The following is a 57,671-nucleotide window of genomic DNA, read 5'->3' on the forward strand; positions in this document are numbered from 1 at the left end:
GAACAATAATACTGCCGCTGCCCAGGTCATCACGATTTTTGATGCTGGGGCCCCAAGTGTGCTTATTCAAAATGCACCAGCGAGCGTGAATACTACGGCAGCTTATAATGTGACGTTAGAGTTCAGCGAGGATGTTGTTGGCTTTGACCAAGGAGATTTGGTATTAGTAAACGCTACGGCTTCCAATTTTATCGCAGTTGACGGGAATACCTATACGGTAGATATTACTCCGACCGGTGCAGGGGACATCACCATCGATGTTCCTGCTAACGTTGCCCAGGATACTGCAGGAAACAATAGTACTGCCGCCGCCCAGGTCATCACGATTTTTGATGCTGGGGCCCCTAGTGTGGTAATTCAGGGAGCACCTGCGAGCGTGAATACTACGGCAGCTTATAATGTGACCTTAGAGTTCAGCGAGGATGTCGTTGGCTTTGATCAAGGAGATTTGGTATTAGTCAATGCAACTGCTTCCAATTTTATCTCGGTCGATGGCAATACCTATACGGTCGATATTACCCCCAGCGGAGCAGGGGACATCACCATCGATGTTCCTGCCAATGTTGCCCAAGATCTTGCAGGGAACAATAATACTGCCGCTGCCCAGGTCATCACGATTTTTGATGCTGGGGCCCCAAGTGTGCTTATTCAAAATGCACCAGCGAGCGTAAATACTACGACAGCTTATAATGTGACGTTAGAGTTCAGCGAGGATGTTGTTGGCTTTGACCAAGGAGATTTGGTATTAGTAAACGCTACGGCTTCCAATTTTATCGCAGTTGACGGGAATACCTATACGGTAGATATAACTCCGACCGGTGCAGGGGACATCACCATCGATGTTCCTGCTAACGTTGCCCAGGATACTGCAGGAAACAATAGTACTGCCGCCGCCCAGGTCATCACGATTTTTGATGCTGGGGCCCCTAGTGTGGTAATTCAGGGAGCACCTGCGAGCGTGAATACTACGGCAGCTTATAATGTGACGTTAGAGTTCAGCGAGGATGTCGTTGGCTTTGATCAAGGAGATTTGGTATTAGTCAATGCAACTGCTTCCAATTTTATCTCGGTCGATGGCAATACCTATACGGTCGATATTACCCCCAGCGGAGCAGGGGACATCACCATCGATGTTCCTGCCAACGTGGCTCAAGATGCCGCAGGGAACAACAATACTGCCGCCGCCCAGGTCACCACGATTTTTGATGCTGGGGCCCCTAGTGTGGTAATTCAGGGAGCACCAGCGAGCGTGAATACTACGGCAGCTTATAATGTGACCTTAGAGTTCAGCGAGGATGTCGTTGGCTTTGATCAAGGAGATTTGGTACTAGTAAATGCAACGGCTTCCAATTTTATCGCAGTCGATGGCAATTCCTATATGGTAGATATTACTCCGACCGGTGCAGGGGACATCACCATTGATGTTCCTGCAGACGTGGCCCAGGATACCGCAGGGAACAATAATACTGCCGCTGTCCAGGTCACCACGATTTTTGATGCTGGGGCCCCTAGTGTGGTAATTCAGGGAGCACCAGCGAGCGTGAATACTACCACAGCTTATAATGTGACGTTAGAGTTCAGCGAGGATGTCGTTGGCTTTGATCAAGGAGATTTGGTATTAGTCAATGCAACTGCTTCCAATTTTATCTCGGTCGATGGCAATACCTATACGGTCGATATTACCCCCAGCGGAGCAGGGGACATCACCATCGATGTTCCTGCAGCCGTTGCCCAAGATCCTGCAGGGAACAACAATACTGCCGCTGCCCAGGTTGTAACAACCTTTAATCTAGATGACACCCCTCCGAATGTTGTTATTTCTGGTGCTCCAGAAATTGTGAACAATACAAATCCTTATAATTTAAGTATAGATTTCAGTGAAGATGTAACTGGCTTTGAACAAGGAGATATAGTTATTGGTAATGGCACAGCTACCAATTTTATCACTGTAGGTCCGAGTAACTATACCGTAGAAATAACCCCTAATGGGACAGGTAATATAACCATAGATATTCCCGCGAACGTTGCTCAAGATTTGGCAGGAAATAACAGTACTGCGGCATTAACAGTAATTACTACCTATGATGCTATAGCGCCAAGTACTAATATTATAGGGGAACCATTAGTAGTTAACACTACAAACCCTTATAGCATTACTATTGAATTTAGTGAAGGCGTGCTAGGTTTTGAATTGGGTGATGTAATAATCGGTAACGGAACGAGCTCAAATTTTATGGTTGTCGATGGAAATACTTATACATTGGATATAAGTCCCACCGGAGCAGGAGATATAACTGTGGATGTTCCTGCCAATGTGGCTCAAGATGTAGCGGGGAACAATAATACCGCAGCTAGTCAGGCTATAACTTCTTTCGATGATGCTTTACATTATACCTCGGAAAATGCCAATTTAATTACTATAGATTGGCAAGCTAGGGATCTTAATGCTGCTCAAGATATATTTGCTACACGAAATGTTGGTATTGGAACTCTAAACACCCAGGGCTATAGGTTGGCAGTAGATGGTAATGTTATTGCGGAGGAAATTAAAGTTGAACTATCTCAAAATTGGCCAGATTTTGTATTTGAAAAAAAATATGTGCTTCCATCATTGGAAGAAGTAGAAAAACATATTTTGGAAAATGGACATTTGGAAAATATCCCAAGTGCCAAAGAAGTAGCTGAAAGCGGAGGTATTCTTTTAGGTGAAATGAATGCCAAATTACTCCAAAAAATAGAGGAGCTCACATTGTATTCTATTCAACAAGAAAAGAAAATTAAAAAGCTCCAGGAGGAGAACATACAATTCCAACAATTGGCTCAGAAATTATTGGAATTGGAGAAACAAATTATGCAAATGAAGAATTAGCTATAATCATCAAATTTAACACACGATGAAAACGGTATACACATTGTTTATTTTATTAGGATTGGTAATAGATGTTGATGCGCAGAGTATTCGAAAGAATTATCAAGAAATGACGGATTATGAAAGGACAGAATTGGTAAATGCTTTTTATGATATAAGGAATGGCGCAGATCTATTTAATGATATGGCTAATTTCCATATGGAATTTTTCAATTTTGATAATACAGCAGATCCAACGCGTTTAGATTTACACTTTAACCTTCCCGACGAACCGCAAAGGGAAATATTTCTACCTTGGCATAGAAGACAAATGTTTGAATTGGAACAAGCAGTACAAGATATTAATCCAAGGATAAGTTTGGCATGGTGGGATACCAGCATAGATCAGTCTACAAATTCTGCACTTTGGAATCAGAACTTTATGGGAAGCTTTAATACAAATTGGAGTTTAAACAGGAATTTGGGAGGGAACGGCCCATTACCAGTGCCTTCAGATGTAAGTAATTTATATGGTATGAGCAATTTTAATACCTTTTCAAACGAATTGGAAAGAAGAGCCGTCCATAGGGGGGCGCATGTATGGACTGGAGGAGCAATGCCCACTCCCTTATCTCCTCGTGATCCAGTATTTTTTCTCCACCATACCTTTGTCGATTTCATATGGTTTAATTGGGAAGAAATCTACAATAGTTCTTCCTTTCTGAGATCTTCGATGTTGCGGTATGACGGGACTTATTCATTTAATGGAGAAACTTTGCCCTTAGTTAATCCGAACAGTATAACTGATACACGATCCTTAGGGGTTTTTTATGGTGCCAATGGTCTAGCTCAACTTAATAATTATATTGTTAGTAATACTTATAGACCTCAAGAAGTCTTTTATTATCAATTTTTGATTCGTGTCGGGAATAATTTTATAGTTCCTAGTGGAACAGATTGTAGCATTGAATCCGTCAATGAAATTTTAATGGTTCCTGGATTTGAAGCTACTTCCGGATCAAGATTTTTGGCTTCTATAGATGTGGATAATCAGTCTAATAGACCTGGAATTAAAACTAGGGTTAAAAAACCGTATGAGCATGTGGCTAACCTTCAGGAAATAGTATGGGAAGAAGATAATAAGGACGATAGCCCAGTTCTTTTACAAGCTTTTCCAAATCCCTTTACAGAAAAAATTACGATTAAATTAAATAAGAATACAGATTGTAGTGTAGAGGTGTTTAATATGATGGGGGTATTGATCCGGCAAGAAGCCTTCCAAAATACCGACACTATTATTATTAATAAATTATACGGGCTTGCTGCTGGTTTTTATGTAATTCGAGTGGTAGATGCAAAAGGAGATATTATTATAGCCAAAAGAGTGGTAAAACTTTAGTGATTTCTACTAAACAACTCCTTGATCAATCATCAATCTTAAGTTTTCGTGTTAATTTACAGATCCTTAATGAGATTTTCCGTGGTCCATGTGTATGCTATTAGGATCTCTGTATTTACAACATTCCGGTAAGGCTTCGTAAATCTTTAAATCGGCCACTGTTTCGTCCGTATCGTGTCCAACGGCTGCTATGGTCTTTTTAATATCTATAACCTTACATTTATTCTCATCCATTATCAGGTTAAGCTCCTTTGACTGAATATTCCATGATACATATTTAACCCCTTTAAGTTTAAGAGAAGCTTTTTCGATTCTAGATTTACACATCTCACAATTGCCTTTTACATAAAAGCTTATTTTTTTGTTTTTGTCCTGAGCATTTAAATTAAAGCCAATAAATAATAGTAAAGTGACTATAAGTGCTTTAAATGAGTTGTTTGTATTTATCATGATGAAATATTTTTTATAAGTTTAGTTAATGCTTAAATTCTGATTCATATAATTTTATAACTTATATCGAAAACCAAGGTAATAGGTATGTCCTAAAACAGGTTTATATAATAGGGTACTGTCAAAATAGGGCCCAAAAGGATCTTCGGCACCAAGTATGGCAATTTTTTGAGTAGTATTGGTTATATTTTCACCTCCAAGATAAATTTCAAATTTTTCATTGAGGACTCTAGTCAATTGACCATTTACGATACTATAAGCATCAGACGAGGTAGGTAAGCGATATGGGGCAGGATTTTCCGAAGTATTTGGTAAACGTTGTCTACCTTGCCAGTTTACGGTAAGATCCATCCTCCATTGTCCTTCTCTATATTTTTTTAATGTTTCATAATTAAGATTAACAAAAAAGCGATGTTTGGACTGTAAGGGTTTGGTCTTTGATCCCGAATTATAATCCAGTTCTACATTGTAATTTTTATAGGTCGCCCTGATATCCAAATTTTGGATAATCTCATAGTTCACATCTATTTGTAAACTATTCGAAAAACTTTTTCCTGTTAGGTTATAAAAGGATATTTCCCTAGGGTTCTCCCAATCGATTAATACCTGATCTTTAAAGACAATTCTGTTAAAATCAATTGAAAAGTCAAACGACCTATTATTAATATATAATTTCTGAATAAATCCAACCCCATAATTCCACGCAATCTCTGGTTGCAGGGTATATATGTTTCCCGAGTTATTTATAATGTTTATGCTACGTGAGCTAGCAAACATTTGTTGGTTTTCTGCAAAAATATTAGCAGCCCGTTTTCCTCTTCCAATAGAAAATCTAAGACTAGACTGCTTCCATAAGGCATATCTTAGGTGCAGTCTAGGCGTTATAAAAGTATTTAATCGGTTATGACTGTCAATCCTTATACCCGCTACAAAACTTAGTTTTTCAAGGTTGTCGTAGGTGTATTCAAAAAATCCACCAACTGAGTTGTCGCTCCGGTCCATATCCTCTGAGTTAACGCTCTCATCAAAGGAATCATAAGTATAACTAAGTCCGGTTTTAAATTTATGTTGGGTGCTTCCAATGATACTATTGAATAAAAAGTTAGAGTAAAAGGATTGATGCTGTACATCATAATGGTTAAATCCATAATATGAATTCTGGGCATGGTTGCTAAAGGCTGTTTGAAGACCAAAACTTTGGTAGGGAAGTTCGGGAAAAACATAGCCTAGTTTGGCAGAAACATCAAGTCTGTCGGTATTTACTTCGCTACCCCAATTGTTATTGGTGAATTTATCCCTTTTAGGATTAAAATCTTCTTGACCTATTTGTTTTTCATCAAGTAAATACTGAAAATTTAAAAAACTGATCCACCCTTTTTTAGGGTCTAAAAATTGCCACCGATTCATGAAATTTATTTGTTTTGACAGTGGGGTATCTAAAAAACTGTCGGAATTTTTGTCGATGGTACCATTTCTCAGGTTGGCATGAAGGTAAACCCCAGTACCTATGTTTTCCGAAAACTTATAATTATATCTTGTATTGATTTCAAATCTTTCATAATTATTGGCATAAGCATTTAAAAACAGCTTTTTATCGGTAAGAGGCTTTACCAATTCACTATTTATTTGCCCCGAAATGCTTTCAAAACCATTTAAAACACTACCAGAACCTTTAGTGATTTGAATGCTTTCTACCCATGATCCTGGAATGAAGGACATTCCATATATTTGGGAAGCACCTCGGATAAATGGCATGTTTTCTTGGGTAAACAATAAATAGGGGCTATTTAAACCCAACATCTGAATTTGTTTAGCACCGGTAATGGCGTCTGAAATATTCACGTCTACCGATGGGTTGGTTTCAAAACTTTCCGACAAGTTACAGCAGGCCGCTTTTAACATTTCCCTGCTATCTACGGTCACTACGTTCTGAATATTGAAAAGCGATTTTTGAATAGGGTTTAATTTTTTTTGTACCGTGACTTCTTCGAGCTCTTTATCTGGTCTTAACCATATTTTTCCTAGATTAGGTCTATTAGCTACTATGGTATCGGACTGGTAGCCCACATAGCTAATAACGATTTTTCCATATTCTTTTTTGAAGGGAATAGAAAATTCTCCTGCGTTGTTGGTGCTAGTTCCTACAGTACTATTTAGCCAAATAATATTAACATCGGATAAGGGTATTTCCTTCCGATCGTTACTATAGCCTAACACCGTTCCAGATATATTTATTTGACCGGATACTAAAGAAGTAAATAGGGATAAAAAAAATGTTTTTAATAACCTCATGTCATGAAAAGGAATTTATACCTGATTAAACACCATACCGATTCAAAAGCTTAACTACTAAGTTTATAAGTATATTAGAAAAAACCTAAAACTGTTTTTAGTATGTAGAATAGCCTCATTTATTATTAAAAATAGATATTAATTGTTGTTGTTATGATAAAGATTATCAATATTTTACGTGTTATGTAGTTTACAGATTATTTAGGTTGTTGATAGATGTTGAAGAGAAAAAAGAATTTAAAAGATGTAATTTTAGTAGAATTAAGGAGTTAAAATTTTTCTGAATTTATAAATAAAATAATAGGCTATCTCACTAAAACAACTTCAGAAATCATGAAAAGAGTATTAGCAATATTATCAGTGATGCTGTTTGTATTCTGCGGAAATATAAATGAACTTCCAATAGTTCAAGAGACTAAAATAAGGGTTATTAACCGTACCAATAATAATTTCAGTAATGTAGTTTTATTTTCAATGAAATTCCCTGATTTAAAACCAAAAGACACCTCGGAATTTAAAATTTTAAATTATGATCCCTTAAGGGACGATCCTTTAATTTATTGCTCCATTGGAGATGAAAATTATGCTCGCTATTTAGAAATCCCCAAGGAGGGTATAGTTAATTTTACCTATTCCATTGATACTATTCAAGACGGGATTATTTATGTTAGTTCGGTATCCGGAAATTAAAAAATAGATAAAATATCTTTTTGGTATCAATAATAGGATACCCATAATCTCTCCATTATTTTTTTGTTTAATTTGATGTAATCAGTATGAAAGCTTTGGAATTTTTACGTAGAAAACTATTTTGGTCAGTAGATGCGATTAAGGGGGGAAAAGTGACTCGACACTTGAAGGATATTGCTTCATTACAAAGAAAATTTCATGATAACGGATATTCACGAGTAACCGAGGGATACCTAACAAATTTAATCACTCATGCAACAACTTCTGTTCCCTTGTATAAAAACTTCACCAAGGATAATGTGTTGCAAGATTTTCCAGTAGTTGACAAGGCTTATATACGTGATAATTTTAAATTATTCGAAAGCAAAGAATTTATCGATAAAAAAAAGTATAAAGTAACAACCAGTGGGTCTACAGGGAAACCTTTCTACATTTTACATGATAAAAATAAAAGGGACAGAAATACGGCAGACACCATTTATTTTTCTGAAAAAGCGGGGTATAAATTGGGGGCAAGGTTGTATTACTTAAGACTGTGGGATAAGCAATATAAAAAGGGAAATTTTTTATCTTGGGTTCAAAATGTTAGGACTAATTATTCGGTCGATAATTTTAATGATCAAAAAATAGCAGGCTGGATAAGAGAATTAGAAAATGACAATTCCAACAAGAGTATTTTGGGGTATACTTCCGCCTTGCAAGCGATTTTTAAATTCTTGGATAATAAGAAAGCAAAACCATTAGAAACAAAAATAAATGGGGTAGTAGCCATTGCTGAAGGTTTGGATGAATATGTTAGAAAAGGAGTAAAAAAATATTTTAAAACCCATGTTGTTTCTCGATATTCAAATTCGGAAAATGGAATTATTGCCCAACAAAATATGGGCAATAGAAATTTTGAAGTCAACTGGGCCAGTTATTTTGTCGAAATTTTGGATTTGAACAAGGATATACCAGTACCCAATGGCACTTTAGGCAGGATTGTTATTACTGATCTTTTTAGTTATGCCATGCCATTAATAAGATATGATACAGGAGATGTTGGAATATTAAATTTTGAGACTAAGGATGATTGTAAAGCCTTAGTGCTTTCGCAAATTGAAGGAAGAAAAATGGATATGTTTACCAATACCAAGGGCGAGTTTATCACCTCTCATATTGTTCATCATATATTACAATTTAATGGTATTGATCAATTTCAGTTTATACAGGAATCGAATAATAAATATATTATAAAACTTAAGGTAGCATATGATTTTGATTACGACGATGAACTAGAAATAATTAAAAAATATCAAGAATTTTTAGGGCATGACGCCAATATAAACATAGAATACGTAATCGATATTCCTTTACTTAAATCTGGGAAAAGAAAATTGGTTGTGAATAATGCTTTGAATACTCTACCTAAAATGAGGAATAAATCTAAAGAAGAATCGGGATTAAAAACTATTTAATAGCAATACCTTCTGTTGGTGGTCTTTGCCTACTACATAATATATGTTGGAATTGTTTTTTTATAAAGTTTCACATCATCTTTCTTTTCGAGAGAAGAATAAAGGTAATCACAAAGCATTCTGTTTAAAAACGAAAATTTTCTTTCCTTATAATTAATGGGTAAAATATCTTTCATCTTTGAAATGTCAAATTTCTCTTTAATTACCTCATAATTTAATGGGGTGGGTTGATGATTTCCTAGAGTTGTTCCTAATTTATATCTTAAATGGTGATAGTAAGTATGTATGTTTTTATTTCGTAAATATTGTTTACTTCTGAAAAGAGAGGTAATACTAAGGGCTACCAAATTCGAGGTAACTGATCTGGGGTTGTACAAGACATGAAACTCAAAGCGATATACAATGTCGCTAATTTGTTTCTTTATGCCATAATCTCCCTTAGAGGAATCAAATATGTGCATATCATTTTTTATGCACCATTCTATTACCTTAAACGTTAATATATTTCCTAAGCCATATTTAGAATAGTCCGTATCATAAACAGGAATAGCACCAATTAATTTTTTTTGATGCTGGAAACATAATTGCATGGCTATGGGTTCAGAGTCATCATACATGACAAACAAAGCTGCTTCTTTGTTTAGTATCATAGGATATGTTAATTCTTTGATATAATCCCATTTAGATATTATGTGATAATTAGTTTGTTTTTCTTCAAAGCGTTTGGTTAGTAATTCAGAAAGTCTATCAAATAGAGTATTATAAGAGTTTATATCTATGGCACCATAAAACATTTTTGAACTTATATTGAAACTTTTCGTTATACGATTTTCACGTTTCCTGAGCAGCTTTCTCTCAGGTTTGCTGAAGTTTAATTCCAAGAAATTATCAATACAACTGTATTTTTTTATTGTGGTTATATAACCATTGTATTGCGGTATACGAGTAGATTTCAAAAACTTTATATCCTTTATTGGAGGGGTTTTATAATAGGATGGTATATCGTAAATTAGAAAAACACTATTACTTTTTTTTACTTTTTTAGGATTGATGGTATATTCAAATCCTTTTGTTAAACTCTTACCGACATTGGTGTAAAGTGGCAAGTATTTGTTTTTGTAGAATCGTACTCCTTTAATAAATTCAACTTTTTCGGGAGGAATGGAGTTTTTAAAATATTTTAGCCATGTATTCACAAACCAGTCTGAGTTAAAGGGAGTATCCATTGTGACCTTATTTTTATTGTAATCAATAATAGGTAGGTCAAGTTACAGGAATTCCCAAACTGGAGCTATCTAATTTTTTTAAAGCATGAACCAAGTATTTTAAAGTATTAATCTTTTCAACTTTTAATTTTACAATTTTATCAGATTCAGGTTAATATTAAAAACTAGACTACTTATAACTAATTAAGCGGCTAATAGTTAGTTGTTAATCATTATTTTTTGCATTTTATCTTGGCCTATTACCCAAAAGGAGCCCTGAGATTCGGTAACCTTAATATCTTTTATGTGAAAGCCAGTTTTATAAATGAATTCATATATAGGTTTTCGTAAGAATGCATATTCGCAGGATTTGAAATTTAATTTGTTTAATTGATGTGAGTCACTTAATTCGGTTTTGGGTCCAAATTGAAAATCTGGATATTTATCATCAATTTTTTCTTTGTTTTTAAGATGAAACAGTACTTTATTGAAGGTTTTGTTCAAATTTTTCTCCCTTAGTATTTGTTTCCATCTAAAATAATTGGACATGGAAAAAGCCAAGAAGCTAGCGGTTATGCTTTTTGAATCGTATAAAATGTGATAATCGAAATTGTAAATTACATTGGACCACCTTTTTTTATAATGAAAATAGCCCTTAGAAAAATCATAACCTTTGAAATTGTTTTCTATACACCATTCTATACACTTCATAACGGACATATAACCAATTCCAAATTTGGAATAATCACTGTCATAAACAGAAAAAAACAAGAAGGAAATGTCTTCAGAATGGAAGTTTAAAGCAATGCATATTGGTTCATCTTCATTTCGCAAAACATATAGGGAGGCTTTTTTTTCAAGGATCATGGGGTACACCAATTCGTAGTAATAATCCCATTTTTCCAAAATATTAGTGCTGACTTGTTTCTCTAAAAAGGTTTTTTTTAACAGGCTATGAAAGCTTTTAAATACAACATCATATTCATCTTTGGTGATAGCACCAAAATATATGGATTCATTAATATGAAAGCATTGAGTGAGCTTTTTCTTGTTTTTTCTAAAATTATACCTGCTTTTAGAATCGAACCGATCTTGCATATATTCGTCCAAGGTTTTAAAACCAGATAGGTTTGCTAAAAAACCTTCGTATTGCCTTACCTTATGAGTCTTTATAGGGCCACCGTCGGTCAATTTATTTGGGATGACATAATTTGGGATATCATAAATTAAAAGAACCTTATTTTTAGGAACACTTTCAGGATTTGGATTTATGGAATAAGACATTGCCTTGGTCCAATTTTTACCAATATTGATGAATACGGGGAGTTTTTTATTTTTAATAAAGGATAAATCTTCAATAAAACTAAACGAATATTGTTCCTTAAAACTCGTAAAATGTTTTAACCAAGTGGTCACAAATGTTGGAGAAGTAAACGGATTGTTTTTCATATATGTTTTGAGTTAAGGTGAACTTATTCTAAAAACACTTTTACACTTAAAACAAGAAATAGCTAGTTGCTTTAATTGTCTTTGTTTTGAATAGACGTTTTACGTAATACATCAAAATCTATCATACCAGAATCGGAATCCAAGGCAATGTCTTTGGCTGCAATTACTTTTAAAAACGTTTGTACCAATATTTTAAAATCAAGAGCAAAGGAGATATTTTTAACATATTCTATATCCTTTTGTAAACGATCGTCCCAATTCAACAAATTTCTACCAGAAACTTGAGCCAAACCTGTTATGCCAGGTCTTATGCTATGTCTAAGTTGTTCTTCCTTTGTATAATAGGGAAGGTAACGTACTCGCAATGGGCGTGGGCCTATAAGGCTCATTTCGCCTTTTATGATATTTAACAATTGTGGAATTTCATCTAGGGACGTTTTTCGTAAAAAGGCACCAAATTTGGTGATTCTTTTCTCATCTGGAAGTAGTTTTCCATGCCAATCCTTTTTATCGTTCATGGTTTTAAACTTAAAAATGTAAAATATTTTTTCGTTTTTACCAGGTCTAGGCTGTAGAAAAATTGGTTTTCCTTCGTTAGATATATACAGTACTAGAAAAATAACAAATGATAGCGGCAAAAGGAGGATGAATCCAATTGATGACAGAAAAAGATCTAAGGTTCTTTTAAAGAATCGTCTATACATAAGTGGTTTGAATGAGGATGTTTGTGCCTTTTAATAGTATGTACTATAGAGTAATTTAAAGGAAATTATCGCTATGATAGATTAATTCCGATGAATTATAGATTGTTCTTGATAAGTGGTGTCTTCGGTGTGCAATCCTAATAATTCTTTGAAGGAAAGAAAGCGTTTTTGTTAAACAACTATTCGAGGTTTAATTGTTCTTTTCGATTTTTCGGATGGTTTTTAAGATTATTTTTTTTCCCTTTTTTACAAACTTTGGATATAGGGAATCAAAAGTGTCTTTAGCGCCTACTTTTATGGGGTGTTGATAAATAATAATTCCTTTATCATACACATCGTCAATAATGTGGGTAGTGATTCCTGTGATTTTAACGCCATAAGCAATAGCGTCTTGTATGGCGGTTTCGGTGACGAAAATTGTTCGGTTAATAAAAGGATGTTCGTAAGATGTAGGTTCTACTCTTTTTAATGTAAGGCACCTTTCTTTCTCGAAACTAAAGAAGTTTTAAAATTCAAAGTACTAATTATAATTGTTGAACGCCATCTGCCGATAAATGTTTTATGGTTATTATTGTAATGATTTGTTAATTAATTTTCAAGTAATTCATGGATATAATTCATAAACAAGGAAATATCTCTTTTGGTTAAATAACGATCAAAAAGTTCACGGTTGTTGGTAGTTGATTCTAGTGAAGTTATCAAAGCTTTCTCAAGAGAATCTTGATTATTTGTTTCAGAAAATTGTATGCTAGGAATATCAATGATTCCTCCAGCGCAAATTGTCGAAACTACTTTTGAATTCTGAGACATCATTTGTAGCAAAACATTTGGAAAACCCTCGACTCGTGAGGATACTACACAAACAGAGGCATTTTTAAAGAAAGGGTATACATTTGGGACAAATCCTTTGAAAATTACATCATTTTGAAGATTTAGTGATGCGGCTTGACTTATTAATTGATTCCGTAAATCACCATCGCCCAAAATAATCAATTTTAGTTCAGGATAATTTTGTTTCAGGAGATAAAAGGAATTTATTAAAATATCATATCCCTTTTCATATATCAATCTACCAGCAGAAACAATATATTTTTTTGGCAATTTAAGGTTAAAGGGTTTGTTATGGACTCCTTTAATTAAGGAATTATCAATAGGGTTAGAGATTACTTGTATGTTCGTTAAATATACCAATTTAGGAAAGCCTTTAATAAGTTGATCTTTCATAAAATAAGTTTGACAAATAAGTAAATCAACTTTCTTATATCCTAACCAATAAAATAACTTATATCTTAAAAGTTTTATTCCTTTAAATCTAATAAAAGTTGAGGTAGATTCTCTTGCCACGAAATTGAATTTGCGTATCAAATTTAATTGCAACATAATGCCTATTATACCAGTTGTATACACATGGGAAGTGAAGATGTAATCATAGGTTTTATAAATCCTATGCTTAGGATGAAAAAGAAACTTAATTATATTGGCGAGTTTGTAATTGTTTTTTGGGAAATTAAGGTGGATATGTTTTTCGGCGTTTTCCCATAAATTCTTCATACTAGTTTGTAAAAAGAAAACTTCAACTATATCTTGTTTGTAGTAGGAGGCAACCATCTTTAAGTATTGTTCTGCCCCACCCATTTCATTGTTGGGTAATAGGATTAAAATTTTCATCTAAAGACGTTTTTCGTGAAAAGGCACAAAATTTGGTGATTTGATATTTCATAGGGAAGTAGTTTTCCTTGCAAAACCTTTTCATCGCTCATGGTTTTAATTTTAAGGATGTTAAAATTTTTCTCGTTTTTGCCAGGCCTAGGCTGTAAAAAAATTGGTTTTCTATCGTTGGTAAAATACAGTACTAGAAAAATAACAAAAGATAGCGGCAAAATGATTAGGAATCCAATTGTAGACAGAAAAAGATCTATAATTCTTTTAAAGTATCGTTCATACATAAGTGGTCAGAATGTGGATGTTTGTGCCTTTTAATAGTATGTACTATAGAGTAATTTAAAGGAAATTATCGCTGTGGTAGATTAATTCCGATGAATTAAAGATTGTTCTTGTTAAGAGGTGTCTTGGGTGTGCAATCCTAATAATTCTTTGAAGGAAAGAAAGCGTTTTTGTTAAACAACTATTCTGGGTTTAATTGTTCTTTTCGATTTTTCGGATGGTTTTTAAGATTATTTTTTTTCCCTTTTTTACAAACTTTGGATAAAGGGAATCAAAAGTGTCTTTAGCGCCTACTTTTATGGGGTGTTGATAAATAATAATTCCTTTATCATACTCATCGTCAATAATGTGGGTAGTGATTCCTGTGATTTTAACGCCATAAGCAATAGCGTCTTGTATGGCAGTTTTAGTACCTAAAAAACTAGGGAATAAAGAAGGATGGATATTTAAAATCCTATTAGGAAATGCTAAGAGCATCTCTTTTTGAATGAGGTACTTGTAATTTAGCAAGAAAATATAGTCTATTTGGCAATTCTGTAAAACATTGATTATGTTTTGTTGATAGTCAGAGGAGGTCGAAAAATCTTTACGCTTAATTTGAAGTGTTGGTATTCCATGTTTTTTAGCAATTTCTGCGGCTCCACAGGGTTCGCTTTCAAAGATAACCAGCTTTATTTTAGAGGCTTTTAATGCACCATTCACATAAGCTTCAATTAAATCCGTAGCGTTTCGACCCCAACCCGTACAAAGGATGGCCCAGTTGATACTACTATTGATTTTAGAATGCATCATGAAAGCTTATGTCTTTTAAGTTAATGTATGAATTTAAAAAGGTGTATTTTTCTAAAACAAAAATTAGGAGTAAGTTTTATTGGGTAACTATTCTAGATTTTTACAATTACGTTAGGGAGTTGTACTCCTTTAAAACTTCCTTCCAAATAGTTTGCCTATCATATTTATTGGCGATCATCTCTCGGATTTTATTTTTATCAAATGAAATATTTTCTTTTTTCCTCTTATAAAGTAATTCCATGGCGTCTGCTAATTTCTCAACATTTTTAGGGGGAACAATAAATCCATTTAATCCTTCTTCTACGATTTCATTACAACCATTAATATCCGAAACAATAGACGGTACTCCCATTGCCCCAGCTTGCATCACCACATTAGGAAATCCTTCCCTATAACTAGGAAAAGTTAATGCATCGGAAATAGCAAAATATGGACGTACGTCTGGTTGGTATCCTACTCCTATTATATTGGGATTGGATGAAATCATTTTATCTGTATCTTTCCACAAGGGGTCAAGTTCTTTTTCATACGGGCCTACCAGTATTAATTTGGTGTTTTGATAAGAAGTATTTAGCTTAGAAAAGGCGCTCACCAATTCATTTACTCCTTTATCGGTAACCATGCGGCCAACAAAAACATAGACGATGTCATTTAAACTAATGCTCAATGATTTGCGGAGTTTATCTTTTTCAGTTTTACTAACAATATTAGGGTCAAATTGATTGGTGTCAATACCATTAGAACTACCGTTGCCAATAACCTTTAATTTATTTGGGGTGGTATATTTATTTTGTATTATAATGTCTTTTAAACCAAAAGAATTCGGGTAAATCATGGTAGCGCAGGAATAGGTAAGTTTTTCAACGAAGTCTAACAATAATCTTTTACTGCCTCTAGCCTCTAATAGAGGCATTCCGGCTATTGTATGCATGCGATGAGGTACTCTGGCCAAAAATGCAGCAAACATTCCTAGGGTGCCTGCTTTTGGAGTATGGGTATGGACCATAAAGGGTTTTTCCTTTTTTAAGATTTTATAAATTTGCCAGGTGGCTTTTAAATCTTTCAGGGGAGATATGGTTCGTGTCATTTCTACGGGAATCACCCGTATATCTTCTTGTTTCCCTATTTTGTCCAATAATCCATTCTCATAGGAAGCAATACCGACCACCTCATAATTCCCGGACACGTATTTGAGTTGACCAGTGAGTAGTCCTCCAAGGGAAGCGGGAACGGTGGTGATTCTTATGAGTTTTTTTTTCATTTTAAAGATTTTGGTAAGTATTATAGTACCACTTTTGGAAACAATAAAATGTCCATACCTTAAATGTATTATCTGCTTTAGCATTCAAGTGATTAAATATTAATTCTCTTGTGGCATCAATATTAAAAATACCTTGATTCTCTAGTTTATTGGTATCTATATAGCTTTCCAATTCAGATTTTAATGAGGATCTTAACCAATCTCCGACAGGTGCTCCAAATCCACTTTTGCTTTTATCTAAAAAGCCGTCGTCAAACTGGTCCTTAAATGCTTCTTTTAAAATATATTTTTTATTCCAACCCTTGAGCAATAAACTTTCAGGAAGAGAATTGGTATAATTCCATAGTGTTTTATTTAAAAATGGTGCCCTACATTCCAAGGAATTAAGCATGCTAGTTCTATCAACTTTTACAAGCATATCACCCTCTAGACTTATATGCTTATCAATTGTTCTAAAATCTGATAAACTTGTAGGATTCGCTATTCCGGTTTTGTTTTTATACCATTCAAAGATATTATCTTCCAAAAAAGCAGGTAATAAGAATTGGTGAAGGCTATTTTTGGTATATCCAAGGGAAATAATATCCCAATAATACTGCCCGTTGTAATTAATAGAGTTTAATAATCGTTCTAACTTGAATAAATGTTTTCTTTTATCGCTTTTTGTTTTTAAAATTGGGGAACTGATAGTGGATATAAAATTATGAAACGGCTCTGGAATAAATTTTGAATAATAGTTATTCATTTTTCCCATATAATATTTGTTGTAACCACCAAAGACTTCATCGCCTCCATCACCGGTCAATGCAACTTTTACATAATCACTTGTTCTGTTGGAAACAAGATAGGTCGGCAAACTCGAGGAGTCGGCAAAGGGTTCGTCAAAGTTTAAAAGGATTTCTTCAATATTTTTTTGAATATCTTTTTCTCCAATTACGAATTCATGATGGTTGCTCCCGATAAGTTTTGCAACAACTCTAGACTTATCGGTCTCATCGTAGGCCTTTTTTTCGAAGCCAATTGAAAATGTATCTATAGGAGACGTTTTCCCTTGTGCCAAACATAAAGAAACAATGGATGAGTCTACACCACCAGATAAGAATGTCCCTAAAGGCACATCTGAAATAGATCTACTTGAAACCGTTTCGTATACTAATTCTTTAACTTCTTTTTTTGCAGTTTTTAGGGAGTAGTTCTTATTTTGAACGATTTTGGAAGGTTTTTCAATCGGGATGATTACGAATTCATGAGTAAGTAGGTCGTATGATAAATAATGATTGGCCTCTAGTTTATAAACACCATTATAAATTGTAAATGGAGCAGGAATGTAAGTAAGCCTAAAAAAAAGGTTTAATCCTTTTTTGTCAATTTCGGGTTTCAACTTAAGCTTATTTATCACCGATTTTAGTTCCGACCCCCAAACGAATTGATCATTATGAGAGGTGTAGTACAAAGGTTTTTCACCAAAAAAATCTCTGGCAATAAAAAGCTTGTTTCTTTTTTTATCATAAATACTAAAAGCGAACATGCCGTCTAACTTTTTGAACGATGATACCCCTTCATGTTCATATAATTTTAGAATTACTTCGGTATCACTATTGGTTAGGAATTGAACTCCGTTTTGTTGTAATTTATTTTTTAGATCTAAATAGTTGTAGATTTCACCGTTAAAGACGATAACTAGTTGTTTGTCTTCAGAAAATATTGGTTGTTTTCCTAAGCTTAAATCTATAATAGATAATCGTCTCATACCCATGCCGATGCTGAATCTATCATTGTGATGGGTAAAGACGCCGTCATCATCTGGCCCACGATGTGTAATGAGGTTATTCATGTCATTTACATCTTGGGCTAAATGTTGGTTTGCTTGGTTGGTTTTAATTATAAATCCATTGATTCCGCACATGTTGGTTGGTTTAAATAAAATTCCTGTAATTTTTCCGAATTTTGAAATATGTCATAGTTGCCATCGACAATTTCTTGGAAAGTATTTCTACGTGTGTATTCTAAATTCTTTATAATTAGTTCAGCCCATTCTTTTTCGGATTTTCGCAGGCTACAAAAAGTAATGAGCTCAGTGATAGCTACCTCTTTAGTAATAGTGTCGGAGGCTATTATTTTTAATCCGGATGCCTGAGCCTCAATTAAGGTAACAGGTAAACCTTCGTACAATGAAGGAAATAAAAATAAATCGAAGGCCTGTAAAATATTAGGAATATCTTCGCGTACGCCTAAATAACATATATTCTGTTCAAGTTTTAAGGCTATAACTTCCTTTTCTATTTTAGATCCATAATATCCGTAACCTACTAATACTAGGACGAAATTATTTTTTATTAAAAGTAATTCATGAAATATTTTAATTATAAAACTATGATTTTTTGCCTCTACAAAATTGCCGACATGACCGATTGCTATTTTTCCATTGATATTAAGAGTTTTTTTTGCCTTTAACGATTTTATAGGATCATAGGTAAATAACGAGGCATTAATAGCATTATTTATAACGGTTACCTCTTTATTTTTCGAGCCAAACAACCATTTGCCAGCCTTGATACCACAAGAATAGTAATGAGTGGCATATTTGGGTACCTTATATCTTATAATTGATTGAATGGTATCCTTAACAGTGGTCTTTAAATCAGTATTTTTAATAAATATTTTTTTATAAAATGGTTCAATCGATGTGTGGGAATGTGCTATTCTTATTGGGATTGCTCTTTTTTTTGAGGCTTTTAGAATAAAATAGCTTAAAGCGTTTAGATGTGAATGAACAATTTGATACTCAGGGTGATTTTTAAAAAAGGTGTTTAATACTTTTTGGTGCAAAAAGTAATTTTTTGGAGTTATAGGAGGGATTTTATATATTTTCCCACCTAAGGATATTATCTCGTCTTCAAAAGCCGACTTTTCATCTCTGTGTAAAAGAAAATCAAATTGTACCTTAGTTCTATCTATGGCACGGTAATAATTCATAACCATATTTTCGGCGCCTCCCCGGGTCATAGAAGTTAATACATGTAAAATTCTTTTTGGATACATTTAATTCAAAATTTCGACAAATAGATTTTCATATTCCTTTAGAATCTTATTTGAATTATATTTATTATATATAGAATTGCGCACAACACTTGGCTTCCAGTTTTGGTAATTTTGGGTTAATAATTTAATTTTATTAACGTAATCAACTGTAGAGTCGGCGATAAATCCATTTAGGCCATCTGTTATAATTTCATCTATTCCTCCTGGTGCTTGGAAAGCGATAACCGGAGTGCCTACCGCACAGCTCTCTAAAAGAGCATTTGGAAACCCTTCAACATAAGAGCCTTGTAAAAATACATCGCTTTGTGCTAAGTATTCTTCAACATTTTTGGTGTATGGAATATGGGTAATATAATTCGATAGCCCATATTTTTTTGCTGTGTCAAAAATATTTTCCTTTTCAGGACCATCACCAATAATGGTATAGTGAAAGGGGAAATCTAATTCTTTTAATACTTCTAATATTCTAAGATGTCCCTTTTGTTTTGCTAATCTTCCAATAGTAATAAATTTAAAAAAAACTCTAGGAAGTGAATGATCCTCTTTTTTTACCTTAAAACTATCCGTAATTGGGTTATTAATAACTATAATTTTATCTGGATTAACCTTAAAGTTAAGAACCATGTCCTTGGCCATATCATTAGACTGGCAAACTATTTTATCTATTAGTTTTTTACTGATTAGGGAAAGAAGACTAAAGCATTTTATAGGTTTATTTTCGGAGTACTCTTTTAAAACACTATTTACATTAACTTCCCGTGCAACAAATTTAGATGTAGGGAAAAATATAGATAATAAGCCCATTACCGTATTTAAATGTCCTATCGCACTTATGGCGATATCAGGGGAATTTTTAAATAAAAAGACAAAGAGATTTGGAATAGATTTTAGGACTCTGGGTTTATTCAAAAAAACAACTTTAATATTGTCGACTTCATATTGGCAATCTTTTTTGTAACCAATAACCAAAAGGGTAACATTAAAGATAGTTCTATCTATATGTTGTGCTACATACGACATTACCCGTTCCGCACCTCCAGCTTTTAGAGAAGGAATAATAAAAACTATTTTTAATTTACGTTTGATCATATAAAAATATGGTTGCTGATAAATTCGTTCTTGGTTATAGCGGCTTGTTATTATAGAGGTAAGGCTAATTTTTCACCTAATTTCTTGTCCCAAACTTCAGGCGTAAATTTGCCTAATCCAGATTCTGAATGAAAAGTTAATTCTCCAAAATATATTTTAGAATCTATGGTGTACAAATCGACTCTTACATAAATAAAATCTTCAGCGATTTTTTCAGATAGAGCTTTCATTTTTTCTAAACTTTCCGGTCTTTCAACCTGATTTCCATTTTCATAAATCCACTTAAAATCTAAGAAATTCCAATCCGGATCATAGTGGTTTCTTTTATGGTCGGTAGCTCTATCCAAATCGACTTGAATGTATGCAAGCTTACCATTAAAACAATGGAATTTGTAGTCAGCAGGAATGCTACCATCAGGAGTGGTAAGCAATTTTTCTACTATGATACAGGGTTCAATATCTTTGTATTGCCATTCCTTTTTGGCGTAATAATAGTTCCTAGATAAACGCCTTTTGAGCAACTTTTTAGTTTCTGTGTAGTTGAGTTTTTTTTTGTCCCTAACAAAAATCCCACCTCCGCTATCATGATTGGTTTTGATGATACAAGGATAATCAGGTAAATTCATTGGAGTGATATCGTTCACATTTTTAGTCATAAAGGAAATAGGAATAAGATATTCATTTCCAATTTTTTCTTTAATATAATCCCGTACAGCGAACTTGTCAGCAGATATGGTATGTAAACGGGTTCTGTCATTTAATTTTAACCACAGAATTTTTTCATTTAAAGTTTTCGGATGATCTAAGTTGATTGGGTATCCAAAATTGTTTTTAAATTGTTTTTTTAAAAAAGCCTTGTCCGAGCTAGTTCTGTATTTAAGGAAGTAATATGTTTTTAAAAAAGGCTCAATTAGGTAATATCCAATATTGGACTCATTATAAATATGTTTAATGATCTTTTTCATAACGTTGGTTTTTTGATTGATAATAAGGCTATTAAAATAAAAGGATTTTTATTACCAAGTTTTTAACTGCTATTCTTCATCTAAAACATAGCCTAAATAAATAAATATACAAACGATATACGGTTGGTTGATAACCGTTTGTAAACTGGTCATAAATATTAGAAATGTAAGGAAAACAGCAAGAATATAATATCTTTTATCGGCAGAAGACCTTATTATTTTGTTGAAATAGACTCCTAATAAAATAAAGAAGGCTATAAGGGGGACGATTCCCGCATCGGCCCAAATGCCCACAATAGTATTATGGCCACGCATAGTATTTCCAAATCCAATTCCATTTCCGATAAAAGGATTCTCATACACAAAATTCAATAGGGTATTTAATAGACCGGTCCTTCCTGAGCTGTCTACTTCTTCTAAGTTAAAGGTGAGTAGATTCTCTAAATTCTTAACTTTTAAATATTGAGCTTCCCTCAAATTAAAACTACTTGCAATCTGAGTTAAGTTAATAATTACAAAATATAATATAGGGAGAAGGAAAAGGGCGATAAATATTTTTTCCTTAGTAAAAAACTTATAGTTTATTAAGAGATTTACTAAAACGAAAATGAACAAACCAGTAGTAGAGAATGTTAAAAATATCGAATACGCTATAAAAACTAATACCATAAATTTTATAAGGTATAGCTTAGGATTGTAAAATTTATGAAACAGAATATAGGTTATAATGGCAATAAGCGCACTGTTATTGGCATCTCCAAAAAGCCCTTCGGCTCTGTCAATACCATATTTTTTAGGTCCAAAAGATCCAACATCATACCCTATATGATAAAATACAACCAAAAAAACTGAAGAAATGAATAAGGTTACTAATAAGGTGTTAAAAAATATCTTTTGGTTTTTTTTTGTTTTTAAAAAAATGAAGAAACCAAAAAAATAAACTACCGGAACAATGGTCTGAGGAATATAATCGAGCCTGTCAAAAGTAATGCTTGCTACTAAGCCAAAAGCATAATACGTGATATAAAAAAATATCCAGGTTTTAGCTGTAGTTGAGTACACCCCATCTTCTTTTAAAAAGATTAACGACCCTAAAACGAGCAAAACTAAATTTAGATATGCAAAGCTTTGTCCTACACCTGTTGATATATAATGGGTTAAAAATTGTTGAATATTCAGGATACTAACAATAAAACCATAGAGAAAAAAAATGATGCCTAGCTTTTTCATTTATATTTTTAAAACATTAAACAAGTCTTCCCATTTTGTAATGATTCTGTCGATGTGGTATTGATCTATACTGGTAATGGCGTTTTGGGCCAATGTTGTTCTTAATTCTTTATTATTAATTAAGGTACCAATACCATCGGCCATGGCATTTTGGTTCTGGTTTTCAATTAAAAGACCGTTTTCTCCCTGTTGAATTATATCGGATGGCCCTGAAACACAATCAAAGGCGATACAGGTGACTCCTTGCGACATGGCTTCTAAAAGCACCATGGGCAAACCTTCAAAACGAGAGGAGAGAATGAATATTTGGGATTTTGTTAAGATTGAATTTATATCAGATTGGAAACCAGTAAAGATTATCTGATCGGTCATTAGCAATTGCTCGACCTTTTTTTTTAAAAACTGCATACCGTCGTCACCACTTCCGATAATTTTTAATTTCCAATCCTTGTTGCTTTTTAAAACAGGATGTATCAGTTGAATTAAATTATCAAAGCCTTTATGATAATATCGGTCTAAATTACCTATGGCTAAAAGAATTTTATCTCTTTTTGGGTTGTAAGTTTTTATGGGTGAAAAAGTACATGGGTTTGGCATAACGGTTACCTTTATCCCTTTTTTTTCATAATAAGGTTTATCAAAGGTAGTTAATACAGTGACTCTATCCGCAAATCTATAGGCAATAGAACGGGTGAACTTGGTTATATAATTCCCTTTTTGCAAGTGGTTGATATGCTCTGAACATATTATGGGTATTTTGAAGTATTTTGCAACTACGATGGCAATAAGATTGGTGGCCGTAATAAAGGATATTGCGATTTCGGGACGGTTAATTTTTACTTTATAGTATTTAAATAAATTATTGAGGCTTCGAAGTGTGTGATTTTTTATTCCTCCATCGTGAAGGCGAATTCTTTGGATGCCAGGGTCGATTTCAAAGTCTTCTCCTTTATTAAATGTAATTATGGATACACTATGTCCTTTTTGTAGAAGATGGGCTGCGAGAAGAACTAGTACACGTTCAGCGCCTCCCCCAATCAAAGAACTTACTATAAAATCGATTTTCATATCCTTAGTATTTAATTACTAATACTATTTTTTTTGAATAAAGTATACGTGTAGTAAACGTATATGAAGCTACAAATAATGTAAACTATGGTTGTGCTTAAAACAAGTCCGTAAACTCCATAATATTGCACTAAAATATAATTCATTATTAGGTTTAATAGTAGGTTCCAAAAGGAAATCCATGCCATAAATTTATTTTCATTTATGGAGGTCAAGAATTTAACACAAACCAATGTACACAGGTAAAAAGGTACGTAAATCAAGGCGAGTTTTTGAATATTGGCAACAATGTAGGTGTCTTCCGAAGTAAATTCGTTTCGTTCAAATAAAATTTGAATGATGTTTTCGGAAAAAATAATGGTTACTATGGTAACTAATAAACTACTTAAAAATATAATTTTCAATATTTTATAAAGCTGAAAATAGGCTTTCTTTAGGTCAATGTTGATAAGCCTAGAAAAGTGTGGTAATATAACATTTCCTATTGATATCATAAGAATTCCAACTGTGAAAGCAGGAATCTTTATCCCGTAATTCATAGCCGCTATCGATCCTGTTACTAACTGAGCTGCGAAGAATTGATCTACAAACGGGTTTATGCCCGTAAGTAGTCCAGAAGTAGTCTTGGATGGGTACTGCTTGAACATGGCAATAATGTTGTCATTGGTTCTCAAAGCTCCTAAAATGATTATCTTGTTCAGCAAACTAGTTGTTAAGGTGTATAAAAAACTTGTTATACTGCCCAGTAGTAAGCCTATAACCAAAACCATCTCTCCAAAAAGATCTTTAAAGAAGATCAAACATACAATGGTGACAACGGGTAAAAATATTTGAGCTATTGTTGAAGCAAAGAAATTGTTATTTATTTCTTGTAATCCGTTTAAAAAACCGGTATAACCCCATAAGAATAAACAAGGTAGTACATAATAGAGTTGCGTACGTATTAAATTATAGTAACTCTCGTTATGACCAGGGAAAACATATTCAAGAAAAAATTCTGAAAAGACAAGCGCTACAATTGTTAAAATAACAATTAGTACAGTAATGGAATAAAAAGTGAAAGTTTGAAAACTGCCTTTATCATTTGTTGTATTTATTTCATTAATATAATTGGGAATAAATAAATTTTTTAAAGATCCAATAAATACATTTTGAATAAAGGAAGGGATTAATATGGCAATATAGTAAGTGTCTAATAATTCTGATAGACCAAATAATGAAGCAACAATTGTTTCTTTATAAAATGAAACTATTTTAATGAGAAATGAGATAGATCCCACTAATAACATATTCCTGATAATGGGATTTTTACCCAGACCAATAAGTTTGTTATTAATTGTTTTGAGAAACAGCGGAATCATTTAGTATTCATCTATAAATTAGTTTTTTGGCAGATTGAACAAAATGGATTTTAATTTGCTTTTATATTATAACCTAGCACTTACTCTTCCATTTAGAACGCTTTTTACATCATACAATACCCCGTTTTTTAAAAGCATTGCCGATAGGTCAATGTTTAGAAATGAATTATGTCCAACCGCTAAAACAATGGCATTGAATTTTTCATTTGGTAATTGTTGTGTTGTTTTTAAATTGTACTCATGTGCTACTTCCTCGGGAGATGCCCATGGATCATAGGTTGTAATTTGGGCACCGTAACTTTTTAAGTTAGTAATAACATCGACGGCCTTAGTATTTCGTACATCAGGGCAATTTTCCTTAAAGGTTATACCAAGAACTAAAATATTCGATCCTTTGACCTTAATATCATTTTGTACCATTAATTTAACCACTTCCGATGCTACATATTTCCCCATCCCATCGTTCATTCTTCGACCGGCTAGAATAATTTCCGGATGATAGCCATACTCCTGAGCTTTTTGAGCTAGATAATAAGGGTCTACACCGATACAGTGTCCTCCAACCAAGCCAGGTTTAAAAGGTAAAAAGTTCCACTTGGTTCCAGCAGCCTCCAATACATCATGGGTGTCTATCCCCATTAAATTAAAAATTTTTGCCAGTTCATTTACAAAGGCAATATTTATATCTCGTTGAGAATTTTCTATTACCTTGGCGGCTTCTGCGACCCTTATAGTAGGTGCCAAGTGTGTGCCTGCAGTAATAACCGATGCGTATAGGTCATTTACCTTTTTACCAATTTCAGGAGTAGATCCTGAGGTTACCTTCGTTATTTTTTCGACCGTATGTTCCTTGTCTCCAGGATTGATACGTTCTGGGGAATAGCCGGCGAAAAAATCGATATTGAATTTTAGTCCGCTTATATTTTCCAAAACTGGAACACACTCTTCCTCCGTAACTCCTGGGTATACCGTTGATTCATAAATTACAATATCACCTTTTTTAAGAACCTTTCCTACGGTTTCACTGGCCTTGTATAATGGGGTTAAAATAGGTCGGTTAGTGCTGTCTACCGGGGTGGGAACAGTAATGATGTAATAGTTACAATCTGCAATGTCTTCTAAGCGATTGGTACAATATAGCCCCTTGGTCATATCTGTAGACGCACAAAGGACTTCTTGTAAAAGCTCATCTTCTACCTCTAGGGTTTTATCTATTCCCGAACGTAATTCATCAATTCTTTTTTCGTTAATATCAAACCCAATAACCGGGAATTTTGTAGCGAATAGTCGTGCCAAAGGTAAACCTACATAACCTAGTCCTAGAATTGCAATTTTGGTCGTATTCATAGTTTGATATAATTTAAAGTGGTTGGTATCTAAGTTATTTGATTTTGGCAGGCCTATAATTCCCAGTAGCTATAATATAAATGTCTAAAAATCTAAGGCTTTTTATCCGCTACGACCTCTAAATTTCTTTCATGTAATTTAGAGGAGCTAGAATTTGATTTATTATAAGTTTGTTTTCCTATTTGAAAATATTCAATCCCTAGTTCATCCATTTGGGTATCGTTGTATTGGTTTCTTCCATCAAAGATAATAGGCTGCTTTAATTGCACTTTTAACTCTTCAAAATCTGGAGACCGGAATTCTTTCCATTCGGTTAATAGAATCATGGCATCTGCATTTTGAAGTGTTTCATATTTAGAGCTGTGATATGAAATGCTTTTAATGTCTTTTAAATAAAAATCTTTGGCTTCATCCATAGCCTTTGGATCATATGCCTGTATTTTTGCCCCTCGATTGGTTAATTCTTTTATAGTATAGATGGCTGGAGCTTCGCGCATATCATCTGTCTCGGGTTTAAATGCCAAGCCCCATATGGCAAAGGTCTTTCCTTTTAAATCCTCTCCAAATCTCTTAACTACCTTTTGGGCTATGACTAATTTTTGTTTATCGTTGACTGATTCTACAGAACTGATCAAATTAGCAGTATATCCGTGTTCTTCCGCGGTTCTTTTTAGGGCTTTTACATCTTTCGGAAAGCAAGACCCCCCATAACCGCTACCTGGATAAATAAAACTGTATCCTATTCTGCTATCCGATCCTATCCCGATGCGAACTTTATTCACATCGGCACCTACCAATTCACATATATTGGCAATTTCGTTCATAAAGGAAATCTTAGTGGCCAACATGGCGTTAGCGACATATTTTGTCATTTCTGCCGAACGGACATCCATCAGAATTAATCTGTCTGCACTGCTTCTAAAAAAAGGACTATAAAGCCTTCTCATCTTTTTTGCAGCTTCCTCATTGTCTACACCTATGACCACACGATCTGGTTTCATAAAATCGTTAATAGCATCTCCTTCTTTTAAAAATTCGGGATTAGACACCACATCAAAGTCTATGGATAGCTTTCTTATATTAAGTTCTTCCTGAATAGTTCTTTTTACTTTATCGGCAGTGCCAACAGGAACGGTAGATTTGTCTACTATGATCAATGGATGCGTCATATGCCGCCCAATTTCCTTGGCTACTTGTAATACATATTGCAAATCAGCAGAACCATCATCGCCCATAGGGGTGCCAACGGCAATAATAACGACATCGATTTTGTCTAAATGTGCGCTTAAATCAGTACTAAATTGTAATGTTTTGTTTTGAACGTTCCGCATCACCATGGCCTCTAGACCAGGTTCGTAAATGGGGATGATTCCTTTCTTTAAATTATTAATTTTTTTTGAATCGATATCAATACAGGTCACTGTGTTTCCCATTTCGGCAAAACAAGTACCACTTACTAGGCCAACATAGCCAGTTCCAACAACAGTTAAATTCATTTAGTTTATTTTAAATTGGTCCAGTACCAATGTACGGACTCTTTTAATCCTTTTTTTATATCGTATTTGGGATCGTAGCCCAATAGGGTTTTAGCCTTATCAATAGACGCCAAAGAGTGAGGGACATCGCCCTGTCTTGTAGGGCCATATTTGATTTGTACTTCAGCGATTTTGGAATCGTATTCGCTTAAATATTCTTTTAATAATCCTACTAATTCATTAAGATCTGTTCGCTCTCCATAGGCAACATTATAAACGGTGTTAACGGCTTCTTTATTATTACTGCTGATGGCCCGAATATTCATTTGGATTACATTATCTATATACGTAAAATCTCGTGAAAAAGAACCATCGCCATTAATTACGGGAGATTCATAATTCATTAATTGCATCACAAATTTAGGAATCACGGCAGCATAAGCACCCTTAGGGTCCTGTTTTCGGCCGAAAACGTTAAAATAGCGTAAACCAACAGTTTCTAGTCCATATGTTTTACTAAATATATCGGCATATAATTCATTTACATATTTGGTAATGGCGTAGGGAGATAATGGTTTTCCAATGTGATCCTCAGTTTTTGGTAAACTTTTAGAATCTCCATAGGTAGACGAACTTGCAGCATAAACAAAGCGTTTTGCTTTTGCATCCCTAGCGGCGACTAACATATTTAGGAAGCCTGATACATTGACATCATTACTGGTTATAGGATCATTGATAGACCTGGGAACAGACCCCAAAGCGGCCTGATGTAAAATGTATTCAACACCTTTACAAGCTTTGTGACAATCTTCCAAATTTCGTATATCCCCTTCGAAAAGCGAAAATTTAGGATTGGCATGCAAATGCGCCAGGTTTTCACGTTTTCCTGTCGAAAAATTATCCAAACAGCTAACTGTATTCCCATTTTTTAAGAGGGCTTCACATAAATTAGAGCCAATGAAGCCCGCTCCTCCAGTGACAAGAATATGATAATCAGAATTTAGATTCATGTTTTTTATTCCTTTATTATTAAACAAATATGGAGATAACTTATATTAAACCTCTTTTTTTTGTTTCAAGTACTCATATTTTCCGATGAATTGGCTAAACATGACTCAACTTTAATTTTCCAAAATACAGAGTTACGGGTTTATGGAACCTTCTATGGTTGTAGATTTTATTTTTTTGGAGCAAGATGGTAATATTTTTTGTACCATTTTATAAAGGCTGTTATCCCTTCATTTATTGAAGTGTTGGGACGGTAGCCGTAATCTTTTATTAAATCATCAACATTGGCCCAGGTTTTTTTAACATCACCAGGTTGCATAGGAAGTAAATTTCGGTTCGCTGTAATACCTAAATTTTGTTCGATACACTCTATAAAATCCAATAGCTTGACGCAGTTGTTATTACCAATATTATAGATTTTATAATTTTCACCTTTTTTAATCCTTTCGACGGTGTCTTTTTCCAAAACTCGAACTACTCCCTCTGTAATATCATCAATATAGGTAAAATCCCGCTCCATTTTTCCCTCATTAAAGATTTTAATTGGTTTTCCTTTCACCATGGCATCTGTGAATAAAAACATGGCCATATCTGGTCTTCCCCATGGACCATAAACGGTAAAAAATCGAAGACCGGTGGTAGTGAATCCATATAGATGACTATAGGTGTGAGCCATAAGTTCGTTACTTTTTTTAGTAGCGGCATATAGGCTTATAGGGTTGTCTACATTATCTGAAGTTTCGAAGGGGACTTTTCTATTTAAACCATAAACGCTAGAACTACTGGCATAAACTAGATGTTTAATTTTATAGTTCCTACAACATTCTAAAATATTGAGAAATCCAACGATATTACTATCTATATAAGTTTCCGGATTTTCTAGACTGTAACGAACTCCTGCTTGGGCGGCAAGATTGCATACCACGTCAAAATTTTCGTGATGAAATAGATGAGGTAGCGCCTCGCGATCCTCTAGATTAAGACGTATAAAGGAAAAAGAACCAGAATTTCGTTTGCCGAAATTCATTTGGCCGAATTTTTCCGCATTTTCTTTTGAAATCCCTAACTCCTTTAAACGGGCGAATTTAAGGTTAACATCATAGTAATCATTTATATTATCTAGCCCTATTACTTGATGGCCTTTATTTATAAGAGATAGGGAGACATGGAATCCTATAAAACCTGCTGCGCCAGTTACTAATATTTTCATTTATTATATTTTAGATCTATAAACCTAACTGTTACAAAGAAATCTTCTTTTAAAATATTATCAAAAAGTCTTTGGATAAATATTTTTTTGGAGATGATTCAATGCGGTTTTATATGTTGTAGGGGTTCCTTTGTTAAAAAAGGAAGGGCATGCTAATTAAAAAATTAAAGGTCTTAATTTATTTTATTTTAAACAATTTCTCTTTGAGATATATGTTCCTTACATAAATTAGGTCAAAATCTTATAACGTTGATTGGATAAGTTTAAATAATTGATTTTTTCTAAAAGTTAACGAAAGGTATGATTTATGACTTTGGTTAAGGATTAAAATCATCCAATTGCATTAGGTACTTCTAAAGATACAATTCGCTAACGTTTATTTGTTTAGTCTTATTTCCTTAGGGTTGGAATATTTAAGTATTAAATCTAGAAAAGGGTTGCTTTAGCCGACTTTATATCAGAAATAAAAATAATCTTTTACATTTATCTGTATACAATAACGATTTATGGATATGGAAGCTATACTTTTTTAAAGAGAAACTATTCTTTCCACGTTCAACTAGATATGTGATTAAATAAACCGCTTCAATTATAATGTTGGATTGTTAGGGTTTTACCTTTTAAAACCATTTGGTATCACGAAATTCAAAATGTTAATATGTAACTGGGAATAAAAGAAAATTATACCATGAAAAATACAGGAAAATTTGTTATTTCATTAGATTTTGAGCTATTATGGGGAATGAGGGATGAAAAAACGATAGCTGAGTATGGCGAAAATATTTTGGGTGTATGGAAAGTTATTCCAAGGATGTTAGATCTTTTTGAAAAATATAATGTTTCCGCAACCTTTGCAACCGTAGGGTTCTTATTTGCTTCTGATAAGGAAGGCTTAATGAAATTCTTTCCAAAAAGAAAACCACAATATAAAAACCCAAACTTATCGCCTTATAATGGGCATTTTAATCTAGTTAAGGGCTCTGAGGCTGAGGATAAGTATCATTATGCATCCGATTTGATTAATCTGATCAGAAAATATCCAAACCATGAGATTGCTACCCATACTTTTTCTCATTACTACTGCAACGCTGAGGGGCAAACTATTGAAGATTTTAGAAGCGATATAAAGTCAGCAATAAGCATAGGAAGCCATTTTGGTATAGGTTATAAAAGCCTTATTTTTCCTAGAAATATGTTTAATGAGGAGTATTTGAAAGTTTGTGAAGAACACAGGATTTTGGCTTATAGGGGAAATGAAATCGCTTGGTGTTATAGAGCAGAAAAGGGAGTTTCCAAATTAAAATATAAAAGCAAACAAGCGGTTCGCTTATTAGATTCTTATATGAATCTAACTGGACATCACTGCTACTCCCTAGAGGATATCTCTAAAAGTAAGCCCTATAATATTCCTTCTAGTAGGTTTTTAAGGCCTTACGCTCCAGTCTTATGGGCTGTAGAAAGCTTTAGGAAAAAACGAATTCAGGATAGCATGACCTTCGCTGCAAAAAACAATCTTTTATACCACCTTTGGTGGCACCCTCATAATTTTGGGAGTAACCAAGATGAGAATTTTAATTTTTTAGAAGACATTTTAGTTCATTATAAAAAACTGAACGAACAATATGGTTTTGAAAGTATAACCATGGGTGGCTTTGCTGAAAAAATACAAATAAACCATGAATAAAAAAATCGTAATGTTGGTAGGGCATGGACAATCGGCAAAATTCATGTATAACGGACTAAAGGATGAATTTGAAATCATTCATGTCCTGAGGGCTGGATATACTTCAAAAGGGAGGATGAATTTTTTAAAACGTCGTGCCAAAAGATTGGGATATTCAAAATTAATTGGTCAGATCCTTTTTCAAATATGTTGTGTACGCCTATTAAGTGTTTTTTCAAAAGCACGTATAAATGAATTAAAAAAGAATTTACCATTGTCTGATGAGGACATCAAGGAAGATATTTTAATAGACGTACCTTCTGTTAACTCTGACGAATGTTTAGAGGTATTGAAACGATTAGATCCGGATATTATCATTGTCAATGGTACAGAAATTATTTCTAAAAAAATACTTAATGGCGTAAAAGCAACCTTTGTAAACACCCATGTTGGCATCACACCAAAATATAGAGGAGTTCATGGGGGGTATTGGGCCTTGGCTAGTGATGATAAGGAAAATTGTGGTGTAACGGTGCATTTGGTCGATGCTGGTATTGATACCGGAGGTATTTTGCGCCAAGGCGTCATAAGGATTAGTTCTCAAGATAATTTCACAACCTATCCCTATTTGCAATTGGCTGAAGGCATTAGATGTATGAAGTTGGCCTTAATAGATATTATGAATGATAATATTTTGCCAGTAAAAAGAGATTTAGAAAGTAAACTATGGTATCATCCAACCTTATGGCAATATCTTTATGTAAGAATTACAAAGGGCGTTAAATAAATTTTGATGTGTGCTATAATCATTATTTCTTGTAAATAAAAAAAGACTGTCTATTAGCAGACAGTCTTTTTTTTATTTGAAAATAGTTAATTCTATTTTAGAGGCCTAATTATAGAAAATCTACTTGATTAAGGAAATCTTCCAAGTTAGTATATCCATCATTGTTTCTATCAGCTGCCGCATCATCAGGATTGTTTGGATCTAAACCATTGGCAAGCTCCCAGGCGTCTGCCATTCCATCTCCATCAGTATCATAGCTACTAGCTCTTTTGTTCGTTGGGAGCGAAGGAATTCTCCAACTAGAGTAATCACGATATACCTTCGTACTGATATCATTTTTAATATTGAAAATTTTTATTGTGTCATATTCATCTAAATATAACTGAACTGTACCATTGTCGTCTATGTACTTGTTTGCTCCAACATCGGCCAATACATTAGAATATGCTTCTGTGGCATTCATAATTGGTACAGGCACTCCGATTAATGGGAATTGTGTGTCAACAAAATATCGGCTAGGAACCGGATTACTACCACTAAAAGTAGACCAAATTACCTCATTGTTTTCAGATTCAAGACCCTTAAGAACATTACCAGAATAGTAATTTTTTCTGGTGTAGATTAAAGCGCTGGCACTTGTTTGAACTTTATTGGCATTTGCGGCCACACTGTTTTGTTCTGTAGACCTCCCTCTTTTGTAATAATTGGCAATATGATTAAGATGAGGTGCGCTTTGGTTGATATTAGTAGCTCTATTCCTCCAGTTGTAAATCACATTGTTAATGACTTCAAAGCTTCCAGTTCCTCCTACATTTGGAGTTCTATGTGGCATATCTACAACAACATTGTAAATGAATGAAACATCGTCTGTTGATTCAAAAGGAGCATTAGAATCTCCTAATAGAACACCAGTATATGAGTCTGAAAAGATACTTCTTTGTACAGTATGTCTTCTACTTGAATGGGTTGAGCTCTCTGCTGCTAAGGTAGTAGCTTGGTCACCGCCAAAGGATACGGAAACGTGATCTAATATTACGTCATCACAACCAGAAAATATAAATGCATCGCCGTGTTTTACCTCTCCAGAAGTGGCTTCAGCGGGGCGACCTCTCATATATCTAATTATAATATTTCTTTTGCCACTAAATTTAATTGTTCCATTGGTAAAAGTAATACCTCCTTTAGGAGCTGTTTGACCAGCAATAGTCAAATCACTATTTCCTCGAAGTTCTGCGCCTCCTAAATTTATATTTCCGGAAACATCAAACACAATAGTTCTTTTTCCACTTGCTTCTACGGCTTCTCTTAAAGATCCAGAACCACTGGCATTTAGATTGGTAACGTGTATCACTCTTCCGCCTCTACCACCAGTAACATTGGCGCCTCCACCGAATGCTGTAGGGAAGGCTTTTAATGGTCCATAATCTATATCTCCGGAAGTAGGGGGTACTTCGGTGACAGCCTCTTTACTTACTATTATAGTACCTTGCTCTGTATTTACAGTCTCGTCTATGTTAGTAATAGAAGTCGTATAGGTAAAGTTATCTTCGCCAGATGTATTGGCTTTAGGAGTATAGGTAATGGTGTTATCATTGTTTAAGACGGCAGTACCATTAGCTGGTTCGCTTATTTCTGTAATGGTTACAGTACTTTCCTTTTTAAAGGTGTCGTTTTTTAAAGGCTCTATAACGATGGGATCGTCTGTCGTTGCAACGATGGTATCTTGTACAACATCCGTTACGGGATCAATGGTGATATCTACTGTTACTACTATTTCAGAAGTAGACTCGTCCTCATTGGTGACCTCTAATGTTAATTCAAGATCGTCCGTTCCATTAAAATCGTTTAATGGAGTGTAAAGGGCAATACTGTCTTTTTGAATAGTAAAGGAACCATATCTTGGTTTTCTAGAACTTTTGTAAGTTCTTCTACCGCTTCCTTTAGAAGTAGAGTTGTTAAGAATATTAAAAGTTACAGGTTTGTCTTCTTTGGTAGTGATGACCGCATTTTCCAAATCGATGACGACATCTTGAGGCTCTTCTTCTTTGTCTTCTTCAATGGAAGTGTTGTTATCGCCAACAACATAATCTACTAATAAATCCGAGTCCTTCGCACAGGAAAAATTTAATAACATCGCAGCTGCAAAAATTAGCATGCTCATGAGTTTGGGTAGGTTAAGCTTCATAAGATAGGAAATTAATTTAAATTTAAACATAATTTGGGTTCTTAAAAATAATCTAAAATTATGATCAACGATGAAATGCAATTTTAATTCGTTGAAATGCACAGTTGTTGTGCAATGTTGGTTTAACGTTTGGATTACGGTTTTAGATCTTTTTAATTTTCGTTTTCGATGAAATACACCTTTTTTTAAGATTTTTTAAAAACATAGGCCTAAAAAGTATAGAAGGAAAACAAAATGCTATAGTTTAGTTTTTTCTAACTTCCATATAATCAGATAAGCTATCATCGGCTATAACGTTTAATAGGTACTGATATTTTAAATTGTTCAATATAGATAGGAATCATTTTAAGAAGTAATGTTCGTTCCTTAAGGGGTATTCAATATAAAGAAGAAATGTTTTCTATTAATAATATGAATGTTTTAAAAAAAGTGAAAAGTTATTTTCTTATAGTTCTAGCACCAATATTAAGGAGGCTTTTGTTAAAAAGTTGATATAGAGCGTTATTGTAAGCAAGCGTTGCTGTTTTTCCTTAGAATTTACTTCGATAGAAAGGTTTTTGACCGATATTTTTATTGCTTAAACGAATACTAGTTTTGTTTTTATTGGAGTTAGAACAGGATGGTTATTTTTATTGTAGTAACGCCTAAACCAAATCTTCTGTGATAACCCTGACTAAAATATGGCTTTCTTCTCCTCATATAGGAAACAGCGAACAATCCTATGTACAGCAGGCTTTTGATACTAATTGGATTGCCCCGCTTGGTCCTAACGTGGACGGGTTTGAAGCTGCGATCCAGAAATATTTGGATAATGGAGTTTATGTTGCTGCTTTAAGTTCTGGTACGGCGGCCATCCACCTAGGGTTAGCATTATTAGGAGTAGGTAAGGGAGATGAGGTGCTTTGTCAGAGTTTTACGTTTTCGGCCTCTGCTAATCCTATTTGTTATTTGGGGGCAACCCCCATTTTTGTGGATAGTGAAAGGGATACCTGGAACATATCCCCTGTGTTACTAAGAAAGGCTATTGAAGATAGGATTGCGAAAGGGAAAAAGCCTAAGGCCATCATTGCGGTTCATTTATATGGAATGCCTTATAAAGTAACAGAAATAAGAGAAATATCCGATCACTACGGAATTCCGGTTTTAGAAGATAGTGCTGAAGCTCTAGGAAGTACAGTAGGGGAGGAAAAATGTGGTACGCTGGGAACTATTGGAGTACTTTCTTTTAACGGTAACAAAATAATCACTACTTCTGGCGGAGGAGCTTTAGTTACCAATAGTTTAGAATTGAAGAAAAAAGCTGTTTTTCTTTCGACCCAGGCCCGTGACGATGCCCCTCATTATCAACATTCCCAAATAGGGTATAATTATAGGTTAAGCAATGTGCTGGCCGGAATTGGAAGAGGACAAATGGAGGTGTTAGAGGAACGGGTAGCGGCTAGAAGAGCTCATTTTGAGTATTACAAGCAGCAATTGTCTGAAATCAAGGAAATTGAATTTCTCAAGGAACCTAAAGGTTTTTTTTCTAATAGATGGTTAAGCTGTGTTTTAACCCCCTCCAAGAATATAAGAGAACTTATTCGGTTGGCGCTCCAAGAATATGAAATAGAGTCTAGACCGTTATGGAAACCAATGCATTTACAGCCTGTTTTTGATAACTGTATCAGTTTTGTAGACGGAACTTCGGAAGATTTGTTTAATAGAGGTTTATGTCTGCCAAGCGGATCTAATCTGAAAAGGGATGATCTAAACAGGGTCATTGAAATAATCCAAAAAAACTTTAACCCATGATGCAAGATTACTTAGTCAATAGGGTAAAAAAGAATACCTCCAAATGGATTGTTCTGGTCATTGATTTGTTATCAATTGCCATCACTTTCATATTATCCTATGTCATTAGGTTTAACTTAACCTTGGACTTCGAAGTTAATATGTTGTTGATACAATTGCCTATTATTTTATTGATTGGGTTGGTCTCCTTTTTAATTACTGGGTCTTATAAAGGAGTTATAAGACATACAGGTGTTAGAGATGTTTATAATATATTCAATGCTATTTGTTTATCTAGTATAGTTACCATTTTTATGGTAATCTTAAATAGAGAAACCCAAATAATGGAGGGCCTGACCGTGCCATTGTCCATAATTATAATCCATAGTTTATTAAGTTTTTTGATGCTAACGGCATCTAGATATGTATTTAAAACGCTGTATTATAATCTTTTAAAGCGATTTAAAACCAGTAAGAATGTGTTAATCTATGGGGCAGGAGAGTCTGGGGTACTTACCCACAATGCATTGACTAGTCAGATCAATAGTGTTTCTAGAGTGGTTGGCTACATAGACAAGGACAATGAGAAAGTTGGTAAAAGTATCAATGGAGTTACGGTATATGGACCCGATGTATTGACCGAAAATTTTATTAAAAGGAATCATATAACCGAGGTTATCTTTTCTATTCAAAATATTAGCCATAACCGATTGCGAGAATTGGTAGGTGGTTTGGTCGATTTTCCGATTCAAGTTAAAATTGTGCCGCCCATTGAGAATTGGATCAATGGGGAGCTTAAGATATCTCAAATAAAACAGGTTCAGATCGAAGATTTGTTGGATAGGGTTCCAATCAATATTAAAAACGACAGAATTTCTATGGAGCTGAGGGATAAGGTGATACTTGTCACTGGCGGCGCAGGTTCTATCGGGAGTGAGCTGGTAAGGCAGATTGCTAACTATGAATACCGGTCGTTAATTGTTATCGATCAGGCGGAGTCTGCCCTATATGATCTTCAACAGGAATTGATTCAAAACGGATTTCATAATTTCATTCCTATTGTGGCCGATATTCGCGATAAAAATAGAATGACCGGGGTTTTTCAAGAATACAAACCCCATATGGTTTTTCACGCTGCTGCTTACAAACATGTCCCTTTGATGGAATATAATTCTTATGAAGCCATAAAAATAAACGTGGCAGGGACTAAAGTTATCGTAGACCTATCGATGGATAACAATGTTGATAAATTTACTTTTATTTCTACGGATAAGGCCGTCAATCCTACCAATGTTATGGGAGCTACCAAAAGAATTGCAGAAATGTACATTAGTTGTGCCCAACAAAATCATAAAACCAAGTTTATAACCACACGTTTTGGAAATGTATTGGGGTCTAACGGATCGGTAATTCCACTATTTAAAAAACAAATTGAAAAGGGAGGGCCTTTAACAGTAACCCATATGGATATTACCCGCTATTTTATGACCATCCCTGAAGCATCACAATTAGTTTTAGAAGCTGGAGGTATGGGCAAAGGAGGAGAGATCTTTATTTTTGATATGGGAGAATCCGTAAAGATTTTTGACCTGGCAAAGAATATGATCAAATTATCGGGGCTTCGATACCCGGAAGATATCGATATTGTAATTACAGGGCTGCGACCTGGAGAAAAGCTATATGAGGAGTTATTAGCCAATGGGGAAGATACGATGCCAACCTACCATAAAAAAATAATGATCAGTAAATCCAGGGAACTTTGTTATGAGGATACAAAGTCAAAAATCAACGAGTTATGTGTCTCAAATATGTTCTTTGATCAAAATACGGTACAGCTCATGAAGGAGATTGTTCCAGAATATATTTCCAACAATTCTAAGCTATGTAAACACGATAAAAAACTTCCTGATGCAACCAAGACTCTAGGAGGGCATAAAATATACCAATCTTAGTTTTTCTTTTAATCCTTTAAGAAACCAATCATTATGTATAAAAAATCCATCGCAATAAATTTCAGATTTGTTTTAGTATTCGTACTTATTGGTGTTTTATCATCTTGTGCCTCCAAAAAGGATGTGGTATATTTTCAAAATGCCAAGTCGTTTGAGACCCTTGTCAGTGATAATTCTAGCATCAACAGGTTTAAGGTTGATGATGTTATTAGTATAAATGTCTCCACTCTAGATCCACAATCTAGTGTTCCTTTTAATTTATTTAAGGGAGTTCAAGAAGGAGGGTCACGGCCAGAACAACTCGATTATATTATCGATAAAAATGGGGAGATTGATTTTCCTGTCTTGGGAGCGGTAAAATTAGCCGGACTTTCTCCTAATGAAGCAAAGATGCTGCTTGCTACTAAATTAAAGGATTATTTAAAGGACCCTATAATCAATATACGATTGATAAATTTTACGGTAACTGTTTTAGGAGAGGTTAATAGGCCTGGTACCTATTCGGTTAACGGGGAGCAAATTACTATTTTGGAGGCCTTAGGGTTGGCCAGTGATTTAACGATAAAAGGAATGCGAACAAACGTAATGGTGATTAGAGATTTTAATGGCACCAAGGTTTATGAACGAATCGATTTAACAAAAAAGGAGTCCTTAAATTCACCTGTTTATTATTTAACTCAAAATGATGTAGTGTATGTAGAGCCCAATAACTCGGCAAAGGCTTCCTATAGTTTGGATAGTAGAGCTTCTATAGCCATATCCATAGCTTCTATTCTAATCACTTCTTCCATAGTACTTCTTACTAGGCTATAATTAATAATAAAGACAGATGAGTTTGAATTTTAAAAATAAATCTTCCGATAAAAGTTTAAAGGAAATTTTAGGGATGTATACTAGGCATTGGAAATGGTTTGTGCTATCCGCTATCATTGCACTTTTCTTGGCTTTTGTGAAACTTAGGTACTCTATTCCTGAATATTCTGTTCAAGCTAAAATTCAAATATTAGAAGATAAAAATGCGAATTCTGAATTAGGGTCCTTTAAAGATCTTGGTATACTTCCTTCTGGAACCAATAAGGTTGAAGATGAGATAGAAATTATAAACTCTAGGTCTAATTTTATTGAAGTGGTCAAAAAATTAGGGCTCAATGTTAAGATTACTGCCCTTGGAAAAATTTTAGATTCTGAAGTATATAAAAATCCACCTGTTAAGATAAGTTTTATTTCCCAAGATTCTATTGTGGAAAACTCCTATTTTGATTTTTATATAACCCTTGGTAATGGTTCTTCCTATGGGTATACGGAATCGGAAGACGAACCTGCTAAAATGGTTCCATTTGGAAAAAGTATATCGACTGCTATTGGTGATATTGTTTTGACACCGAATAGAGATGATTTATCCCATTTTGGCGATAAAAAATTTAAGATAAGTATTAAACCCGTTGGTGAAGTAGCACAAAAATACCAACAAAAGACTACTATTTCACCGGTAATGGAGTATTCCAATATTTTAGAAATCACCTTAAATGATCCTATACCTGAGAAGGCCAATGATATAATTAATAATTTGATAGACACCTATAACAGTAATGCTATTCGTGATAGAAAGGAGATTGCCGACCGGACTTCCGAATTTATAAATGATAGGATCACTGAGATTTATTCTAATTTATCTTCGGCAGACCAAACCGAAGAGGACTATAAGGAGGGTAGGGGGATTACAGATGTAGCCTCCCAAGCGAGCGTGAATTTAACAGTCAGCGCTTCGAGTCAACAAGAGTTAGAAAATGCATCACTACAATTAAATATTGCCTCATCTATGAGGGATTTGGTAGAATCCCAAAAAGGTTTCGATGTTTTGCCTTCCAACATTGGGCTATCGGATCCTTCTATAGCGAGTACAACGGCCAAATACAATGAACTAGTGTCTGAAAGAAACAGGTTGTTAAAAAGTTCTAATGAAAAGAACCCTATTATTGTCAACTTAGATCAACAACTTAATTCCCTAAAACAAAGTATGCAGTCTAGTTTGGGGAGCATGACCGATAATTTGGTCCTACAGGTTAATAGTCTTAGCGGTCAACTCTCTAGGGTAAACTCTAGATTATACGCCGCGCCTAGAAACCAAAGGGCCTTAAGGGATATCGGTAGAAAACAACAAACTACGGAATCTCTGTATCTTTATTTATTACAGAAAAGGGAAGAATCGCAAATCTCATTTGCATCGGCGTCTCCTAAGTCTAAAATTATTGATAACTCTCATAGTGTTAGTCTAGAGCCAGTTACTCCAAAAAGAAAAATTGTGTATTTAGCATTTTTTATTTTCGGGCTTCTTATACCCTTTTCGGTTATTTATGGGAAAGATTTGTTGGACAATAAGATACATAGTAAAACCGGTTTAGAGAAACTAGTAAAAGATATACCTGTACTGGGTGAAATACCTAGTTTAGGTAGGCGTGATGACAAATTGGTAAACAAGGAAGATAGGTCTGTATTAGCGGAGTCCTTGCGAATTATTAGGACCAATATAGACTATGCCATCAAGGCATCTAGCCAGAGACACAAGGGCAATGTAATCTATATTACTTCATCGGTTCCCGGAGAAGGAAAGACTTTTTTATCTTCGAACCTTGCCATGATTTTTGCCAGTACCCATAAAAGAGTTCTTCTAATTGGTGCTGATATTAGAAATCCTAAAATATTTTCTTTTTTCCCAAATACCAATGAACTCAAATCCGGGGCCGATAAGAAACCTGGTTTGACAGAGTTTTTATTTGATTGCTCCATAAAAGCAAGGGATATTATTACCACTATGGAAGTTAGAAAAAATACCATAGATGTTATATATTCAGGAAAAATACCTCCCAATCCTGCCGAACTTTTAATGAAGGATAAGATGAAGGAATTACTATCGGAAGTTGCGACACAATACGATTATGTAATTGTGGACACAGCTCCCTTAATGGTGGTTACAGATACCTTGCTTATAAGTGAATATGCCGATCATATCCTATATGTTGTGAAAGCAGAAGTTACTGAAGAAAAAGTATTGGAATTCCCATTAAAACTTAAAAGCGAAGGAAAACTAAAAGGACTTTCCTTTGTAGTCAATAACGTTAAGGCTAATAATTTAGGGTATGGCGGATCCTATGGCTACGGCTACGGGAAATCTCACCTGAAATGGTGGAAATTCTAGAACCTTAAAAATTTGACTTTGTCTTTTCTATAATAGGCATTAATAATTTTGCTGTTTTATTGGTGATTCGCATTTCTTTAAGACTATTAAGCTGTTTTTGGTTATGAACATCAGAACCTGCAAAATCGAGCAATCCCTCTGACAAGAGTTTATGAGCTTTTTTCTGTACCTCTATACCGTAGTATTCACTAAGCGATAAAAGATTTAATTGAAGCGCAATTCCATTATTTTTATAGGATTTTAATTTTGGTGAATTTATAGGAAAGAATGCATACCGCTCAGGGTGCGCTAGGATTGGAAAATAACGATGCTCAGTGATTTTTTGAACCGCTTGATCAAAATTAATTGAAGGTTGTAAATAGGACATTTCAATAAGCATATACCTGTTTTTCATAGGCATCACCTGATTATTTTCTAATATAACCTCGAAGTTAGCATCTATCATATGCTCTGCAGCGGCATCAATACTTATGTGAGTCATCCCTTGTTGTGTTAATTCCTTGGTAAGGGAACTTAAGGCATTTGTAATGGTATCGCTATTGTTGGGATAATAGTTATCCATGATATGAGGGGTAGCGATAAATTTTTGAACGCCTATTTCTGAAAATCCCTTTATCAAAGCTACAGCGTCGGCCACGGTTTTGGCACCATCATCGATACCTGGGATAATATGATTATGGATATCTGTAAATCCGCCGAGGTAGTCTGCTAAAAAAGTTTTCTTACTAAAAAAATGAAACATTCGTAGTTGATTTAATTGCAAAAATAGGGTTTCTAAAATATATGGATAAAAAGATTCTTGAAATATAGTTCTTCGCATATTAGAGATTAATTTTTCGATAATTAAAAAAAATACAACACCTCTATTATTTTTGAATTATGAATTGTTTTTTGATATATCTTTGATTTAAAATCAAAAACTCATGAGCGTAAGCTTAGTACTTTGAGACCGTTATCTTCATTAAGGCATACAGTACAAATGCCATCTAGCCTACAGGAAAGGGCAACCAATTTTGCAGTTAAAAATTTAGAAATTATATCTTGTATAACAGAAGAAATGGAACTTCATAGAATATTATGTTTTCATTTTTTTTTTTACAAGTTCTAATTATAACACGAAACCTATATAATTAAAAGCTACCTATAATATATTGAAAACAAAAGCAGTAAATAGTACCATAGAAATTAAACGTAATTTCTTAATAATTTCCCGATGGGGAGAAACCTTGGATTTGGCCATCGCTATTTTAGGTGAAGGGCATCAAGTAAAAATGTATATAGAAGACAAGCCGTCCAAGGAGATTGGATATGGTTTTGTACAAAAGGCCAAAGATTGGAGAACTCATATGGAATGGGCCGATATTTTTATTTTTGATTACACCGGATATGGTAAAATTTGTTCTGAATTAAGGGCTCAGGGGAAACTGGTCGTAGGGGGGACTGAGTATTCGGATCTGTTGGAGCTTGACCGTAATTTTGGGCAAGCAGAAATGAAGAAACACGGGATTAAGATATTACCTTCCAAGGAATTTTTTAATTTTCAGGATGCCATACAATATGTAAAGGATCATCCCAATGCTTATGTAATAAAACCCTCGGGAGAAACCCAGGAATACAAACAATTACTATTTGTGGGTAGCGACGACGAAGGATTAGATGTGATTAGAGTTCTAAAGGCCTACGAAAAATCTTGGGGGAATCAGTTCGGGAATTTTCAGTTACAACGAAAAGTAAAAGGCGTTGAGGTCTCGGCATCGGCTTATTTTAACGGTAAGGAATTTATCAATCCTATTAATATTACCTTTGAGCACAAGAAATTATTTCCAAAAGAGTTGGGAGTATCTACTGGGGAAATGGGGTCTAGTATGTTCTGGACCAACGATTCTCCAATTTTTGATGCTACTTTAAAAAAGTTCGAAAGTTCGTTGGCGAAAGGTGGTTTTATTGGGCAAATAGATATCAATTGTATCGTGAACGGAAATGGTATCTACCCATTAGAATTTACTTCGAGATTTGGATATCCGCAAATTTATATTCAACGTGCAGGTATATTAGAACCAATTGGCAATATGTTTTATAAATTGGCATCTGGTCAGAAATTTAAGATCAATGTTAGGAAAGGCTTTCAGGTAGGGGCCTATATGGTAGTACCTCCATTTCCTTTCGAGGATAAAAAAACCTTCGAATTATTCTCTAAAGATTCCGTTATCGTTTTTAAGAAAGACATGAAAGAGGGAGTCCATCCCATGCATCTTAAAAAAATTAATGATGAATGGCTCATTACCGGAAATACTGGAATAGCTCTATTGGTTACTGGAACGGGGCTTACTATGAAAGATGCTCAGCGTATGATGCATAACCGCATCAGCAATATCATTATCAATAATGTATATTATAGAACGGATATAGGGGATAGATGGTCAGAAGATTTTGATCGTTTGTGGTCTTGGGGATTGTTATAACTATGAAAATTTAATCTCTTTTATTGATGGATTTTACAGTTTTAGAAAGTGATTCCAAGGAGTTCTTTAAGATTATACCTCCAGATTGGCAGGACATAATTATACCTATTTGGGATACTTATAGGGAAAATGCCAAAATTTATGTTCTTTTGGATCAGGGATCTATAGTAGCGGGTGGAATTGTATTTGAACAAGACCCTCCGAATATGACCGATTTTGAACTAGCTGAGGGTAAGAAGTACAGGGATGTTAGTTTTCAATATATCGGATTTTTGTATGTAAATCCCAACCGTCGCAACCAAGCTTTGGGCACCCAGTGGTTAAATGCTTTAAAGGCAAAAAAGCCAAAACAATCGTATTGGCTAACCATAGAAGAAGAGGGGTTGCATGCATTCTACGAGAAAAACGGATTTCAATTAGTATCAAAGTCAAAGGATCCTTCAAATAGGGAATGGTTATTAATATATGTAACTTAAAAGCTATACCGTATTAGCTTAAGTTTTAGGTAGCCCCAAAAGGTGGGTTTGTCTGGATACTTTTGGAATCGTATTTAAAATTTAATTAGTTTCATTTTCAAAAGTATCCAAGTCATTCCTTAGGTCTAGTTTTCTAAAGGCAGGAGATATGGCTCCTGTAAAGATTACGGTAGCCAAGGTCATACAACCTCCAAAAACCACGACTGTTACCGTACCCATTAGTTTTGTGGTCAGTCCGCTTTCAAAGGCACCAAGTTCATTGGAGGATCCTACGAACAAAGAGTTTACCGAGGCTATCCTCCCGTGCATGCGGTCTAGGCTCCTTAGTTGCAGAATAGTTTGTCTGATGTTTAATTGATTCCTATAAGAAGTAACAATCCTGAAACAATAAGGGCTTCAATATTCAGCCTGCTTTTTAATTAAAGTTGAAGTAGTAGAGATGGAGTATAAATACCACTATCCAGTAAAGACGCTCCTAAACTTATGTCTAAATTATTTCCTAGATTTTTTTGCGTTAGGGATCGCAGCGGCATCCCCGCAGCAAGGCAAGGGATATAGCGGAGAGCCCGCCCGACGAAGGAGGGAACGCCCAAGTCATTGCCCTAAAGCGTATACATATATAGAAGCACTTTTTTTTATGGCTACATCACATTTACTTTCTAAAATAGTAATCGGGGATATTAATTTTCGAGGGATTTTTGATGTATAAAAAAGAGTTTAGACACCGGTATTAGCATCAGTCCCGAAAATATAAAAATAATAAAAGAAGTTTGAAGGTTAAAGGCATGGGCCAGGTAACCAATCAGGGGAGGACCGATAAACATGCCAAGAATTCCGTAAGTGGCGATAATAGATATGGCCATTCCTGGAGAATATTTTTTTGAGGTACCGGCCAGAGTAAAGGTCATAGGAAATACGGAGGCAGCACCAAACCCGATGAGGCAAAAGCCAAACATGGCCGGCCAAAAATAGGGGAAACTAATAGCGATTGCTATGCCTATTGAAATTAAAATACCACTGGCCATATAGGTCTTGGCCATGCCGATAGCCTCGATAAGGTAATCCGATAAAAATCTGGATAAGGCCATGAAGAACATGAAAATAAGATAGCCGAGTGTAAACACATCTTCCTTGATTATTTCTTTAAAGTATACGCCGCTCCAATCCTACATTCCGCCCTCGCATATGGCGGCAAAGAAGACCAATAGACCTAGGTAAAACACAAAAGGATCTGGTTTGCCCAGAATTAGCTTATTTCCGGAAGGCGCTTTGTCATTGGTCAATAGAAATTTAAAGGTCAACAATGAAACTACGATGGTTAGGATGGCTACCATTAATAAATGCTGAGTCATGGGAATATCCAATTTTAAGGTGAGGGTAGAAAAGCCAACACCGGCAATCCCTCCAGTGCTCCAAATGCCGTGAAATGCCCCATTTATCTTTTTGTCATATTGTTTTTGCAGGGTAATGGCTTGCGTATTCATCGATATGTTTAGAATACGCATGCAAAAGGCAAAAGATCCAATGGCGGATATTAAAGCAACGGTGCTCTGGGCATACCCGATAAAAATCAGGGAAATTGCGAACAGCAAAAACGAAACTAAAAGTGGCACTCTACTGTTGTATCGGGCTACCAGCCATCCGGAGAATGGTAGCCCAATCATGGAACAAATGGGCAGGGTCAGTAAAACATTGCCCAATTGTGCTTCATTTAAATCAAAAAAAGTTTTTATCGTTGGGATTCGTGCTGCCCATGTAGAAAAACAAAATCCAGATAGAAAAAAATAGGTGCTTAAGGCATATCGTTGCCTAACTTTTAACTCCATAAACGTAAAACGTAAAAAATGGGAACTTTGGGATTGTAAAAAAATACAAGCAGGTTAACCTGCCTGTTTATATTTTCTTAACGAACTTGGTAATGATCACGATTTGCTGACCATCGACTTTTCCTTCGATATATTCTGCATTTTCATGGTCCAAAGAAATTCTTCTAACGGCGGTACCTCTTTTGGCAACCATGCTAGATCCTTTCACTGGTAAGTCTTTTATCAGAACCACGTTGTCACCAGCTTCGAGAACAACGCCGTTACTGTCCCTATGAATTATTTGGTCTTCGGCAGGAGCTCCTTCACCTGTGGCTTTAGCCCATTCCAAATCGTCTTCTTCCAAATAAAACATATCCAATAAATCTTGTGGCCATCCTTCATTTCTAAGTCTGCTCAACATTCTCCATGCAATTATTTTCACAGGGGTATGTTCGCTCCACATACTATCGTTTAAGCAACGCCAATGATTGGGGTCCGTATGCTCTGGGTTTTCAATTTGGTCTTTACAAGTTTCACAAACTAGCAAGCTTTCATCTACGCCACCAGTTTTAGTTGGGAGTACTTCTAGAACACTTAATTTTTCTGAACTGGTACATAGTTCACATTGATGATTGCTACGTTTTCCTAATTCTCTTTCTAAGCTCATTTTTTTTCTGTTTTAAGTGGCAAAAATACACGAATTGTATGAATGGTGACCACATTGAAAGTAAAATGTAAGCATTAGAATTTTTAAATGGTTATTTATAATTTATTCAGTATTAATGGAATCTGAACAATGTTTATAAGTTCTAGGATTTATGAAAGATTTAATCTCCATCTAGCATTACTTTTAGTCCTTTTTTTAAATGGAAGCGTTAAAAATAGGAGACAAGGTTTACAATGTTAGGCAAGACGGATTTACCGATTTTCTAAGATTTTCTTTTTCGGAAGTGGTACGCCTTACAAAAACTTTGGCAGTCTTGGAAAATGGGGTACGATTGGTAAACCAACCCAGAATTTCATGGATCAGGGCAGGGGCCAGCTATTCTGTATTTGGAGATAAATGGGTGTATTGGCATATTGTAACGGAGGAAACCTTGCAAAAAGCCAAAGAGGAAAATGAAAAAATTGCAGCCTCTATAGCGGTCGCTCAAGGATTGGATAAATAAGTAACAGAAAGGATTTTAATGAATTTCCTGAGGGCTTTCTGATGTAATGGATTGAAGTTCAGAAGGTCTGTGGTTTAGTCTCTTTTTAAGGAAAAACAAGTGCTATAATTTTTGGTGCAGATGATTTGATTTGTGCTTTGAACCTCGCATTTTTGCTGCGAATAATACATCTATGCATGATTGATAGTGCCGTTATATCTGATATTTTACAGAATTCACCTAGTACAGAGTTGCTAAAACTCAAAAACAGGGAGGTGGTCATCGTATTTCTGTTGAGTATGTTCACAGACCATCCGGAAGCCATTACGTCTGACCGCATACACTCTAAATTGGCTGACTATTTGGAATTTCATCAGATTGAAAACGATGAAGAAGACGAACAAGAGGAGGTTCAGTCCTATGATGATAAGGCAAAACGATATGTTCAACAATGGACCAATAGGGGGTTTTTAACCAATTATCAAAACGAAAAGGGCGATATATATTACGAACTTTCTTCGCATTCCAGGAAAACTATTGATTGGTTGTCTGCCCTACAAAAGGAGGCTTATGTAGGGACGGAATCAAAATTTAAAATAATCTTTAACCAGATCAAGGAGTTGGTTGAATTTACCAATGATGATGCGGATAGCCGAATTCGGTTGCTGGAAGCTAAAAAGCGCGATATTGAGGAACAGATCGAACGTATCAAATCTGGGGAGGATATAAAGACATTTGAAGAGTATGAAATTATTCCACGTTTCAACCACATTAATTTTTTGGCCAAGGAATTACTTTCCGATTTTAAGGAGGTCGAAGATAATTTTAAGGACATAACAAAAGCCATCTACCGAAAACATGCCGAAAACAATCTCCCAAAAGGCGATATTCTGGAGTATGCTTTTGGTGCTTTGGATGAACTAAAGGAAAGTTCGCAGGGCAAAAGTTTCTATGCCTTTTGGTCCTTTCTACTCCATCCGGAACTACAACTGGAATGGGATGAGCTTATCGATGAATTATACATCCGGTTAGAGGAGAAAAATATCGCAATCGGCGATTTCTTTCTAAAAGGAATGAAAAAACATTTACACAGATCTGGGCAAAAGGTATATGAGGCCAACGATAAAATGGCCGAAAAACTGAGTCGCATTATCAAGGAAAACCAATCTTCCAAAACCGCCTCTACCAAGCATATTATACAGGACATAAAAAAGTCATTGCTCGAGATCAGAAATAGCGGAGTAAGACCTGACCTTTCATTTGAATTGGAGACAGCTGTCGAAATGGCCATGCCTTTCGAAAGAAAGCTAACCTTTAACAAAGAAGAAGCGGGCACCTATAAGGTGGCACCCAAATTGGCCGATGAGCATTTCCTTAACTCTAATAACCTCGATAAATTGTTTTCCCAAGTGAGTGTAGATAAGAAATTACTTCGCGAACGGATTACTATGGCCTTAGCTCAAAAATCGCAAGTTACCCTGAAAGAGGTCATTGAAAATTATGGTGGATTAGAAAAGGGGCTGCCAGAGCTATTTGGATATTTAGGGATAGCCAAAGAGCACAAGTACGTCATAAGTTCGGAAAAAATGCAGCGTATCAATTTTAATAATGCAGAGGAGAAATCAATACAAATACCCGAAATAATACTCACTAAATGAGCAGTTTAGAAAAAAATATAAAACCGTACTCCAAAGCAATCGTAAAATTGCTTAAGGCCCCAATAGAAAGTAGTGCTAGTTTATGGGAAACGGTCAATAATTACCAAACCGAAATTCAGGAATATGTAAGCCTAATGGGGTTGGAATTAATGGTGAAAAAAGATGATGGTTTTGCTTATTTAAGGCAGTTTGAAGATAGTGATGGAAATACCCTTGGATTGATATCTAGACGCCAAGTAGGGTATGAAATCACCATTATTCTGGTTGTGTTACGACAAAGTTTGGAAGAATTTGACAGTAACCCAGCGCAATTTGATGTTAACGAAAAGTATATAAGCAGGTCCAACATCAAGGAAGAACTAGAATTGTTCCTAGAAGCGGGATATAACGAATTGAAATTTCAAAAGGAACTCGATGGCTATATCAATAAAATAGTGGAGTTGGGATACCTTAAGGAAGTGAGCAAAACCGATAGCGAAGTCATTTATAAGATCCATAGAATTATAAAAGAGAAAGTAACGCTAGACGTTTTAAAAGAATTTAAAAATAAATTACAGCATTATGTTGAGTCTGTTTAGTACCAATTCCAATACAGCTGGTTTTAGGCTTCAATATATGGAAGTTTTAAACTGGGGAACTTTTCACGATAGAATCTTTAGAATTCACCCTAAAGGAAACAATTCGCTCTTAACCGGAGCCAACGCTTCGGGGAAAAGTACTTTTATAGATGCCTTGCTTACCCTTATGGTGCCTGCCAAGAAAGATAGATTCTACAATCAATCTTCCGGGGTAGATAAAAAAGGAGACCGTACCGAAGAAACCTATGTATGTGGTAATTATGGGAGTATACAAAAAGAAGGAGAATTAAGTAGTACGCTTCAGATGCTACGGGATAAGAATTCTGCCTATTCTATTATTCTAGCTTCTTTTTCTAACACCGACGATAAGCATATTACCATATTTCAGCTTCGTTGGTTTTCTAACGGCAACTTAAAAAGAGCTTATGGAATGGCGCATGCTCCTTTGGAAATTGCGGTAGATTTTGCCGAATTCGATGATAAATTTGCATGGAAAAGACGCTTAGAAAAAACCTATAATACCAATAAACCACGGAAAATAGTAGAGTTTTTTGAAGGTCCTACCACTTATGCCCAAAGGATAGCCGATCTTTTTGGGATGCGCTCCGTAAAGGCCTTAAGTCTTTTTAACCAGGTAGTTGGGGTGAAAGTGCTAGAAGATCTTGATGAATTTATTAGGACGAATATGTTGGAAGAACTAGATGCCGAATCGCGATTTATGCATTTAAAAGAGAGTTTTTTAACCCTAATGGATGCCAAAGTCAATATTGAAAAGGCTAAGGAACAAATAGCCCAACTTCAGCCCATAGATCAGTTTGCCACTGATTTGCAAAGTATTCAAACTTCCTTAAAGCAATTGCAGCACGAGAAAGAAGTAGGGGTGTATTGGTTTGCGAAAAAGAATGTAGACTTATCGGAAATAGCCTTGCAAGAGTGTCAGGAAAATTTAAAAAATCTTGAAGAGGCTTTGCAGGGGTTAAAAAGGCAGGAAGCCGAGCTAAAAATTCGGGAAACCAATCTAATGGTTCAGATAAAGTCAGACCAGGTTGGGAACCAAATAGAACAGCTAAAAACAGACATAGAAAAATTAATCTATACGAGAGATCAGAAAAAGCGCAAGCTTACCCTTTATAACGAAGTGGTAGCATCTTTAGGGCTCAAACTAGACCCAGGACCGGAAAGTTATAAGGACAACCGGGATAAGGCAAAGGTAGGCAAGGAAGTTTTAGAAAAAGAAGAGCTTGATAGCAGTGAAAAACTTAGGCTGGCCAAGAATGGGGTAGACCTGGTAAAAGAAAAAATTACCGCGGCTAATACTACCATTGAAGAACTGCGGAATAACAATAATAATATATCGGGTAGGGTAGCAGAAATTAGGGACGAAATTATAGCACATATAGGTGCATCTAAGGATGAACTTCCCTTTATAGGAGAGTTGATTAAAGTAAAGGAAGAAGAGGGTATTTGGGAACATGCAACGGAGAAGCTATTGCACAATTTTGCGCTGAGGCTTATCGTGCCCGAAAAATATTATTCTCGTGTAAATGCCTATGTTAACAAAACCGATCTAAAAGGAAGAATAACCTACCAGCGTTACAAGGGCTTTACTTCTCTGGCATCATTAGATCATGGAAAAGAAGCCTCTAATGAACTTATTCATAAACTAGAATTCAAAGCAGATAGCCAGTATTCAGAATGGCTTGCCGATATTATTTCCAAGCAGTACAATTATGCCTGTGTAGAAAATTTAGCGGTTTTTGAAACCTTTGACGAAAAGGCTATTACTCCTGAGGGACTTATTAAGTTTGCCAAGGGAAAACACGAAAAGGACGATAGAATTCATATTTCAAGAAGGGCAAATTTTGTGTTGGGCTGGGACAATAAAGAAAAAATAAAACACCTGCTGGCCGATATCAAGACTTTACAAGAAAAGGAAATAACCATCACCAAGGAAATTGATGGGCTTTCCCAGGAATTAAATTCGTTGAAGCGGCGTCGGGATTCGTATATAAAACTTTTGGATGTATTCACCGAATATGAGGATATTCATTGGCAAGGTTTGGCAGTTAGCATTCAGGAAAAAGAAGATCAGAAATTAGCTTTAGAAAAAGCGAATGATAAGGTAAAGGAGCTGCAAAGGCAGTTAGATGAGGTGCAGCAAAAATTAAAGGTGATCTCCGAGTCAGAAATAGAAACCAATAATAGGGCCCGATTTAAGCAAGAGGCGAAAATTGAGGAAATTGATAAGGAAAGAAAGGGAAGTTTTCAGATTATCAATCACTTAGGGGAAGTAAATACCCATGATTTTGAAAAACAATATCCGGAACTTTGTGAGGTGACTTTGGACGATATTAAAAAGGTAGAGGTCCGTTTTCAAAAGAACACCTCGGACGCTATTAATAAATTAGAGCAAGAGAAAACTAGTAAAGAGTATAATTTAAGGTTAAAAATCAATGCCTTTAAAAGGCCGTCGGAGGAAATTACCGAAAAATTTAAGGACTGGCGTTCCGATGTCAGTGAATTGCCAGATGCTTCAAACTTGGAGTTTGTAAGTGAGTATCAGTTATATTTAAAGCAGTTGGTAGATGACAATTTACCAAAGTTTGAGCGTAAGTTCGACCAATACCTACAAGAGACCATTACCAATAAGATTGGCGATTTCCGAATGTTTTTTGAAGGTTGGTCCGATGAGATAAAAAGCAGTATACAGCACCTGAACGATTCATTAAGGGGAATCAATTTTAAAAGTAATCCTGCTACCTATATTCAGATGGTTGTTCCTCACAAAATCAGTGAGGATGTTAAGGTGTTTAGGGCATTATTAAATGCCGCCATTCCAAATACTCGAGAGATAGAAGCTTCCGTTGACGGACGAAAAAACCACTTCTTTAACCATATAGAGCCTTTGATAGAGAAATTAAGCGTTGAGGAATGGCGAAAAAAAGTAACCGATGTCCGCTCTTGGTTTAGCTATAAGGCCGAGGAGTTTTATAAGGAAACAGGCGAAAAAGCCAAGACTTATGAAAGTATGGGGCAATTAAGTGGTGGGGAAAAAGCCCAGCTTACCTATACTATATTAGGGTCTGCTATTGCCTATCAGTTTGGGCTTACCAAGGAAGGCTTACAATCTAATTCATTTAGATTTATCGCTATTGATGAGGCTTTTAAGGCCCAGGACGAGGATAAGTCACGGTATTTAATTAATCTTTGTAAACAACTTCATTTACAGTTATTGGTAGTGACCCCAAGTGACAATATCCATATTGTGGAAAATGATATTTCATTTGTGCATTATGTCGAAAGAAAGGAAGATAAATATTCCTGGCTTTATAATATGCCTATCGAACAATTTAAAGAGCAGAAAGCTCTTTTAGTAGACTAATGGTGGGCTAAGTACCTTGGCAAAGCAACGGTAGTAGAGAAAAGATATAGCCTTCCTGGTAGTAACGGTCCATGGAAGGCTAGTGTATTTAAAGAGTGTTAGAGTTCTGGCGCTATTTCTAGTGGTGGTTATAAAACCTTCGCGGCCAAAAGAGCGTACTAATTTTAATTTTTCCTTATATTTGGGCTACAATTGGCAATGATGTCTGCCTTAAACCGTTCCTAATGGAGCTAATGACTTCTACTTATAATGGCCTGCGCCATGATAGATTCATTAATATAAGGAAAAATGAAAATTAATAAATATAGACACCTTCTTACGTCAGTTGAGCAAATTCCAGCTTTTCTTTACCTTTTAAAATGGCTCCTAATCTGTGGGATTATAGGATTTTTTGTTGGGAGTATTTCAGCATTTTTTCTTTTAAGTCTAGAATGGGCGACCAATTGGCGAGAATCTCATCTGTGGATCATTGCCTTGTTGCCTCTTGGTGGATTTATAATAGGATTATCGTATCATTTATATGGCCATAGCGTCGTAAAAGGCAATAATTTATTGTTGGAAGAGTTTCATCATCCTAGAAAAATCATTCCTTTTAGAATGGCGCCTTTGGTGTTATTTGGAACCATTGCCACACATTTGTTCGGAGGTTCTGCAGGACGAGAAGGAACGGCCGTACAAATAGGAGGGGCCATTGCCGATCAATTTACAAAGCTATTTAAACTATCGAGAAGAGACCGGAAAATTATTTTAATAGTCGGTATCAGTGCTGGTTTCGCTTCGGTTTTTGGAACTCCTTTGGCTGGCGGCATTTTTGCCTTAGAAGTGTTGGTTTTGGGGAGGATTAGATTAGATGCCATTCTTCCGAGTTTTTTAGCTGCCGTCTTTGCTGATTATTTTTGCCAGATCTGGAATGTTTCCCACACACATTATTATATAACGGAGGTTGCCAAAATGACCCCAGTGAATCTTCTTTGGGCGTTATTAGCAGGTGTGATTTTTGGGCTAGTGGCCATGGTTTTCTCAAAATCGACCCATTTTTGGAGCAACCTTTTTAAAAAACAGATAAAATACCCCCCTTTACGCCCTGTTATAGGAGGGGTAATCTTGGCGGTTGCCATTTATTTTATGGGTACCACAAAATATATTGGACTTGGTATTCCCACCATTGTCGATGCCTTTTCTATAAATCTCAACTCCTATGATTTTTTGCTAAAGGTCTTATTCACCTCCTTTACTTTAGGTGCCGGTTTTAAAGGGGGAGAGGTTACCCCTTTGTTTTTTATAGGTGCAACCTTAGGAAATGTATTGATATGGTTTATCCCCTTGCCCATGAGCCTATTAGCGGGCATGGGTTTTGTCGCTGTTTTTGCCGGGGCAACAAATACCCCTATTGCCTGTACCATAATGGGGATTGAATTATTCGGGATAGAAGCTGGCGTTTTTATTGCTTTAGCATGTAGTACGGCATATTTATTTTCGGGGCATTCAGGGGTGTATGCATCCCAGATTATAGGAAGTCCAAAAAGTATCTTTTTTATAAGGGATAAGGGGTTGCGATTGTCAGATGTTGAGGAAAAAAGGAATCATAAGCCTAAAAAACCGTAGCCAACCGTAAAAACTAAAGTGCAAGGATTCTAAAATCTATCTATTTTTTGATTTTGGGATAGCGCTATTAGGCTTTTAGAGGGTATTTTTTGTTTTTAAGGTGAAATTCAAAAACGTCGGGCCTAGAATAGTGTCCCACTACGTCGAACATGCGTTTGGAAGCTATAATCTGTTGTAGATCAATAGAGGCGTATAAAATTCCCTCTTCTGCCTCAAGGGGCCCTGCCAACACCTCGCCATTTGGGGCTATGATACAGCTGTTGCCTGTATTTATCCATTCCCTACCTTCGGGGTACAGAGTTTTAAAGGAGTATTTGTCGGGTATATTATCCAAACGCAATGCCATACAGTTACTAATGACAAAAAGACCACCCTCTCTTGCCACGTGCTGCATAGATTGCAGCCAATTGGTGCTTTTATCCCAGGTGGGGGATATTAATATTTGGGCACCACTTTCATAGATGGCATTTCTTGCCAATGGCATGTAATTTTCCCAACAAATAAGCCCGGCTATTTTCCCTACAGAAGTGTCATAGGATCGCAAGGTACTACCGCTGCCCTGGGCCCAAATGAGCCGCTCGCCTCCGGTGGCAATTAATTTTCGGTGTTTTCCCAATATTATCCCCTGGTCATTAATAAAAAGTAGGCTATTATAAAGACTTGTTCCGCTAGTTTCCGAATTACGTTCATTCATTCCCATAACAACATTTATACCAGCAGCTTTGGCCGATTTGCACAGTCTATCCGTAGTTTTATCCGGGATGGAAACTGCATTTTCTACTAGTTTAATGTATAATTCATTTAAGACAGCACCCTTGCTATTGGGGATAAGCCATACCCAATCTGGGTAAGCTGGGATAAAGGCTTCAGGAAATACAAGTAATTCCGCGCCATTTTTGCCTGCTTCTAAAATTGCCTCGCAAGCCTTGTCTACGGTCTTGTTTTTATCTAGGAATATTGGTGAGAGCTGGGCTGCGGCAACTGTTACTGGGGTATTCATAGGGATCGCTTTTTATGGCATTAATAAAAATTGCACTATAATTTCGGTATATATAAACTCGAAATACGTATGTTAGATATATGGTAAATCCTATATTTTAGAGACTAATGGAATACAGTTTGTCGATATAAAAATGGGGGAAGGATAATGTATGTTTACTATTCTAAGATAGTTAATTCTTGTTGATAAACGAAATCTTAGTAGTTATGACCTAGGATAGGAGATTAAAAACGATAGGCATTCTAGGGCAGTTTGTGGTGATGCCAATACTCCATGGGATGCTGTAGTTTTACAAAGGATTGTGATATAGGGAAAAAATGTGAAAAGTCTTAATAAGACCGTGGCAATGTTACATGATTCTGGTTTTAGGGATACTTATTTGGGCGTTCCCTCCTTCGTCGGGCGGGCACTTGGCTATATCCCTTGCCTTGCTGCGGGGATGCCGCCGCGGTCCCTAACGCAAAAAAAATCCTAAGTATAGAAATCTAGGAGAATACCTGCTAATTCTATTCAGAAAATGGTAGACAGGCAACAAAGGGCAGATTATTAGTTTTTTTAACCCTATCAGAACACTTTCTTCAATTACACCTTTTAAAGGTAGCATCAGTAGCCATTCAAAAGCTTGTCAATAAGTTGTTTTAAAACCTGCTTCTACTTGGTTTTTCATAGGGATACCTACTTTTCTTCTTGGATACCAGCACGATTATTAATCCCACTATCGGACTTAATAGTAAGGATAAAATCAAGGCAAAAACGAAACCTATTTTTTTGGTAGTCCCCAAATACCCTATGACAAAGCTGCATAAAATCCATCCTATAAATATTTCGATCATTTAAAATTTGTATTTTTTATTAAAGGTTGTTGGTTGGCTCTCGCATTTTAGAGCAAGTTTCTAATTAGAACTTACTATATAGAAATAGCACTAAATAGGAGAAACTATTTTGTTTTTTTAACAATTTCAAAATTATGATAATGAATGAAATAACCATAAAATAGGGAGGTATTGTAACAAAGGAAAATATAAAAGTTATAGCTGAAATAATACTTTCATTTTTGTGCTCTGAGATTCATAAAAAGTAGTTTTTTTTCTACGCTAGTTTTCCGATTTTATAGCTGATTATAAGGAAGGGTAGGGTATTAACCAAAAACTTAAGATTGATTTGATAGTTTTTTGTTACACCAAGTTTTATTGAAGGTCTTCCATTTTTAGATCTTTGGCTTATTTCTAATAAAATTGGCAGGTTTTGAACACTCAGAATTAGTATAATGTTTCTTGACAAGTATTACCATGTCCTAACAGGGAAAAACTGAGAATAGTTAATACGAAAATTTTCCTTTTTTCTCATTTAAATAAATGGATTATAAGGCCTATATAGCGTCTTTACAAAGTAAACCCCATATCCGGAATTGGGATGCAATACTTTTGTACGGTTAGTAAACATATTGGAGATCAGTCCCTATGAAAATCGGCGATAAGTAAATTAAAATACTAATTTTTTACAGTATGCTTTAGGAACGATTGCGTTAATGTTACTAAGCTATTTTTCCTGCCTCTTCATTACAATCCTTATAAAGTTTAACAAAGTTGTAAGGAGGTGCTGCAATGGAGGAAAATATGAAAGTAGTGTAAGTAAAATGATATACTCCTAAGCTTCTGAAACCTTAAGTTCTTCCTTTAAAGGGGGCTAAACAGCTGTTTATTAATTAAATGGTAAAG

Annotated in this window: 44 protein-coding genes, 1 pseudogene and 1 riboswitch (1 of these 46 only partly in view); of the genes and pseudogenes, 17 read left to right on the top strand and 28 right to left on the bottom strand. The window is 35.1% G+C overall.

The window, feature by feature from the left end; translation table 11 throughout:
* Both HCG49_RS11010 and HCG49_RS11015 read left to right on the top strand, forming a co-directional pair.
* On the top strand, positions 1-2,869 hold the end of the coding sequence (locus tag HCG49_RS11010; RefSeq protein ID WP_168469588.1) for an Ig-like domain-containing protein. Its footprint begins 6,845 nt before the window's first position; the window shows 2,869 of its 9,714 coding nt (coding positions 6,846-9,714); its start codon lies beyond the left edge, outside the window; its stop codon occupies positions 2,867-2,869.
* A gap of 25 nt (positions 2,870-2,894) precedes the next feature.
* Positions 2,895-4,247, top strand: a complete 1,353-nt coding sequence (locus tag HCG49_RS11015; protein WP_168469589.1) for a tyrosinase family protein — start codon at positions 2,895-2,897, stop codon at positions 4,245-4,247.
* Positions 4,248-4,313: 66 nt separating this feature from the next.
* Here the strand turns inward: HCG49_RS11015 and HCG49_RS11020 are convergent, their stop codons facing one another.
* A complete protein-coding gene (locus HCG49_RS11020) occupies positions 4,314-4,697 on the bottom strand; it encodes a heavy-metal-associated domain-containing protein (protein ID WP_168469590.1) in 384 nt (127 codons plus the stop codon).
* Between the two features lie 54 nt (positions 4,698-4,751).
* Positions 4,752-6,989, bottom strand: coding sequence for a carboxypeptidase-like regulatory domain-containing protein (locus HCG49_RS11025; RefSeq protein WP_168469591.1), 2,238 nt, complete (start codon positions 6,987-6,989; stop codon positions 4,752-4,754).
* A 333-nt stretch (positions 6,990-7,322) separates the two neighbouring features.
* On the opposite strand from HCG49_RS11025, the gene HCG49_RS11030 reads away from it, so the two are divergent.
* Both HCG49_RS11030 and HCG49_RS11035 read left to right on the top strand, forming a co-directional pair.
* On the top strand, positions 7,323-7,679 hold the full coding sequence (locus tag HCG49_RS11030; RefSeq protein WP_168469592.1) for a hypothetical protein: 357 nt from the start codon (positions 7,323-7,325) through the stop codon (positions 7,677-7,679).
* Between the two features lie 86 nt (positions 7,680-7,765).
* The gene (locus HCG49_RS11035) at positions 7,766-9,136 is read left to right on the top strand and encodes a phenylacetate--CoA ligase family protein (RefSeq protein WP_168469593.1); all 1,371 of its coding nucleotides are present in this window, start codon (positions 7,766-7,768) and stop codon (positions 9,134-9,136) included.
* A 32-nt stretch (positions 9,137-9,168) separates the two neighbouring features.
* On the opposite strand, the gene HCG49_RS11040 is transcribed toward HCG49_RS11035, so the two are convergent.
* The 19 genes from HCG49_RS11040 to HCG49_RS11130 all read right to left on the bottom strand — a co-directional run bounded on the left by HCG49_RS11040 (position 9,169) and on the right by HCG49_RS11130 (position 30,286).
* Positions 9,169-10,362 carry a GNAT family N-acetyltransferase gene (locus HCG49_RS11040; protein ID WP_168469594.1) on the bottom strand — a complete coding sequence of 398 codons (1,194 nt, stop codon included), beginning with the start codon at positions 10,360-10,362 and terminating at the stop codon, positions 9,169-9,171.
* A gap of 198 nt (positions 10,363-10,560) precedes the next feature.
* Positions 10,561-11,790, bottom strand: a complete 1,230-nt coding sequence (locus tag HCG49_RS11045; protein ID WP_168469595.1) for a GNAT family N-acetyltransferase — start codon at positions 11,788-11,790, stop codon at positions 10,561-10,563.
* Between the two features lie 71 nt (positions 11,791-11,861).
* Positions 11,862-12,494: a sugar transferase gene (locus tag HCG49_RS11050; RefSeq protein ID WP_168469596.1), complete on the bottom strand. Its 633-nt coding sequence runs from the start codon at positions 12,492-12,494 to the stop codon at positions 11,862-11,864.
* Between the two features lie 190 nt (positions 12,495-12,684).
* The gene (locus HCG49_RS11055) at positions 12,685-12,924 is read right to left on the bottom strand and encodes a formyltransferase family protein (RefSeq protein WP_168469636.1); all 240 of its coding nucleotides are present in this window, start codon (positions 12,922-12,924) and stop codon (positions 12,685-12,687) included.
* A gap of 158 nt (positions 12,925-13,082) precedes the next feature.
* Positions 13,083-14,162 (bottom strand): glycosyltransferase, encoded by a 1,080-nt coding sequence (locus HCG49_RS11060; protein ID WP_168469597.1) that lies wholly within the window; start codon positions 14,160-14,162, stop codon positions 13,083-13,085.
* A complete protein-coding gene (locus HCG49_RS18830) occupies positions 14,159-14,440 on the bottom strand; it encodes a sugar transferase (RefSeq protein WP_168469598.1) in 282 nt (93 codons plus the stop codon). The genes HCG49_RS11060 and HCG49_RS18830 overlap by 4 nt, the downstream gene beginning before the upstream one ends.
* A gap of 190 nt (positions 14,441-14,630) precedes the next feature.
* Positions 14,631-15,230 (bottom strand): formyltransferase family protein, encoded by a 600-nt coding sequence (locus tag HCG49_RS11070; protein WP_240938684.1) that lies wholly within the window; start codon positions 15,228-15,230, stop codon positions 14,631-14,633.
* 106 nt (positions 15,231-15,336) lie between these two features.
* A complete protein-coding gene (locus HCG49_RS11075; RefSeq protein WP_168469599.1) occupies positions 15,337-16,491 on the bottom strand; it encodes a glycosyltransferase family 4 protein in 1,155 nt (384 codons plus the stop codon).
* Position 16,492: 1 nt separating this feature from the next.
* A complete protein-coding gene (asnB, locus tag HCG49_RS11080; protein WP_168469600.1) occupies positions 16,493-18,397 on the bottom strand; it encodes an asparagine synthase (glutamine-hydrolyzing) in 1,905 nt (634 codons plus the stop codon).
* A complete protein-coding gene (locus HCG49_RS11085) occupies positions 18,373-19,533 on the bottom strand; it encodes a glycosyltransferase family 1 protein (RefSeq protein WP_168469601.1) in 1,161 nt (386 codons plus the stop codon). The genes asnB and HCG49_RS11085 overlap by 25 nt, the downstream gene beginning before the upstream one ends.
* Complete coding sequence (locus tag HCG49_RS11090; protein ID WP_168469602.1) at positions 19,534-20,622, bottom strand: glycosyltransferase; 1,089 nt, start codon at positions 20,620-20,622, stop codon at positions 19,534-19,536. It abuts the gene before it with no gap.
* Positions 20,623-20,672: 50 nt separating this feature from the next.
* Positions 20,673-21,587 carry an ATP-grasp fold amidoligase family protein gene (locus HCG49_RS11095; RefSeq protein WP_168469603.1) on the bottom strand — a complete coding sequence of 305 codons (915 nt, stop codon included), beginning with the start codon at positions 21,585-21,587 and terminating at the stop codon, positions 20,673-20,675.
* Positions 21,588-21,656: 69 nt separating this feature from the next.
* Entirely contained in the window at positions 21,657-22,817 is a 1,161-nt protein-coding gene (locus HCG49_RS11100; protein ID WP_168469604.1) for an O-antigen ligase family protein, read from the bottom strand.
* Complete coding sequence (locus tag HCG49_RS11105) at positions 22,818-23,885, bottom strand: glycosyltransferase family 4 protein (protein WP_168469605.1); 1,068 nt, start codon at positions 23,883-23,885, stop codon at positions 22,818-22,820.
* Positions 23,886-23,896: 11 nt separating this feature from the next.
* Complete coding sequence (gene murJ / locus HCG49_RS11110) at positions 23,897-25,246, bottom strand: murein biosynthesis integral membrane protein MurJ (RefSeq protein ID WP_168469606.1); 1,350 nt, start codon at positions 25,244-25,246, stop codon at positions 23,897-23,899.
* A 66-nt stretch (positions 25,247-25,312) separates the two neighbouring features.
* Positions 25,313-26,593, bottom strand: a complete 1,281-nt coding sequence (locus tag HCG49_RS11115; RefSeq protein ID WP_168469607.1) for a nucleotide sugar dehydrogenase — start codon at positions 26,591-26,593, stop codon at positions 25,313-25,315.
* 92 nt (positions 26,594-26,685) lie between these two features.
* Positions 26,686-28,089, bottom strand: a complete 1,404-nt coding sequence (locus HCG49_RS11120) for a UDP-glucose dehydrogenase family protein (RefSeq protein WP_168469608.1) — start codon at positions 28,087-28,089, stop codon at positions 26,686-26,688.
* A 5-nt stretch (positions 28,090-28,094) separates the two neighbouring features.
* Positions 28,095-29,078, bottom strand: a complete 984-nt coding sequence (locus tag HCG49_RS11125) for an SDR family oxidoreductase (RefSeq protein WP_168469609.1) — start codon at positions 29,076-29,078, stop codon at positions 28,095-28,097.
* 167 nt (positions 29,079-29,245) lie between these two features.
* The gene (locus tag HCG49_RS11130; protein WP_168469610.1) at positions 29,246-30,286 is read right to left on the bottom strand and encodes an NAD-dependent epimerase; all 1,041 of its coding nucleotides are present in this window, start codon (positions 30,284-30,286) and stop codon (positions 29,246-29,248) included.
* A gap of 688 nt (positions 30,287-30,974) precedes the next feature.
* Between HCG49_RS11130 and HCG49_RS11135 the strand changes: the two genes are divergently transcribed.
* A complete protein-coding gene (locus HCG49_RS11135) occupies positions 30,975-31,970 on the top strand; it encodes a polysaccharide deacetylase family protein (protein WP_168469611.1) in 996 nt (331 codons plus the stop codon).
* On the top strand, positions 31,963-32,736 hold the full coding sequence (locus HCG49_RS11140) for a formyl transferase (protein WP_168469612.1): 774 nt from the start codon (positions 31,963-31,965) through the stop codon (positions 32,734-32,736). The genes HCG49_RS11135 and HCG49_RS11140 overlap by 8 nt, the downstream gene beginning before the upstream one ends.
* Before the next feature lie 109 nt (positions 32,737-32,845).
* Here the strand turns inward: HCG49_RS11140 and HCG49_RS11145 are convergent, their stop codons facing one another.
* Positions 32,846-34,921, bottom strand: a complete 2,076-nt coding sequence (locus HCG49_RS11145) for an Ig-like domain-containing protein (RefSeq protein ID WP_205764386.1) — start codon at positions 34,919-34,921, stop codon at positions 32,846-32,848.
* 660 nt (positions 34,922-35,581) lie between these two features.
* Between HCG49_RS11145 and HCG49_RS11150 the strand changes: the two genes are divergently transcribed.
* From HCG49_RS11150 to HCG49_RS11165, 4 genes are read left to right on the top strand one after another with little or no spacing between them, the layout of a single operon-like run.
* Positions 35,582-36,712, top strand: coding sequence for a DegT/DnrJ/EryC1/StrS family aminotransferase (locus HCG49_RS11150; RefSeq protein WP_317167496.1), 1,131 nt, complete (start codon positions 35,582-35,584; stop codon positions 36,710-36,712).
* Positions 36,709-38,643, top strand: coding sequence for a polysaccharide biosynthesis protein (locus tag HCG49_RS11155; RefSeq protein WP_168469613.1), 1,935 nt, complete (start codon positions 36,709-36,711; stop codon positions 38,641-38,643). Before HCG49_RS11150 ends, HCG49_RS11155 begins: the two co-directional genes overlap by 4 nt.
* 33 nt (positions 38,644-38,676) lie before the next feature.
* Complete coding sequence (locus tag HCG49_RS11160) at positions 38,677-39,456, top strand: polysaccharide biosynthesis/export family protein (RefSeq protein ID WP_168469614.1); 780 nt, start codon at positions 38,677-38,679, stop codon at positions 39,454-39,456.
* Between the two features lie 16 nt (positions 39,457-39,472).
* Positions 39,473-41,839 (top strand): GumC family protein, encoded by a 2,367-nt coding sequence (locus tag HCG49_RS11165; protein ID WP_168469615.1) that lies wholly within the window; start codon positions 39,473-39,475, stop codon positions 41,837-41,839.
* A gap of 4 nt (positions 41,840-41,843) precedes the next feature.
* On the opposite strand, the gene HCG49_RS11170 is transcribed toward HCG49_RS11165, so the two are convergent.
* A complete protein-coding gene (locus HCG49_RS11170; protein WP_168469616.1) occupies positions 41,844-42,581 on the bottom strand; it encodes a tyrosine-protein phosphatase in 738 nt (245 codons plus the stop codon).
* Positions 42,582-42,990: 409 nt separating this feature from the next.
* Between HCG49_RS11170 and HCG49_RS11175 the strand changes: the two genes are divergently transcribed.
* Together HCG49_RS11175 and HCG49_RS11180 are read left to right on the top strand one after the other, a co-directional pair.
* Positions 42,991-44,301 (top strand): phosphoribosylamine--glycine ligase, encoded by a 1,311-nt coding sequence (locus HCG49_RS11175; RefSeq protein ID WP_205764387.1) that lies wholly within the window; start codon positions 42,991-42,993, stop codon positions 44,299-44,301.
* Between the two features lie 26 nt (positions 44,302-44,327).
* Positions 44,328-44,777, top strand: coding sequence for a GNAT family N-acetyltransferase (locus HCG49_RS11180; RefSeq protein WP_168469617.1), 450 nt, complete (start codon positions 44,328-44,330; stop codon positions 44,775-44,777).
* Between the two features lie 81 nt (positions 44,778-44,858).
* Here HCG49_RS11180 and HCG49_RS11185 read toward each other — a convergent pair.
* The 4 genes and pseudogenes from HCG49_RS11185 to HCG49_RS11195 form a co-directional block, all read right to left on the bottom strand.
* A pseudogene (locus HCG49_RS11185) lies at positions 44,859-45,125 on the bottom strand (MFS transporter); the annotation flags it as partial.
* A 332-nt stretch (positions 45,126-45,457) separates the two neighbouring features.
* A complete protein-coding gene (locus tag HCG49_RS18575) occupies positions 45,458-45,901 on the bottom strand; it encodes an MFS transporter (protein WP_317167497.1) in 444 nt (147 codons plus the stop codon).
* A gap of 42 nt (positions 45,902-45,943) precedes the next feature.
* Entirely contained in the window at positions 45,944-46,603 is a 660-nt protein-coding gene (locus tag HCG49_RS18580; protein ID WP_240938686.1) for an MFS transporter, read from the bottom strand.
* A 67-nt stretch (positions 46,604-46,670) separates the two neighbouring features.
* On the bottom strand, positions 46,671-47,249 hold the full coding sequence (locus HCG49_RS11195) for a PhnA domain-containing protein (protein ID WP_168469618.1): 579 nt from the start codon (positions 47,247-47,249) through the stop codon (positions 46,671-46,673).
* A gap of 199 nt (positions 47,250-47,448) precedes the next feature.
* On the opposite strand from HCG49_RS11195, the gene HCG49_RS11200 reads away from it, so the two are divergent.
* From HCG49_RS11200 to HCG49_RS11220, 5 genes are all read left to right on the top strand, one after another.
* On the top strand, positions 47,449-47,751 hold the full coding sequence (locus HCG49_RS11200; RefSeq protein ID WP_168469619.1) for a pyruvate kinase: 303 nt from the start codon (positions 47,449-47,451) through the stop codon (positions 47,749-47,751).
* Between the two features lie 176 nt (positions 47,752-47,927).
* On the top strand, positions 47,928-49,388 hold the full coding sequence (locus tag HCG49_RS11205; RefSeq protein WP_168469620.1) for a DUF3375 domain-containing protein: 1,461 nt from the start codon (positions 47,928-47,930) through the stop codon (positions 49,386-49,388).
* Positions 49,385-49,966, top strand: coding sequence for a DUF4194 domain-containing protein (locus HCG49_RS11210; RefSeq protein WP_168469621.1), 582 nt, complete (start codon positions 49,385-49,387; stop codon positions 49,964-49,966). Before HCG49_RS11205 ends, HCG49_RS11210 begins: the two co-directional genes overlap by 4 nt.
* On the top strand, positions 49,950-53,348 hold the full coding sequence (locus tag HCG49_RS11215; RefSeq protein WP_168469622.1) for an ATP-binding protein: 3,399 nt from the start codon (positions 49,950-49,952) through the stop codon (positions 53,346-53,348). Before HCG49_RS11210 ends, HCG49_RS11215 begins: the two co-directional genes overlap by 17 nt.
* 185 nt (positions 53,349-53,533) lie before the next feature.
* Positions 53,534-53,598, top strand: a riboswitch (Fluoride riboswitch).
* Positions 53,599-53,636: 38 nt separating this feature from the next.
* Positions 53,637-54,953 carry a voltage-gated chloride channel family protein gene (locus tag HCG49_RS11220; protein ID WP_168469623.1) on the top strand — a complete coding sequence of 439 codons (1,317 nt, stop codon included), beginning with the start codon at positions 53,637-53,639 and terminating at the stop codon, positions 54,951-54,953.
* Between the two features lie 67 nt (positions 54,954-55,020).
* Here the strand turns inward: HCG49_RS11220 and HCG49_RS11225 are convergent, their stop codons facing one another.
* Entirely contained in the window at positions 55,021-55,953 is a 933-nt protein-coding gene (locus tag HCG49_RS11225) for a carbon-nitrogen hydrolase family protein (RefSeq protein ID WP_168469624.1), read from the bottom strand.
* Positions 55,954-57,671: the final 1,718 nt, after the last annotated feature.

The organism is Arenibacter sp. 6A1, assembly GCF_012272855.1.
Taxonomy (GTDB): domain Bacteria; phylum Bacteroidota; class Bacteroidia; order Flavobacteriales; family Flavobacteriaceae; genus Arenibacter.

Bases quoted from the DNA above. Each gene is read 5' to 3' on its own strand.
- HCG49_RS11015 (WP_168469589.1), top strand. From the start codon at position 2,895: ATGAAAACGGTATACACATTGTTTATTTTATTAGGATTGGTAATAGAT.
- HCG49_RS11020 (WP_168469590.1), bottom strand. From the start codon at position 4,697: ATGATAAATACAAACAACTCATTTAAAGCACTTATAGTCACTTTACTA.
- HCG49_RS11025 (WP_168469591.1), bottom strand. From the start codon at position 6,989: ATGAGGTTATTAAAAACATTTTTTTTATCCCTATTTACTTCTTTAGTA.
- HCG49_RS11030 (WP_168469592.1), top strand. From the start codon at position 7,323: ATGAAAAGAGTATTAGCAATATTATCAGTGATGCTGTTTGTATTCTGC.
- HCG49_RS11035 (WP_168469593.1), top strand. From the start codon at position 7,766: ATGAAAGCTTTGGAATTTTTACGTAGAAAACTATTTTGGTCAGTAGAT.
- HCG49_RS11040 (WP_168469594.1), bottom strand. From the start codon at position 10,362: ATGGATACTCCCTTTAACTCAGACTGGTTTGTGAATACATGGCTAAAA.
- HCG49_RS11045 (WP_168469595.1), bottom strand. From the start codon at position 11,790: ATGAAAAACAATCCGTTTACTTCTCCAACATTTGTGACCACTTGGTTA.
- HCG49_RS11050 (WP_168469596.1), bottom strand. From the start codon at position 12,494: ATGTATAGACGATTCTTTAAAAGAACCTTAGATCTTTTTCTGTCATCA.
- HCG49_RS11060 (WP_168469597.1), bottom strand. From the start codon at position 14,162: ATGAAAATTTTAATCCTATTACCCAACAATGAAATGGGTGGGGCAGAA.
- HCG49_RS18830 (WP_168469598.1), bottom strand. From the start codon at position 14,440: ATGTATGAACGATACTTTAAAAGAATTATAGATCTTTTTCTGTCTACA.
- HCG49_RS11070 (WP_240938684.1), bottom strand. From the start codon at position 15,230: ATGATGCATTCTAAAATCAATAGTAGTATCAACTGGGCCATCCTTTGT.
- HCG49_RS11075 (WP_168469599.1), bottom strand. From the start codon at position 16,491: ATGAAAAAAAAACTCATAAGAATCACCACCGTTCCCGCTTCCCTTGGA.
- asnB (WP_168469600.1), bottom strand. From the start codon at position 18,397: ATGTGCGGAATCAATGGATTTATAATTAAAACCAACCAAGCAAACCAA.
- HCG49_RS11085 (WP_168469601.1), bottom strand. From the start codon at position 19,533: ATGTATCCAAAAAGAATTTTACATGTATTAACTTCTATGACCCGGGGA.
- HCG49_RS11090 (WP_168469602.1), bottom strand. From the start codon at position 20,622: ATGATCAAACGTAAATTAAAAATAGTTTTTATTATTCCTTCTCTAAAA.
- HCG49_RS11095 (WP_168469603.1), bottom strand. From the start codon at position 21,587: ATGAAAAAGATCATTAAACATATTTATAATGAGTCCAATATTGGATAT.
- HCG49_RS11100 (WP_168469604.1), bottom strand. From the start codon at position 22,817: ATGAAAAAGCTAGGCATCATTTTTTTTCTCTATGGTTTTATTGTTAGT.
- HCG49_RS11105 (WP_168469605.1), bottom strand. From the start codon at position 23,885: ATGAAAATCGATTTTATAGTAAGTTCTTTGATTGGGGGAGGCGCTGAA.
- murJ (WP_168469606.1), bottom strand. From the start codon at position 25,246: ATGATTCCGCTGTTTCTCAAAACAATTAATAACAAACTTATTGGTCTG.
- HCG49_RS11115 (WP_168469607.1), bottom strand. From the start codon at position 26,593: ATGAATACGACCAAAATTGCAATTCTAGGACTAGGTTATGTAGGTTTA.
- HCG49_RS11120 (WP_168469608.1), bottom strand. From the start codon at position 28,089: ATGAATTTAACTGTTGTTGGAACTGGCTATGTTGGCCTAGTAAGTGGT.
- HCG49_RS11125 (WP_168469609.1), bottom strand. From the start codon at position 29,078: ATGAATCTAAATTCTGATTATCATATTCTTGTCACTGGAGGAGCGGGC.
- HCG49_RS11130 (WP_168469610.1), bottom strand. From the start codon at position 30,286: ATGAAAATATTAGTAACTGGCGCAGCAGGTTTTATAGGATTCCATGTC.
- HCG49_RS11135 (WP_168469611.1), top strand. From the start codon at position 30,975: ATGAAAAATACAGGAAAATTTGTTATTTCATTAGATTTTGAGCTATTA.
- HCG49_RS11140 (WP_168469612.1), top strand. From the start codon at position 31,963: ATGAATAAAAAAATCGTAATGTTGGTAGGGCATGGACAATCGGCAAAA.
- HCG49_RS11145 (WP_205764386.1), bottom strand. From the start codon at position 34,921: ATGAAGCTTAACCTACCCAAACTCATGAGCATGCTAATTTTTGCAGCT.
- HCG49_RS11155 (WP_168469613.1), top strand. From the start codon at position 36,709: ATGATGCAAGATTACTTAGTCAATAGGGTAAAAAAGAATACCTCCAAA.
- HCG49_RS11160 (WP_168469614.1), top strand. From the start codon at position 38,677: ATGTATAAAAAATCCATCGCAATAAATTTCAGATTTGTTTTAGTATTC.
- HCG49_RS11165 (WP_168469615.1), top strand. From the start codon at position 39,473: ATGAGTTTGAATTTTAAAAATAAATCTTCCGATAAAAGTTTAAAGGAA.
- HCG49_RS11170 (WP_168469616.1), bottom strand. From the start codon at position 42,581: ATGTTTCATTTTTTTAGTAAGAAAACTTTTTTAGCAGACTACCTCGGC.
- HCG49_RS11180 (WP_168469617.1), top strand. From the start codon at position 44,328: ATGGATTTTACAGTTTTAGAAAGTGATTCCAAGGAGTTCTTTAAGATT.
- HCG49_RS18580 (WP_240938686.1), bottom strand. From the start codon at position 46,603: ATGGAGTTAAAAGTTAGGCAACGATATGCCTTAAGCACCTATTTTTTT.
- HCG49_RS11195 (WP_168469618.1), bottom strand. From the start codon at position 47,249: ATGAGCTTAGAAAGAGAATTAGGAAAACGTAGCAATCATCAATGTGAA.
- HCG49_RS11200 (WP_168469619.1), top strand. From the start codon at position 47,449: ATGGAAGCGTTAAAAATAGGAGACAAGGTTTACAATGTTAGGCAAGAC.
- HCG49_RS11205 (WP_168469620.1), top strand. From the start codon at position 47,928: ATGATTGATAGTGCCGTTATATCTGATATTTTACAGAATTCACCTAGT.
- HCG49_RS11210 (WP_168469621.1), top strand. From the start codon at position 49,385: ATGAGCAGTTTAGAAAAAAATATAAAACCGTACTCCAAAGCAATCGTA.
- HCG49_RS11215 (WP_168469622.1), top strand. From the start codon at position 49,950: ATGTTGAGTCTGTTTAGTACCAATTCCAATACAGCTGGTTTTAGGCTT.
- HCG49_RS11220 (WP_168469623.1), top strand. From the start codon at position 53,637: ATGAAAATTAATAAATATAGACACCTTCTTACGTCAGTTGAGCAAATT.
- HCG49_RS11225 (WP_168469624.1), bottom strand. From the start codon at position 55,953: ATGAATACCCCAGTAACAGTTGCCGCAGCCCAGCTCTCACCAATATTC.